The organism is Paenibacillus sp. JT31N7 (assembly GCF_059692095.1).
In genome coordinates, this window is the sequence record NZ_JCAUAT010000010.1 from 57,380 (window position 1) to 101,789 (window position 44,410).

General features: G+C 53.4%; 41 protein-coding genes, 9 tRNA genes and 1 rRNA gene (1 of these 51 only partly in view). 7 read left to right on the forward strand and 44 right to left on the reverse strand.

The window, feature by feature from the left end:
* The 10 genes from smpB to AC58P5_RS26405 all read right to left on the reverse strand — a co-directional run.
* Nucleotides 1-453: the 5' portion of an SsrA-binding protein SmpB gene (smpB, locus tag AC58P5_RS26360; protein WP_103998179.1), read on the reverse strand. Its footprint begins 27 nt before the window's first position; only the first 453 of its 480 coding nucleotides appear in the window; the start codon lies at nucleotides 451-453; the stop codon falls past the left edge of the window.
* Nucleotides 454-888: 435 nt separating this feature from the next.
* Entirely contained in the window at nucleotides 889-3,819 is a 2,931-nt protein-coding gene (gene rnr, locus AC58P5_RS26365; RefSeq protein ID WP_497391990.1) for a ribonuclease R, read from the reverse strand.
* A 515-nt stretch (nucleotides 3,820-4,334) separates the two neighbouring features.
* Entirely contained in the window at nucleotides 4,335-4,571 is a 237-nt protein-coding gene (gene secG, locus AC58P5_RS26370; RefSeq protein WP_497391921.1) for a preprotein translocase subunit SecG, read from the reverse strand.
* 184 nt (nucleotides 4,572-4,755) lie between these two features.
* The gene (locus AC58P5_RS26375) at nucleotides 4,756-5,481 is read right to left on the reverse strand and encodes a M50 family metallopeptidase (protein ID WP_497391923.1); all 726 of its coding nucleotides are present in this window, start codon (nucleotides 5,479-5,481) and stop codon (nucleotides 4,756-4,758) included.
* Nucleotides 5,482-5,539: 58 nt separating this feature from the next.
* Nucleotides 5,540-6,832: a phosphopyruvate hydratase gene (gene eno / locus AC58P5_RS26380; protein ID WP_497391925.1), complete on the reverse strand. Its 1,293-nt coding sequence runs from the start codon at nucleotides 6,830-6,832 to the stop codon at nucleotides 5,540-5,542.
* Nucleotides 6,833-6,992: 160 nt separating this feature from the next.
* The gene (gene gpmI / locus AC58P5_RS26385; RefSeq protein WP_497391927.1) at nucleotides 6,993-8,534 is read right to left on the reverse strand and encodes a 2,3-bisphosphoglycerate-independent phosphoglycerate mutase; all 1,542 of its coding nucleotides are present in this window, start codon (nucleotides 8,532-8,534) and stop codon (nucleotides 6,993-6,995) included.
* 1 nt (nucleotide 8,535) lies between these two features.
* Complete coding sequence (gene tpiA, locus AC58P5_RS26390) at nucleotides 8,536-9,288, reverse strand: triose-phosphate isomerase (protein ID WP_103998173.1); 753 nt, start codon at nucleotides 9,286-9,288, stop codon at nucleotides 8,536-8,538.
* Between the two features lie 27 nt (nucleotides 9,289-9,315).
* Entirely contained in the window at nucleotides 9,316-10,497 is a 1,182-nt protein-coding gene (locus AC58P5_RS26395) for a phosphoglycerate kinase (RefSeq protein ID WP_497391929.1), read from the reverse strand.
* 329 nt (nucleotides 10,498-10,826) lie between these two features.
* Nucleotides 10,827-11,831 (reverse strand): type I glyceraldehyde-3-phosphate dehydrogenase, encoded by a 1,005-nt coding sequence (gap, locus tag AC58P5_RS26400; RefSeq protein ID WP_497391931.1) that lies wholly within the window; start codon nucleotides 11,829-11,831, stop codon nucleotides 10,827-10,829.
* Nucleotides 11,832-11,882: 51 nt separating this feature from the next.
* Nucleotides 11,883-12,911, reverse strand: coding sequence for a sugar-binding transcriptional regulator (locus AC58P5_RS26405; protein WP_497391933.1), 1,029 nt, complete (start codon nucleotides 12,909-12,911; stop codon nucleotides 11,883-11,885).
* Between the two features lie 241 nt (nucleotides 12,912-13,152).
* Between AC58P5_RS26405 and AC58P5_RS26410 the strand changes: the two genes are divergently transcribed.
* A tRNA-Arg gene (locus AC58P5_RS26410) sits at nucleotides 13,153-13,224 on the forward strand.
* Between the two features lie 70 nt (nucleotides 13,225-13,294).
* Here AC58P5_RS26410 and AC58P5_RS26415 read toward each other — a convergent pair.
* Nucleotides 13,295-13,945, reverse strand: coding sequence for a DedA family protein (locus tag AC58P5_RS26415; protein ID WP_497391935.1), 651 nt, complete (start codon nucleotides 13,943-13,945; stop codon nucleotides 13,295-13,297).
* 354 nt (nucleotides 13,946-14,299) lie between these two features.
* Between AC58P5_RS26415 and clpP the strand changes: the two genes are divergently transcribed.
* Nucleotides 14,300-14,902 (forward strand): ATP-dependent Clp endopeptidase proteolytic subunit ClpP, encoded by a 603-nt coding sequence (clpP, locus tag AC58P5_RS26420; protein ID WP_497391937.1) that lies wholly within the window; start codon nucleotides 14,300-14,302, stop codon nucleotides 14,900-14,902.
* Between the two features lie 84 nt (nucleotides 14,903-14,986).
* Here the strand turns inward: clpP and AC58P5_RS26425 are convergent, their stop codons facing one another.
* From AC58P5_RS26425 to AC58P5_RS26540, 24 genes are all read right to left on the reverse strand, one after another.
* Nucleotides 14,987-16,744, reverse strand: coding sequence for a copper amine oxidase N-terminal domain-containing protein (locus AC58P5_RS26425; RefSeq protein ID WP_497391939.1), 1,758 nt, complete (start codon nucleotides 16,742-16,744; stop codon nucleotides 14,987-14,989).
* A gap of 150 nt (nucleotides 16,745-16,894) precedes the next feature.
* Nucleotides 16,895-17,164, reverse strand: coding sequence for an HPr family phosphocarrier protein (locus tag AC58P5_RS26430; RefSeq protein ID WP_016423762.1), 270 nt, complete (start codon nucleotides 17,162-17,164; stop codon nucleotides 16,895-16,897).
* A gap of 269 nt (nucleotides 17,165-17,433) precedes the next feature.
* Nucleotides 17,434-18,375: a DNA-binding protein WhiA gene (gene whiA / locus AC58P5_RS26435; protein ID WP_497391941.1), complete on the reverse strand. Its 942-nt coding sequence runs from the start codon at nucleotides 18,373-18,375 to the stop codon at nucleotides 17,434-17,436.
* A 6-nt stretch (nucleotides 18,376-18,381) separates the two neighbouring features.
* On the reverse strand, nucleotides 18,382-19,368 hold the full coding sequence (locus tag AC58P5_RS26440; protein ID WP_413000267.1) for a gluconeogenesis factor YvcK family protein: 987 nt from the start codon (nucleotides 19,366-19,368) through the stop codon (nucleotides 18,382-18,384).
* Between the two features lie 12 nt (nucleotides 19,369-19,380).
* Nucleotides 19,381-20,268: an RNase adapter RapZ gene (gene rapZ / locus AC58P5_RS26445; protein ID WP_497391943.1), complete on the reverse strand. Its 888-nt coding sequence runs from the start codon at nucleotides 20,266-20,268 to the stop codon at nucleotides 19,381-19,383.
* A gap of 67 nt (nucleotides 20,269-20,335) precedes the next feature.
* Nucleotides 20,336-21,283 carry an ROK family glucokinase gene (locus AC58P5_RS26450; RefSeq protein WP_497391945.1) on the reverse strand — a complete coding sequence of 316 codons (948 nt, stop codon included), beginning with the start codon at nucleotides 21,281-21,283 and terminating at the stop codon, nucleotides 20,336-20,338.
* A gap of 172 nt (nucleotides 21,284-21,455) precedes the next feature.
* Nucleotides 21,456-22,403 carry a thioredoxin-disulfide reductase gene (gene trxB, locus AC58P5_RS26455; RefSeq protein WP_497391947.1) on the reverse strand — a complete coding sequence of 316 codons (948 nt, stop codon included), beginning with the start codon at nucleotides 22,401-22,403 and terminating at the stop codon, nucleotides 21,456-21,458.
* 132 nt (nucleotides 22,404-22,535) lie between these two features.
* Nucleotides 22,536-24,287, reverse strand: coding sequence for a tetratricopeptide repeat protein (locus tag AC58P5_RS26460; protein WP_497391949.1), 1,752 nt, complete (start codon nucleotides 24,285-24,287; stop codon nucleotides 22,536-22,538).
* 71 nt (nucleotides 24,288-24,358) lie between these two features.
* On the reverse strand, nucleotides 24,359-25,309 hold the full coding sequence (locus AC58P5_RS26465; protein ID WP_497391951.1) for a ribose-phosphate diphosphokinase: 951 nt from the start codon (nucleotides 25,307-25,309) through the stop codon (nucleotides 24,359-24,361).
* Between the two features lie 319 nt (nucleotides 25,310-25,628).
* Nucleotides 25,629-26,306 (reverse strand): bifunctional phosphoribosyl-AMP cyclohydrolase/phosphoribosyl-ATP diphosphatase HisIE, encoded by a 678-nt coding sequence (gene hisIE / locus AC58P5_RS26470; RefSeq protein WP_497391953.1) that lies wholly within the window; start codon nucleotides 26,304-26,306, stop codon nucleotides 25,629-25,631.
* Entirely contained in the window at nucleotides 26,303-27,061 is a 759-nt protein-coding gene (gene hisF / locus AC58P5_RS26475) for an imidazole glycerol phosphate synthase subunit HisF (RefSeq protein ID WP_497391955.1), read from the reverse strand. Before hisF ends, hisIE begins: the two co-directional genes overlap by 4 nt.
* Nucleotides 27,062-27,128: 67 nt before the next feature.
* Nucleotides 27,129-27,854: a 1-(5-phosphoribosyl)-5-[(5-phosphoribosylamino)methylideneamino]imidazole-4-carboxamide isomerase gene (gene hisA / locus AC58P5_RS26480; RefSeq protein WP_497391957.1), complete on the reverse strand. Its 726-nt coding sequence runs from the start codon at nucleotides 27,852-27,854 to the stop codon at nucleotides 27,129-27,131.
* 42 nt (nucleotides 27,855-27,896) lie between these two features.
* Nucleotides 27,897-28,514: an imidazole glycerol phosphate synthase subunit HisH gene (gene hisH / locus AC58P5_RS26485; RefSeq protein WP_497391959.1), complete on the reverse strand. Its 618-nt coding sequence runs from the start codon at nucleotides 28,512-28,514 to the stop codon at nucleotides 27,897-27,899.
* 2 nt (nucleotides 28,515-28,516) lie between these two features.
* Entirely contained in the window at nucleotides 28,517-29,248 is a 732-nt protein-coding gene (hisB, locus tag AC58P5_RS26490; RefSeq protein ID WP_497391961.1) for an imidazoleglycerol-phosphate dehydratase HisB, read from the reverse strand.
* Nucleotides 29,241-30,530, reverse strand: a complete 1,290-nt coding sequence (gene hisD, locus AC58P5_RS26495) for a histidinol dehydrogenase (protein WP_497391963.1) — start codon at nucleotides 30,528-30,530, stop codon at nucleotides 29,241-29,243. Before hisD ends, hisB begins: the two co-directional genes overlap by 8 nt.
* 91 nt (nucleotides 30,531-30,621) lie before the next feature.
* The gene (hisG, locus tag AC58P5_RS26500) at nucleotides 30,622-31,257 is read right to left on the reverse strand and encodes an ATP phosphoribosyltransferase (RefSeq protein ID WP_497391965.1); all 636 of its coding nucleotides are present in this window, start codon (nucleotides 31,255-31,257) and stop codon (nucleotides 30,622-30,624) included.
* A gap of 216 nt (nucleotides 31,258-31,473) precedes the next feature.
* Nucleotides 31,474-32,691 carry an ATP phosphoribosyltransferase regulatory subunit gene (locus tag AC58P5_RS26505; RefSeq protein ID WP_497391967.1) on the reverse strand — a complete coding sequence of 406 codons (1,218 nt, stop codon included), beginning with the start codon at nucleotides 32,689-32,691 and terminating at the stop codon, nucleotides 31,474-31,476.
* A 190-nt stretch (nucleotides 32,692-32,881) separates the two neighbouring features.
* Nucleotides 32,882-33,466, reverse strand: a complete 585-nt coding sequence (locus tag AC58P5_RS26510) for an acyltransferase (RefSeq protein ID WP_497391969.1) — start codon at nucleotides 33,464-33,466, stop codon at nucleotides 32,882-32,884.
* Nucleotides 33,463-34,116 (reverse strand): pyrophosphatase PpaX, encoded by a 654-nt coding sequence (gene ppaX, locus AC58P5_RS26515; protein ID WP_497391971.1) that lies wholly within the window; start codon nucleotides 34,114-34,116, stop codon nucleotides 33,463-33,465. Before ppaX ends, AC58P5_RS26510 begins: the two co-directional genes overlap by 4 nt.
* 36 nt (nucleotides 34,117-34,152) lie before the next feature.
* Nucleotides 34,153-35,085: a prolipoprotein diacylglyceryl transferase gene (gene lgt, locus AC58P5_RS26520; protein ID WP_369999086.1), complete on the reverse strand. Its 933-nt coding sequence runs from the start codon at nucleotides 35,083-35,085 to the stop codon at nucleotides 34,153-34,155.
* Nucleotides 35,086-35,133: 48 nt separating this feature from the next.
* Entirely contained in the window at nucleotides 35,134-36,075 is a 942-nt protein-coding gene (gene hprK / locus AC58P5_RS26525) for an HPr(Ser) kinase/phosphatase (RefSeq protein ID WP_042232344.1), read from the reverse strand.
* 191 nt (nucleotides 36,076-36,266) lie between these two features.
* Entirely contained in the window at nucleotides 36,267-37,391 is a 1,125-nt protein-coding gene (locus AC58P5_RS26530; protein WP_497391974.1) for an ABC transporter ATP-binding protein, read from the reverse strand.
* Between the two features lie 102 nt (nucleotides 37,392-37,493).
* Nucleotides 37,494-38,609, reverse strand: coding sequence for a PucR family transcriptional regulator (locus AC58P5_RS26535; RefSeq protein WP_497391976.1), 1,116 nt, complete (start codon nucleotides 38,607-38,609; stop codon nucleotides 37,494-37,496).
* A 128-nt stretch (nucleotides 38,610-38,737) separates the two neighbouring features.
* Nucleotides 38,738-39,685 carry an MraY family glycosyltransferase gene (locus tag AC58P5_RS26540; protein ID WP_497391978.1) on the reverse strand — a complete coding sequence of 316 codons (948 nt, stop codon included), beginning with the start codon at nucleotides 39,683-39,685 and terminating at the stop codon, nucleotides 38,738-38,740.
* 259 nt (nucleotides 39,686-39,944) lie between these two features.
* On the opposite strand from AC58P5_RS26540, the gene AC58P5_RS26545 reads away from it, so the two are divergent.
* From AC58P5_RS26545 to AC58P5_RS26565, 5 genes are all read left to right on the forward strand, one after another.
* Entirely contained in the window at nucleotides 39,945-40,337 is a 393-nt protein-coding gene (locus AC58P5_RS26545) for a hypothetical protein (RefSeq protein ID WP_497391980.1), read from the forward strand.
* Nucleotides 40,338-40,342: 5 nt separating this feature from the next.
* Nucleotides 40,343-40,939, forward strand: a complete 597-nt coding sequence (locus tag AC58P5_RS26550) for a gluconate 2-dehydrogenase subunit 3 family protein (protein ID WP_497391982.1) — start codon at nucleotides 40,343-40,345, stop codon at nucleotides 40,937-40,939.
* Nucleotides 40,936-42,495 (forward strand): GMC family oxidoreductase, encoded by a 1,560-nt coding sequence (locus tag AC58P5_RS26555; protein WP_497391984.1) that lies wholly within the window; start codon nucleotides 40,936-40,938, stop codon nucleotides 42,493-42,495. Before AC58P5_RS26550 ends, AC58P5_RS26555 begins: the two co-directional genes overlap by 4 nt.
* Before the next feature lie 149 nt (nucleotides 42,496-42,644).
* The gene (locus tag AC58P5_RS26560) at nucleotides 42,645-42,770 is read left to right on the forward strand and encodes a hypothetical protein (protein WP_497391986.1); all 126 of its coding nucleotides are present in this window, start codon (nucleotides 42,645-42,647) and stop codon (nucleotides 42,768-42,770) included.
* A gap of 77 nt (nucleotides 42,771-42,847) precedes the next feature.
* Nucleotides 42,848-43,156, forward strand: a complete 309-nt coding sequence (locus AC58P5_RS26565; RefSeq protein WP_103998122.1) for an MTH1187 family thiamine-binding protein — start codon at nucleotides 42,848-42,850, stop codon at nucleotides 43,154-43,156.
* 246 nt (nucleotides 43,157-43,402) lie between these two features.
* Here the strand turns inward: AC58P5_RS26565 and AC58P5_RS26570 are convergent.
* From AC58P5_RS26570 to AC58P5_RS26610, 9 genes are all read right to left on the reverse strand, one after another.
* Nucleotides 43,403-43,475: transfer RNA gene (locus AC58P5_RS26570), tRNA-Lys, on the reverse strand.
* Between the two features lie 10 nt (nucleotides 43,476-43,485).
* A tRNA-Tyr gene (locus AC58P5_RS26575) sits at nucleotides 43,486-43,571 on the reverse strand.
* A 42-nt stretch (nucleotides 43,572-43,613) separates the two neighbouring features.
* A tRNA-Phe gene (locus AC58P5_RS26580) sits at nucleotides 43,614-43,689 on the reverse strand.
* Nucleotides 43,690-43,717: 28 nt separating this feature from the next.
* Nucleotides 43,718-43,794 (reverse strand) — tRNA-Asp (locus AC58P5_RS26585).
* Between the two features lie 8 nt (nucleotides 43,795-43,802).
* A tRNA-Met gene (locus AC58P5_RS26590) sits at nucleotides 43,803-43,879 on the reverse strand.
* Between the two features lie 15 nt (nucleotides 43,880-43,894).
* Nucleotides 43,895-43,970, reverse strand: a tRNA-Val gene (locus AC58P5_RS26595).
* Between the two features lie 14 nt (nucleotides 43,971-43,984).
* Nucleotides 43,985-44,061, reverse strand: a tRNA-Met gene (locus AC58P5_RS26600).
* A gap of 7 nt (nucleotides 44,062-44,068) precedes the next feature.
* Nucleotides 44,069-44,159, reverse strand: a tRNA-Ser gene (locus AC58P5_RS26605).
* Between the two features lie 144 nt (nucleotides 44,160-44,303).
* A 23S ribosomal RNA gene (locus tag AC58P5_RS26610) occupies nucleotides 44,304-44,410 on the reverse strand; the annotation flags it as partial.

A 44,410-nucleotide genomic window follows, 5' to 3' on the forward strand; every position in this document is an offset into this window, starting at 1 on the left:
CAGAGCCCGCTGAATATCGCGCTGAGCATCGCGTTTAGCCGCCGTATCGCGCTTGTCGTACTGTTTCTTACCTTTACCGAGTCCGATCAGCAGTTTCGCATAGCCGTTGCGGATATAAATCTTGAGCGGGACCAGCGTATAGCCTTCCTGCTTGGAAGCGCCGATCAACTTGTTGATTTCCGATTTCTTCAGGAGCAGCTTTCTCGCTCTCGTCGGATCGGTCGGGTTATTCCGGTTACCCTGTTCAAAAGGACTGATGTGCATATTATGCACGAACGCTTCGGCATTGCGGATCGTTGCGAACGAATCCGAGAGATTCGCCCGGCCGTTCCGCAGGGATTTGATTTCCGTACCCGTCAGCACAAGCCCGCACTCGTAAGTTTCTTCAATAAAATAGTCATGCGAAGCTTTCTTATTCTGTGCCAGCACCTTGCCGTCGGCTTTCTTGCTCACGGTCATCCCTCCAGTCGTCCATGCTATTAATACCCCATCCGTGCCTTTTTGAAAAGGCGGAGTGTTCTTTATTGTAGCAACTTCCCTGCCAAAAATCAAGAAACGCCCGGACCATGACATGTCCCATAAAAAGACCATGCGCATCATCCGAGCCGTTTCCTTCATTCTCATTTATTTATTTGCCGCTCCAAGTATTTAACGGACCAAATTTTTAAGCATTTCAAGCTCTGTTTATGCAAAAGGAAACACTCACCAGCCCGCGTACTGACCCACCATCGGAATGTAAGGCTAGACCGCAGCCGCCCCGGCGCGTGGGTCGCTACCTGCGCATCTTCGCGTCTCCCTAAGCCGCCGCAGCAAATCCCGGCGGCTTTAGACCGCTCAACCGCGCCTCGATGGGCAGGCTGCTTCCCCGCTCGCCCCTCACAGCGCCTGCTACCGGCGCGGACGTCCCCGCCGGCCGCCCGGCTCGGACGGATCGCGGCCGTCCGGTGTGTGCCGGTCGCCGCGGACCGTCTTCGTCAGCGCGTTCACGGACGACGCCCAGTTGCCGGAGTACGTCGACTCCTTCCGCGCGCCTCCGCCCTCGCGGCCCGCTGCAGATCCCTCGCCGGCGCCCTGTCCCCGCCGGCCGCGGCCGCCTTGGCCGCCGCCTTCGCCGGACTCGCCGCGCAGCGAGACGCCGCGGGCAGGACCGTCGCCTTTGCGGCGCTTGCCGCCGGCCTCGGCGCCTGCAGCCGGCGTTACGGCCGCTTCGCCTTCCGCTCCGCCGTCCTTGCGCTTCCGGCGCCGTCCGCCGCCATTCTCGCCGGACTCGGTCACGAGTCCGTTCTCACGGCCTGTATCGGGCGCTGCAGCCGGATTACCGCTCTTGCGGCGCTTGCGTCCTCTGCCGGCTCCGGGAGCCTCCTGGGACAAGCTGCCGCCCTCAGACGGCGTACCGCCCGGTGCCGCTGCCGGTGTGATTCCGAGCGGCGCTTCACCCGATGCGCCTTTCTTCTTCCGTCTGCGGCGCTTCGTTCCGCCGCCCTCGGACGCTCCTGCCGCATCGATAGCACCGGCTGTTCCATCCGGCAAACCGGGCTTCACGATGACATCCCGTACACGGCCGCGGTCTTTGCCGCGTCCGCCTTTGACAGGACGTCCGCCTGCAACGCGCTTATTCTGGCCGCCGCGGCCGCCGGACTTGCTGCGGTCGAGCATGCTGAACTTGTTGGAACGAGGCTTCATATCCACCATTTCAAAGTCGATGGTTTTCTCGTCCATGTTGACCCGGCCTACACGGACTTTAACTTCGTCGCCAATCCGGTAAATTTTCGACGTACGCTCTCCGATAAGAGCATGCTGCATCTCATGATAGTGATAGTAATCGTCCGTCATGTCGCTCAGGCGGATTAGGCCCTCGACCGTGTTCTCCAGCTCCACAAAAATACCGAAGCTCGTCACGCTCGAAATAATGCCCTCGAATTCCTCACCGACTTTATCCAGCATGAACTCCGCTTTCTTCAGCGCATCGGTTTCACGCTCGGCATCTACGGCAACACGCTCTCGCTGGGAGGACTGCTCGGCGATATCGTCCATCCGGCCGCGCAAATATTCATTGCGCTTATCGGACAGAGCGCCTCCGTTCTCCAGAACTTCCCGGATTACACGGTGAATAATCAAATCCGGATAACGCCGGATCGGAGAGGTAAAGTGGGAATAAAACTCCGCCGCCAGGCCGAAATGCCCGATGCTGTTGGAATCGTAGCGGGCCTGCTTCATGGAACGGAGCATCACCGTACTGATCACGGTCTCCTCCTTCGAGCCCTTGATCTCTTCAAGAAGAGACTGAAGCGCGCGCGGATGCACGGTATTGCCGCGTCCGCGTACAACGTAGCCGAAGTTCGTAATGAATTCCATAAAATGCGCCAGTTTCTCCGCATCCGGGTCCTCATGAATCCGGTACAGGAACGGCACCTTCAGCCAGTGGAAATGCTCGGCGACCGTTTCGTTGGCGGCCAGCATAAACTCTTCGATAATCATTTCCGCGATGGAACGCTCACGCTTGACGATATCGACCGGGGTTCCGTCCTTGTCCACAATGATTTTCGATTCCTGGAAATCGAAATCAATCGCGCCGCGCTGAATACGCCGGTTGCGCAGTTTCATGGCGAGTTCTTCCATCAGCTTGAAATCGTCCACCAGGTAGCCGTAGCGCTCCAGAAGCTCCGTATCCGGTTCTTCTTCGGTCAGCAGCTTGCGTACATGGTTGTAGGTCATTCTTTCGGTTGTTTTGATCACGCTCGTAAAAATGTCGTGCCTCACCACATTAAGCTCGGCATCGAACTCCATCTCGCAGGACATGGTCAGACGGTCAACCTGCGGGTTAAGGGAGCAGATACCGTTGGACAGCCGGTGCGGCAGCATCGGAATGACCCGGTCAACCAAATAAACCGAACATCCGCGGTTGTAGGCTTCACGGTCCAGCGCGGAATTCTCCGTCACATAGTAACTTACGTCCGCAATGTGGACGCCCAGCAAGTAATTGCCGTTCGGGAGCCGTTCCACATTTACGGCATCATCGAGATCCTTCGCGTCCTCGCCGTCGATGGTCACGATGCGTTTACCACGCAGATCCCGGCGCTTCTGACTGACAATCTCCTCTTCCGTGATGGAGTCCGGCACACTTTCCGCCTCCGCGGTTACTTCTTCGCTGAACGCTTCCGGAAGCTGGAACTTGCGGATGATAGACAGAATGTCCACTCCCGGGTCGTCCTTATGGCCGAGAATTTCGATCACTTCGCCTTGGGCGGCCGCGCGGCCTTCGGGATACTGGATAATGTTGACGACAACCTTTTGTCCGTCGGCCGCACCGAGGAAAGCGTTTTTCGGAATAAAAATATCCCGTTGGACGCGCTTGTCATCCGGAACGACAAATCCGTAGCTTTCGTGATTCTGGAACGTACCCACGATTCTTGTGTTGGCACGCGTGACGACGCGGTCCACTTCTCCTTCGAGCTTACCTCCGGCGGCACCTTTGCTTGTAACGCGGACGAGAATAATGTCGTTATTCATCGCCGTATTCATGTCATTGGCATGAATGTACACATCGGGGTGCTCCCGGTCGTCCGGAATTAGGAAGCCGAATCCTTTGGGATGGGCCTGCAGCCGGCCGCGGATGAGGTTCATCCGTTCCGGCACTCCGTAACGGTCGTTGCGCGTGCGCAGGACGTGTCCGGATTGCTCCAAGTCGTTAAGCAGCTTGACGAAATCTTTGAATTCCGAAGCGCTGTCAATGCCGAAATGCTTTTCAAGCTCCTGGTACGTCATCGGCTTGTACGCATTTTCGTGCATAAAATTTAATATATCCTGCTCTGTCACCATAGTTGTCACCTTCTTATTAGGTTGAGCTCCTCCGTATTCATACCCGATAACCATTTCTTTGAACAGGCTTAGCCGCTGCTGCAAATCGCATCCTCCGCCCGTTGCGGGACATCTTAGGGGATTTCCAGGTACCTGTTCTTCCGCTTTTCCCCCTGCCTCCGGGGCATCTCGGTCTGGCGGATGTATGATTGTGTGCGAGTGTCCCTATCGGCCTGTACGGCCGCGGGTAACGGGTGTGCCTTCGTTGGGTCTTCTTGCAGCTTTCCGGTCGTTGATTCGTTTAAGCTTCTGCCTTATCATTCCTCACGGTTCCCGGCAAGACCCACAATTAACCGGTTGACAAGCAGGTGCAAGTTACTAACCAGTATATCCTGAAAAGACGAAAACATAAACCAATCAATTCTTTTCGCCGCTGCGTCCCTCGATGCATCCACAATTGGCAAAACTCCATGAAAAAACAGCAGGAGTAGCTTCCCCCTGCTGTTTGCGATTTATGTGTACCGTCTCTTCAGTTGTTATTGCTTCACTACATAGGCCACGATGACTGTCAATACGATAAAAATAGCCGCCAAAACCACGGTAATCCGGGCCAGAACCAGGTCCATGCCTCTAGCTTTCGTTTTACCGAATAAATGCTCGGCTCCGCCGCTGATCGCACCGGAAAGTCCCGCACTTTTACCCTTTTGTAGTAACACCGTTACAATTAAGCCCAGCGAGGCGATAACCAACAAAACTTTTAACAGGATAACCAATTCGACACCTCATTAGCATGTTCTTATTTTTAGAATGTGCATAGAAAGTCTATCATAAAAGGCCTTTTTCTGCAAGATTCTGGTTGTACAACCGAGCTCATTTTTCCCTATTTATAAAAGAAAACCCGCCGACGGAACAGTTCCTCCATACAGCGGGTCGTTGATTGCCGATTTAACGATAGGGTTACGGTTCCCCCGGTCCCATCGGATAGGCTCTTTCAGACCTTCGGGCTTTCCTTCGCCTGTTTGCATCTCCGCCCAGAAAATACTGAATGGCCGCTTTGGCGCACCAGAGGGAGAAAACCAGGAAAACAATGCCCCAGATCAGAGCCGGTATAGGCGTAATGGATGCCAGATTCGTTGCGTCTCCCGCTTTGTTCGGATTACCTGCCGCCAGCAGGGCTAGCGTCAGCGGCCCGTAGACCGACTCCTCCAGACAAAGGAAAGCGACGAGCAGATAGTAGGCGTTGCGGATAAACCCGCTTGTAAAAGCGAGCACAATGATGTTCAGCGCGATAAAGCCGATCAGCCAGCCCACGCCGAATTCATTGCGTACGAACAGCACCAGAGAGAGCACGGCGATAACCGTCATGATCTGGAGCCCCAGTTTTTGCTTCCCCCGGACATACGCCCAGAAAAGAAAAACCGCAAACAAGGACGCCGTCACATAGCCTGCGACCGAAATCGGCAGGAGTTTCCACGAGCCGCTGACCGACGAGTAAGTAACCCCGCTGTGATCGGCATTGAGCACGATAGCCATGACTTTTCCCGAGAGAATCATCGTCACGGCAGCGTGCCCGAACTCATGGACCATGGTGTCCAGGTTGCGGAAATAGGCCGAGAAAGGGATGAACTGAGTTAATAAGGCCGACCCGATTAACAACAAAATCGTTTTTACCCAAGCACTCATATTCATGACCCTCCCCGACGTTTAAAAGGCTAAACCATTAACCTTGTGAAAGGTTTTCTTACTTGAAGTTTTTCAAGTTGTAGAAAGCTTCTTTACCGGCGTATTGAGCAACGCCTTCCAGTTGGTCTTCGATGCGAAGCAGCTGATTGTATTTCGCTACGCGGTCCGTACGGGACGGTGCACCTGTTTTGATTTGGCCTGCGTTGGTTGCCACGGAGATGTCGGCAATCGTGCTGTCTTCGCTCTCGCCGGAACGGTGGGAGATAACAGCCGTGTAGCCTGCGCGTTTCGCCATTTCGATCGCGTCGAATGTTTCGGTCAGCGTACCGATTTGGTTTACTTTGATCAGGATGGAGTTACCGATGTTCTCGTTGATGCCTTTGGACAGACGCTCGGTGTTCGTTACGAACAGGTCGTCGCCAACCAGTTGAACTTTACCGCCCAGTTTGTCGGTCAGCAGCTTCCAACCTTCCCAATCGTCTTCGGAACAGCCGTCTTCGATGGTAAGGATCGGGTATTTGTCTGCCCAGGAAGCGAGCAGGTCAACGAATTCAGCCGGTGTGAAGGATTTGCCTTCGCCTGCGAGCTCGTATTTGCCGTTCTTGAAGAACTCGGTGGAAGCAACGTCCATACCCAGGAATACGTCCACGCCCGGCTTGTAGCCTGCGCGCTCGATAGCGGTGATGATCGTTTGAATCGCTTCTTCGTTGGAGCTCAGGTTCGGTGCAAAACCGCCTTCGTCGCCGACAGCCGTGTTCAGACCTTTATCTTTAAGTACCGATTTAAGGTTATGGAAAATCTCTGCGCCCATGCGGAGAGCTTCTTTGAATGTAGGAGCGCCTACCGGAAGTACCATGAATTCTTGAACGTCAACGTTGTTGTCGGCATGCTCGCCGCCGTTGATGATGTTCATCATTGGAACCGGAAGAGTTTTAGCGTTGAATCCGCCCAGGTATACGTACAGAGGCAGTTCCATCGCTTCAGCGGCAGCGCGTGCAACGGCCATGGATACCGCGAGGATCGCGTTGGCGCCCAGCTTGCCTTTGTTATGCGTGCCGTCCAGCTCGATCATTTTCTTGTCGATGGATACTTGATCCAAGGAGTTCAGACCGATAATTTCAGGCGCGATGATCGAATTGACGTTGTCAACGGCTTTCAGTACACCTTTACCCAGGTAACGGCTTTTGTCTCCATCGCGGAGCTCGACAGCTTCGTGAGCGCCTGTGGAGGCACCGGAAGGTACGATTGCGCGGCCTACAACGCCGGATTCAAGATATACTTCAACTTCTACAGTCGGATTGCCGCGGGAGTCAAGTACTTCGCGAGCATAAACGTCAGAAATGATAGTCATTGTGTTTGAACACTCCTTAACAAGGTTATGTGTATGAAAAACTTCGGGAACTCATTCCCTTAAAGGGCAGCGGCGCACCTTACCGATCAAAATAAGATGCTGTATTCCAAGGAATGGTTCCCGAAAACTTGCTGTCTTAATCAATAAACGGGCGGGTTACTTATTTCTTCTCTTCAATGATCGAAAGTCCCGTCATTTCCGGCGGCTGCGCCAGTTTCAGCAGATGCAGCAGCGTCGGGGCGATATCGGCCAGAGCGGCGCCTTCGCGCAGCGTGACGTCGTTCGAAGTGACGATAAACGGCACGGGATTCGTCGTGTGAGCCGTGAACGGACGTTCGGCATCGTCCAGGACGAGGTCCGCGTTGCCGTGGTCGGCTGTAATGCAGACAACTCCGCCCTTCGCGAGAATGGCTTCGACGACTTGGCCCAGGCACTCGTCCGTGGCTTCAACGGCCTTGATGGTCGGCTCCAGCATGCCGGAGTGGCCTACCATATCCGGGTTGGCGAAGTTCAGAATGATGACGTCCTGCTTGTCCTCATTGACTTCCTTCACCGCAGCGGCCGCAACCTCGTACGCGCTCATTTCCGGCTTCAGGTCGTAAGTGGCGACTTTCGGCGATGGAATGAGGATACGCGTTTCGCCCGGCAGTTCCACGTCACGGCCACCACTGAAGAAGAAGGTAACGTGCGGGTACTTTTCGGTCTCGGCGATACGAAGCTGTCTCATGTTATTCTGAGCCAGAACCTCGCCAAGCGTGTTATCCAGATCTTTCGGTTTATACGCGACGTACCCTTCGACCGTTTCACTGAACAACGTCAGGCAGACGTAGTACAGGTCTTTCGGGCAAAGCTCGCCGCGGTCAAAACCGCGGAAATCTTTATTCGTAAATACCTGCGACAATTGAATCGCACGGTCCGGGCGGAAGTTGAAGAAAATAACCGCATCGCCGGATTCGACCAGCCCGACCGGCTTGTCGTTCTCATCCGTGATTACCGTCGGCATCACAAATTCGTCGAATACGGACTTCTCGTACGATTCGGTGATTGCTTTGACCGGGTCCGTATAGTGCGGGCCATCCCCGTAAACCATGGCGCGGTAAGACTTTTCAGTCCGTTCCCAGCGCTTGTCCCTGTCCATTGCGTAGTAGCGGCCTTGAACCGTCGCTACTTTGCCGACGCCGACTTCGGCGATTTTGGCCTGGAGTTGTTCCATGTAGTTCTTCGCCGAATCGGGCGCTACATCGCGTCCGTCCAGGAAAGCATGGATGTAAACATCCTGCAGATCTTCTTTCTTCGCCAGCTCAAGCAGCGCGAACAAGTGCGCGATGTGGCTGTGCACGCCCCCGTCGGAAAGCAGTCCGTAGAGATGCAGCTTCTTATTGTTCTGCTTCGCATGGCGTACGGCGCCGATCAACGTGTTGTTGTCGAAAAATTCGCCATCCCGGATCGACTTGGAAATACGAGTCAGATCCTGGTAAACAACCCGGCCGGCACCGATGTTCAGGTGCCCCACTTCAGAATTACCCATTTGGCCTTCCGGCAAACCTACGGCTTCGCCGCAGGCAGTCAGCGTCGTATGAGGGAACTGGTTCCAATAGCGGTCGTAGTTCGGTTTCTTGGCCTGAGCCACGGCGTTGCCGTGAACCTCGCCCCGAAGTCCGAAGCCGTCCAGAATAATCAGCGCTACCGGTTTAGTCGCCATCTTACTTCGCCCCCTCAACGAGTTGGATATAAGAAGCGGGCTCCAGGCTGGCGCCGCCGACAAGAGCTCCGTCGATATCCGGCTGAGCCATGTATTCGGCGATGTTGCCCGGTTTTACGCTGCCGCCGTATTGAATGCGGACCGCATCGGCTACGGAGGAATCGTACAGGGAAGCGATCAGCTCGCGGATGTAGGCAATGACTTCGTTGGCGTCTTCAGCCGTAGAAGATTTGCCCGTTCCGATAGCCCAGATCGGCTCGTAAGCCACGATGACTTGTTTCGCCTGATCGGCGCTGAGGCCTTTGAAAGCCGCTTCCGTCTGAACGCGGCAAACTTCCTTCGTTTGTCCCGCTTCGCGCTCTTCGAGCTTCTCGCCTACGCAAACGATCGGCGTCAAACCGTAGTTGAAAGAAGCGAGAACCTTTTTGTTAACCGTTTCGTCGGTTTCGTTAAAATAAGCTCTACGCTCGGAGTGACCGATGATCACATACGTTACGCCGAGATCTTTGAGCATAGCCCCGGAGATTTCGCCGGTGTATGCGCCGTTTTCTTCCCAGTGAAAGTTCTGCGCGCCGATTCCGATCGACGTACCTTTCACAGCTTCGACAAGCGCCGGCAGATTGGTGTAAGGAGCGCAGATTACGCTCTCTACCCCTGCTACTTCCGCCTTGCCTTTTATATCATTCACGAAGCTTGCCGCTTCGGAAACGGTTTTGAACATTTTCCAGTTACCTGCAATAACGGGTTTTCTCATGATCTTCAAAACTCCTCTCTGTATCTCTTACTTGTCGTTAAGAGCGACTACGCCAGGCAGAACTTTGCCTTCCATGAACTCCAGGGAAGCTCCGCCGCCTGTGGAGATATGGTCCATCTTGTCGGCGAGGTGGAACTTCTCGGCTGCCGCAGCGGAATCGCCGCCGCCGATTACGGTGTAAGCGGATGTTTCGGCGCAAGCTTGGGCTACCGCACGCGTACCGTGGGAGAACGGCTCGATTTCGAACACGCCCATAGGTCCGTTCCAAACGACCAGCTTGGAGTTCTTGATGACGTCGGCATAGAGTTCACGCGTTTTGGGACCGATGTCGATACCTTCCCAATCAGCCGGGATGGAATCGATTCCGACGATGTTGGTGTTGGCATCGGCACTGAAGTCATCCGAGATGACGATATCTACCGGCAGAAGGAAGTTCTTGCCTAGTTTCTTCGCCTTTTCGATAAAGCCGAGCGCCAGATCGAGTTTCTCGTTGTCTACGAGAGATTGTCCGATTTCGTGGCCTTGCGCTTTAAAGAAGGTGTAGGAAAGGCCGCCGCCGATCAGGATGTTGTCGGCGATTTCGAGCATTTTATTGATGACGTCGATTTTGTCTTTAACTTTCGAACCGCCGACAATCGCGGTGAAAGGGCGCTCCGGATTGTTGAGCGCTTTGCCCAGTACGTCCAGCTCTTTCTCCATCAGGAGGCCGGAAACCGCCGGAAGCTGATGAGCGATGCCTTCCGTGGAAGCATGCGCACGGTGAGCGGCGCCGAAAGCATCGTTCACGTACAGGTCGGCCAGCGCCGCGAATTGTTTCGCCAGTTCCGGATCGTTCTTCTCTTCGCCCGGGTAGAAACGGACGTTCTCAAGCAGCAATACGTCGCCGTCTTTCAGCTCGCTTACTTTCGCTTGAACCGCTTCGCCGACAGCCTCGTCCGCTTTCGCTACCGGTTTGCCGAGAAGCTCGGACAGGCGGGCTGCTACCGAAGTCAGACGAAGGTCTTCGTTGACTTGGCCTTTCGGGCGGCCCAAATGGCTCGCAAGGATAACTTTAGCGCCTTTGTCGATGAGGAACTTGATCGTAGGCAGCGTTTCACGAATACGTGTATCGTCCGTAATTTGGCCGTTTTCGAGCGGCACGTTGAAATCGACGCGTACAAATACGCGTTTACCGTTAACTTCTACATCGCGAACACTTTTCTTGTTCATGAAATATCCTCCTCAGAGCTTTCCGAAGGAAAGCTGTCGTCGTAATCACAGGCCGAGCCTTTTCTTTTTCATAGAAAGGACCGCTCCGAAAAACTAACTGGGGCTCTCCGCAAGGACAGCCGGAAACCACATACGGGAAGCACGCCGGCATAAACCGGCGATCGAAACGGAAAAGCTTTCGTTCAGGAAAACCTTCTTCGCAAGACCTTTGGGGCCAGGCTTTCCTGAGGAAAGCTTCGGACATCCCAGGGCTTATGTAAATTCATGCCCCGATAAGCAATGGGAAGAGGAGAATTTCTTCTCCTCTTCTTGCATGGCTTATTTAAGGATTACAGACCTTTTTTAGCGATGAAAGCGGCCAGATCAACGACACGGTTGGAGTAGCCCCACTCGTTGTCGTACCAGGAAACGACTTTCACCATGTTGTCGCCCACTACCATAGTCGACAGAGAGTCGATTGTGGAGGAAGCAGGGTCACCGTTGTAGTCGCTCGATACAAGCGGCTCGTCGGAGTAGTTCAAGATGCCTTTAAGCGGGCCGTCAGCAGCTGCTTTAAGAGCATTGTTCACATCGTCAACAGTTACGTTAGCGTTCAGCTCGACAACCAGATCCGTTACGGAAACGTTTGGAGTAGGAACGCGCATAGCCATACCGTTCAGTTTGCCTTTAAGCTGCGGCAGAACCAGGGAAACGGCTTTAGCTGCACCCGTAGTGGAAGGAATGATGTTCTCGGCTGCCGCACGAGCGCGGCGAAGATCCTTATGAGGCAGGTCAAGCACTTGCTGGTCGTTCGTATAGGAGTGAACAGTCGTCATCATGCCTTTTACGATACCGAACTTCTCGTCCAGTACTTTTGCGAAAGGAGCAAGACAGTTAGTCGTACAAGAAGCGTTGGAGATGACCGTATGAGCGGAAGGATCGTATTTCTCTTCGTTAACGCCCATAACAACTGTGATATCTTCGTTCGTAGCCGGTGCGGAAATGATAACTTTCTTCGCTCCGCCTTTCAAGTGAGACTCGGCTTTCGCTTTGTCTGTGAAGATACCTGTGGATTCAACGACGATTTCAACGCCGTACTCGGCCCAAGGAAGGTTTCCAGGGTCACGCTCTGCAAATACCTTGATGGATTTGCCGTTTACTTTCAGTTCGCCTTCGCCGGCTTCAACAGTAGCGTTAAGTCTGCCGTGAGTCGTGTCATACTTGAGCAGGTGCGCAAGCGTGCTTACGTCCGTCAGATCATTGATTGCTACGATTTCTACTTCAGTGTTGTTCAGAGCGGCGCGGAATACGTTACGTCCGATACGACCGAAACCGTTAATACCCACTTTAACCATTGTAATTCCTCCCAGTAGAAAGTTTATATTTCAAGACGTGCCTATGGCCCGTCAAGATAACGTGTACTTTAACATCTCCACGGCTGCAGCCTCGTCCGTCACCAGGATATCCTCCTGGCCGTATTTTAAAACGGAAGCTACAGCCGCCCCCTTGCTTTTGCCGCCGGCTACGCCGATCACGACTTCGCAGTGCTGGATATCTTCCAGCCGGAGTCCTACGGTCGGCATCTTGTGGACTACCTTGCCCTCGGGGTTAAAATAGTAGCCGAACGCTTCGGCGTGCGCCCCTTCGCTTCTCAAGGCGTCTATCGTCTCGGAGTCTACCTTGCGCCTCTGCGCCATGACGATAGCATCTCCAATGCCGTGAATGACGATGCGGCTGCTGCGGACCACGTCCATCATCTCCTGGATGTTCGGTTCCTGGATCAAAGACTGATAGGCCTCCTCGCGGAGATGATCCGGAACATGCAGGAGGCGGTACTGCCCGCCGGTCTTCTTCGCCATCTTGGAGGCGATCATGTTCGCCTGCAGCTCCACGCTTTCGCCGAGCCCTCCGCGGGCCGGTACGAACAAGCTGCCCTTGAGGGCGCTTGTCGTGGACAAGTGCTCCGCCACCTCGGCCATCGTGGAGCCGCCGGTCACCGCGATCACGTCATGCTTCGTGACGTGCTTGCGCAGCATCAGTGCGGCCGCCCGGCCCAGTTCCTTCTTCGCGAACAGCGAAGAATCCGAATCGCCGGGCACGACTACGACCTGCTCCAGGCGGAAGTGGTCGCGGATCCGCTTCTCCAGCTCGTTAAGCCCGAGCATCTCCTTGATAAGCGGCTGAAGCTTCTCCAGCAGTTCCCTGCCCGATTCGCTGATGCGCATGCCCGATGTTTCCGTTTCAATCAGGCCTTGGCCTTTCAGAAACTCCACTTCGCTGCGCAAAACCCGCTCCGTCATATCGAGAGCGCCCGCCAGGGTTCTACGCCCCACGCTTCCCAGCAGAAAAATATGCTGCAGAACGGTGTAACGCTTGTTCAGAACCTCCAGCAAGTCCGGCAGGAGTTGTTTCTGGACGTCGAGAATATCTCTCATGCCATACACTCCTATTGATCGTGTTGGGACTCAATATGTCCCGCGAGTGCATTTTAAGTCCCACCTGGATCAAAAAAAACTTGCCTTGCACAACCCCATTATACCCCAGTTCCTATAAAAGAATCAATGTGTGCAAAGTTTGATTTTTGTAAATGGGCGTTCAAAAAAAATCTAACCCATAGGACTTGCTTTTTTAATACCTCTATCATATAATAACCTTTGCTGTTACTTAATGAAACATGCGCCCGTGGTCCAATGGATATGACGTAGGCCTCCGGAGCCTGAGATCGAGGTTCGATTCCTCGCGGGCGCGTAGATTTTGCACAAGAGAAAGCTCCTGTCTTCGGACAGGAGCTTTTTTTGTACCCGGCGGCTTCTGCCGCTTATTCCGCCGAGCCCATGAACATCTTTTGAATCCCCGCATAACGGGCGCGGAGCCAGCCCAAAACCGCTTCTTTATTTCTTTTCACAACCAGCAGACCCGTCACCGCGATAGCGCCAACTATAATCGCAATCGTCGAGTACTGGGAAACCACGTGAAGCAGCTGCTGGATTTTCGTACCGAACAAGAAACCTACCATCACGTATGTGAATACCCAAAGAACGCCGCTCAGCCCGTTAAAAATCACAAAAGTTTTCAAGCGGATTTTCAAAATTCCCGACACATAACCCGTAAAATGTCTCAGACCCGGTATAAAATAGCTGACCAGAATAATTTTGTCTCCGTATTTATCGAACCACTTCTTAATTTTCAGTAGCCTATCCGGATTGAGAAGCATATACCTGCCGTACTTATCGAAAAAAGGCGTCCCCAACTTCCGTCCAAGCACATACGTAAAGATGGTTCCCGCAAAAGCCCCTGCAAATGAAATGCCCATAACGCCAGCCATATTAAACGTGTTTACATGCACCATATGTCCCGAAATCATCATAGCCAGTTCCCCGGGAAAAGGCAGAGCCACCGATTCTGCGAAGAGGCCCAGGAAGAGCACCAGATACCCGTACTGTGCGAAAAGATCACTAATCCACTCCATAGTCCGCTCCTTATTCCACTTAATTTCCTGTCTTTGTTAGCCAGTATACCTTTTAAGAAGGAGTTTCATAATGGCCCCCGGTTTAGTTTGGAAACTGGACTTTAGTCGTGGCAGGAACCAGACCCCTTGTAAATTTATGGGTATATGAAATGAATTTATTGTTCAACCTGTTTTACCGGGAACCACGCGGGGCATAAAATGTTTCACCATTTCCGCTGGAGGGGAAAGAACGAGAGAGGTTTTTCCAAATAAGTTTGACCTTTCTTGACCTTTTGACGTTTTTTCGTTATCATATTTGTAGATACTGAAAATTAACGCAGTTATAGCGGCGTATTATCGAAGGAGGTAACATTAATGAGTTTTATTCCAATGGTTGTCGAGCCTGATGCAAGAGGAGAACGCGCTTACGATATTTACTCCCGTCTTCTTAAAGACCGTATTATTTTTCTGGGTACCCCGGTGAATGATCAGGTCGCCAACGCGATTATCGCCCAACTGCTGTTCCTAGATGCGCAGGACCCCGACAAGGATATTCATTTGTACATTAACAGCCCCGGCGGTTCCATCACAGCTGGAATGGCGATTTACGACACGATGCAGTTTATCAAATCCGACGTTTCCACGATCTGCGTAGGGATGGCGGCTTCCATGGGCGCTTTCCTGCTTGCGGCAGGCGCCAAAGGCAAGCGTTACGCCCTGCCTAACTCCGAAGTCATGATTCACCAGCCGCTCGGCGGCGCGGAAGGTCAGGCGACGGATATCGAGATTCGTGCGAGACGTATTCTGAAAATGCGTGAGAACCTGAACAAAATTCTCGCGGAGCGTACAGGCCAGCCGATCGAGCGTATCGATAAAGATACCGACCGCGACTACTTTATGAGCGCAGCCGAAGCCAGTGCCTACGGTCTTATCGATAAAGTTATCGAGAAGACGACCGAAGGCGGCAAAGAAGCTTAAGTACCCGAAAGAAAAACCCCGGACTATCGACTTTCGTCGGTAACCGGGGTTTCTTTTTTTTGTTGAGGGCGAAATTAGAACAGATTAGTCCAGATCCGCAAGCGGATAGAAAATCAAATCGACCGGGAAAGCCGAACCGGCCGGAGGCGTAAACTCGATATCAAGCGACTTCTCCGTCCCTGTGGTACGATGGAGAATTTGCATGCCGTCAAAAGCGGTAATCACGCCGGAATACGGAATCGACTGGATTTCTCCGTTGATCTTGATCGGCCCTTTAAAGACACCGCCGCGGGCCAGCAGCATAATCGCCATTTTGCGCGGTTTGTCCGCATGAATTTTGTAGACGACTCCGTAGTTGCCATCATTCTTCACGGTTTCCTTACGCATCACATCGTAACCGTCCACGAAAGGATCGGTTTTCCCATCCCCTATGACAAGCTTGGACGGTTTTGTGAAGGAAGAGGCATCGATATTCCACTTCACCTCGGAGACATCGAACGAGCCCCTTACGTGGCCTGTAAAGCCGAGCAGCTTGCTTTCGGACAGCGTCGTGCTCGTCAGCTCCTCAGCCGCCAGGAAGGAGAACTGAACTTCTCCGGATGTTTCCAGATCATAGAACAAGTTTACGCCTTGGCCCGGATAGAAATCCGGAAGCTGACGGTAAACCAGCGTATCATGCGGCGCAATGGTCAGTTTCTCGTTATATGTATTGCCCAGCAGGAAGTCCACGGAGGCCTCGCTGCCGATCAGGTTCGCATATACGGAAGGCCATACCTCGCCTTTGTTGGTCGTTTTGACCGTGACGGGCTTATCCGTCGTGTTCGTTGCCATAATGGCGAACGTCACTTTGTTCTTCGTTCCGTTAATGTGGTCCGCATACAGACGGCCCTTGCCGTTAATCATGTCCTGATACAGGATGCCCGGCTCCGTAAATTCTTCGGGGCTGTCGCTGACCAGCAGCTTGCGGCCCGGTACGTTGGTCGCTTCTTTGGGAAGCATCGGCAAGTTATAGAAATGGGAAGTCAGCGTATCCCAGCTCAGTTTGTAGAAGCTGCCGATCTCGTTGTGATATACCGGATATTCGGCTTCCGATACAAGCGGAACATTTTCGACAATGACATTTTTGGTGAACACCTTGCTCACGTGTCCGTGCCTGTCGTAGACCTTAAGGCTAACCGGATAAGAACCCGGCTTGAAGAACGCCTCTTGTTTGCCTGTCCATTCGTACTTGGCCATCCCTTCCGCATCCGGATCGTAGCAGAGGTCAATGTACTTGACCGTCTCGCCGAGACGGTATTTCTCTTTGTGAGTCGTAAACTTGGCAACGGGATTCGAATTGTTCGCTCCATTGTCGTAAATGCCTTCCGGCTTCGGAACGTAGACGATTTCCACTTTGCGCGATTCGTGGTAGTACGTGTACTTGGCGCCCATATAATCGGCTACCCAGGTCAGCTTGACCATCAGCTTGCCTTTTACGATGGCCGCAACCGAATCGAACGGTACTTCCTCGCCATTGATATAGGCTTTTTTCAGATCGCTGCTTAAAACGATGTTATAGCCCGGAGGCTGCATCGTGATCGTTCTGGCCGCATTGTCCCACGTAACGGGAAATCCCAGACTGTCACCGATAAATTTAGCTGGAACGAACGTCTTGTCCTTGATGATGGTGGCCGGCGATTCCAGCTCCACTTGGTCTTCATTGACGAACGCCTGCTTGTTGTCCAAGTACAAAACAATTAACTGCGATGAGGACGAGATTGCGCGTGCCTGAATCGGCATCAGAAAAGCTGCGAACAGCACCAGCGTCATCAGAAGCGAAACCTCTTTCTTCCATTGAATCATGCTCCTACTCCTTTTTCTTCCTTTTTCTAAAAAACGACATGACAAAAAAGCCTTCTCCCGAAAAATCGCCCAATCTTTAGACGTTTTTTTCTGGAAAAGGTTTCTGTTTGACAAAAAATAAAAAGCTCCCTTGGCAGGAAGCCTTTGCTCTTACTGGTTTTCAAGTTCTTCTTTGCTGACCAGCGTGACTAAAGCGTTTACAGCCTGTTCAGCGTCCGAACCTTCTGCACTTATGTAAATTTCAGTTCCCGTGCTGATCGCAAGGCTCATAATTCCCATAATGCTCTTGGCGTTTACTTTCTTCTCGTCCTTCTCTACGAAAATTTCGGACGAAAATTTATTCGCTTCCTGGACAAATAAAGCAGCGGGTCTAGCGTGAAGGCCGGTTTTCAATTTCACCACTACTGGGCGTCTCGACATGGATTGGATTCCCCCTACGTTCTTAATTTGCAGTTTATAATGCATCCCCGGCAAAATCGCTCGGAGGTTCCCCTTACGTGTAACTTATGTCGGTTAAGCATCAGGCATGATGATTTCTATCCAATTCATGTTGGATGTTCATCGAACGGGGACCTGGCACCGGGCTGCGCTTGTCCGTTCAAGAACCGCGAGTGCCGTAAAATGCGTAATCTGCTTCATATTATACCATTTTACGGCGAAATACTCTAGGAAAAAGTTCCCGTATAGGTCTAACGGATGGCTGCACCGTTGCGAATTTTGTCGGCCAGTTCATCTATTTTGCGCAGACGGTGATTGACACCCGACTTACTGACGCTCCCCTTCAGCATGTCCCCGACCTCTTTAAGATTCAAGTCGGGATGCTTCACACGGATTTCCGCGACTTCACGGAGTTTTTCCGGCAGGCTCTCCAGGCCGACCTCCCGTTCGATAAGACGGATGTTATCGATCTGCCGAACAGCCGCACCGATGGTTTTATTAAGATTCGCCGTTTCGCAGTTTACGATTCGGTTCACCGAATTTCGCATATCCTTCATGATCCGGACATCTTCGAAACGCAACAGGGCCTGGTGTGCGCCAATAATACTGAGAAATTCAATAATCCGCTCGCCTTCCTTGATGTAGAAAACGAACCCTTTCTTGCGCTCGATGCATCTGGCGTTCAAATCGAAGCGGTTAGCCAGCTGGCACAGCGACTGGCAGTGTTCTTCGTACATGGAAGCAATTTCGAGATGATACGAAGAGCCCTCCGGATTGTTGACGGAGCCTCCCGCAAGAAAAGCCCCCCGAAGGTAGGCCCGCCGGCAGCAGTTTGTTTTTACAATGCTTTTGTCTATACCCGGAGTAAATTGAAAGCCTTCCGACACGATATGAAGATCGGAAAGCAGTTCCTGCACCTGGTTCGGCACGCGGACGATATAGACATTATTCTTCTTAAGGCGCATTTTCTTACGGACAAGCAGCTCAGTGTGAAGCTCATACCGCTTTTTGAGCAAAGAGTAGATCCTCCTGGCAATAGCGGCGTTTTCCGTTGAAATATCAAGAATGACGCGCTGATTCGTCAGCTGGACGGAACCGTTCATCCGGATAAGAGCCGACAATTCGGCTTTCTCGCAGCAATCCTCCGCTTCGATTAGGGTCAATTCCTTCTTCGTTTGCGCCGCAAAAGACATGGGGACTCACCTCTTCCTGAGCATCCAGCTCTCCACGATCTGATAGATATGCTCGCTTAATTTATCCGCATCGTGGCGCAGATAGGTCCGGAAAAGCACCAGCTTGTCGGCGATGACGCGGTATCCCCGCTTCGTCACCTCGTCCAGGTCCAGATGGACGGCTTTAGCGCCTTTCTCGGCATATTTATTCTGTACCTGAGGAGGAATCTCCCCGTTATTTACGATGACATAATCAAACAAATGATGGCCTATATGGTTATGAATGGCCGTCAGATGGTCTCCGACGGAGTAATCGTCCGTCTCGCCCGGTTGGGTCATCACGTTGCAGATGAACATTTTGACCGCATCGGATTTAAGAATTTCCTCCGCTATTCCGGGCACGAGCAGGTTAGGAAGAATACTCGTGTACAAGCTGCCGGGACCGCACAGGATGGCATCCGCATCGCGGATAGCCTCGACCGCTTCCTCCAGCGGCTCGATATCCGCCGGCTCCAGCATAACCCGCTTGATGCGCCCTCCGGCCTGGGGAATCTTCGACTCCCCTTCCACGATGGTGCCGTCCTCCATCAACGCCCGCAAATAAAGCTCCTGCCTCGAGGCAGGCAGCACCCGGCCGCGAACCGCGAACACGCGGCTCATCTCGCGGATTCCGGTGACGAAATCACCGGTGATGTCCTTCATCGCCGCGAGAATCAGGTTTCCGAGACTGTGCCCGGCGAGTCCGGTTCCGGCCGGAAACCGGTACTGCAGCATCTCGGAAAGCAGCGGCTCCACATCCGCAAGCGCCGTAAGCACGTTGCGGATGTCACCCGGCGGAGGAATTTGCAGCTCCGAGCGCAGAATGCCGGAGCTGCCTCCGTCGTCGGCTACCGTAACGATAGCCGTGATATCCAGCGGTTTCTGTTTCAACCCCCGGAGCATGACGGACAAACCCGTTCCGCCCCCTATGACGACTATCCGGGGGATATCGGCAGGGCGGTAAACTTTAGACATAGTTTCACCCTCTTATGGTCGGTCGCGTTCCGCATCTCGATGATTGACTCTGACGATCTCCGTCTCGCTGTTTCCCATAACCTTGCCCAGATACTCGGCAATAGCTACAGACCGATGCTTGCCGCCCGTACAACCGATGCCTACGACAACCTGGCTTTTGCCTTCTTTTTTGTACTGAGGAACAAGAAAATGAAGCATGTCGAGCAGTTTCGTTAGAAACTCCTGCGTTTCGTTCCACTTCATCACGTAGTCGTATACATCCGCATCCTGCCCGGTATTCGGGCGAAGCGTCTCCACATAATGCGGATTCGGCAGGAAGCGTACGTCAAAAATCAGATCGGCATCAATCGGGATCCCGTATTTAAAGCCGAAAGAGATGACATTTATAGATATGCCGCCGCTACCCATATTGGTGAAGCGGGAGGCGATTTTTTGTTTGAGCTGAGCCGGTTTAAGCGTACTTGTATCGATTACCTGCGAAGCATGGCCCTTTAATTCTTCCAGCAGCTTGCGCTCCAGCAGAATGCCCTCTAGCGGCGCATCATTAGGAGCAAGCGGGTGGCGGCGCCTGCTTTCTTTGTAACGCTGAACCAGCGTAGAATCCGTTGCGTCGAGAAACAAAATCTCGTACGTCAATGTGTAATCTTCCTTAATGGAACGCAGCGATTCCTGCAGCGCCGTGAAAAATTCCCGGCCGCGGAGGTCGATCACCAGCGCCACCTTGCCGATTTTACCGTGGGACTGCTCGATTAGTTCCGCAAATTTCGGAATCAAAACTGGCGGCAAGTTGTCCACACAGAAAAATCCGAGATCCTCGAGACTCTGTACGGCAATTGTTTTCCCTGCACCGGACATGCCGGTAATAATGACAAGCTTAGCCACCGCTTTGCTTTCTTCCATGAGTTCACCTTCCTCATCCGTTATGGGGTACCCTTCCGGGTGGAAGCCGCATTGTAAGCTTTGGTTGCTAATGCAGGTTTAAGCCCGCCGCCCCTACGATCCCCGCATCGTTGCCAAGCGTAGCCGGCACGATTTCAACGCCCGTATAGGCGCGTTCCGGAGTCAACTTGCGGAAAGTCTCGCGGATCGGGCTGAACAGGATTTCTCCCGCCTTCGATACGCCGCCGCCGATAATGAACCGCTGCGGATTAACCGTTACCGCTACGGCCGCCATGGACTTGCCGATATAATAGGCGGCACGATTCACGATGCGCACAGCGACTTCGTCACCCGACTTCGCTGCATCGAATACGTCCTTCGCCGTAATCTTCTCGATCAGCGCCAGGCTCGTGCGGTCGCCGCGCTCTTTGGCATCGTTGGCCATTCTGACGATACCCGTGGCGGAAGAGACCGTTTCCAGGCATCCGGACTGTCCGCAGTTGCAGGCAATCGCTTCAATATCGGGAACAACGGACATATGGCCCAGCTCGCCTGCCATTCCGTTGAAACCCTGATAAATTTTTCCGTTTATAATAATACCGCCGCCCACGCCGGTTCCAAGCGTATAACAGACCAAGTTCGGGATTCCCCGTCCGGCTCCGCCCCACGCCTCACCAAGCGCCGCGACATTGGCGTCATTGTCGATTTTTACGGTTTTGCCAAGCTTCTCCTCAAGCGTCTTCTTGACTGCGACATTGCGCCAGCCCAGATTAGGCGACAATTCCACAAAGCCTGTCGGAATGTCCATAAAGCCAGCGATTCCGGCTCCGATCCCCGCTACTTGTTCCCATTCGTATGGCGATTCGTCTACGATCCTGTGGACGTACTCAACAATACGGTCAAGCACAAAATCGGGACCGTGCTCGGTTCCGGTAGGACCTTCATAAGTCTGAATCAATTTTCCTTCTTCGTCACAGAGGCCTACCTTGATACTGGTGCCCCCTAAGTCCACTCCGACATAAATCCGTTGTGTCATGCTAAATGTCACCTCAGTGAAGAGTTAAGTTATTTCCAAATCTTTCGCGATGGGTGTTGCTCCTGTACCCACTATAAGCGAACCCCATAGGAAGGTCAAGGACGGCAAATTGAAAAAACGTGGAAGGGTATACGCCGTTCCACGCCTTTGCATATGAGTCTAATAATCCGTTTTACAAGGACTTGCTCCAATCGTGAACCATGTGGCCCTCGAGGAATTTTTCGCAATCCAGAGCAGCCATACAGCCGCTTCCCGCCGCCGTAATGGCTTGACGGTATTTCAAATCCTGAACGTCTCCGCAGGCGAACACACCAGGGATGTTGGTTTCCGTCGTTCCCGGTTTAACGAGAATATATCCCGTTTCATCGGTAGTGATTTGTCCGCCGAGGAATTTCGTGTTCGGAGTATGTCCGATCGCCACGAAAATACCGTCGGTTTCAAGAATCTCTTCCGCTCCGGTTTCGTTATTGAGAACTTTAAGGCCGGCTACGCCTTTGTCTCCCGCAACGACTTCAAGCGGATTGGAGTTCAGGCTCCAGGTGATTTTCTCGTTCTCGCGCGCACGATCCTGCATGATCTTGGAAGCGCGGAGTTCGCTTCTGCGGTGCACGAGACGAACTTCGGAAGCGAAACGTGTCAGGAAGTTCGCTTCTTCCATTGCGGAGTCGCCGCCGCCGACCACGATGATTTTCTTGCCCCGGAAGAAAAATCCGTCGCAAGTGGCGCAGGTGCTCACACCGCGTCCGATATTCTCGCGTTCGTTCGTGATGCCGAGCAGCTTGGCGGAAGCGCCTGTGGAGATGATCAGAGATTCCGTCTCGATCTCGCCAAGACCTTCCACATTGAGCTTGAACGGACGTTCTGTTAGTTCTACGCTGTTAACCCAGCCGGTTTTGAATTCGGCTCCGAAACGCTCGGCCTGCTTGCGCATGTTGGCCATAAGTTCCGGTCCCATGATCCCTTCCGGGAAGCCAGGAAAGTTTTCTACCTCGGTCGTTGTCGTCAGCTGTCCGCCAGGCTCCGGACCTTCAATAACCAAAGGGTTGAGATTGGCGCGTGCCAGATAGATAGCTGCTGTTAATCCGGATGGTCCGGTTCCTACCACAATTGTTTTATACATGGATCGATCTCTCCTCCTTGGGAACAAATCAGAGTTCGTATGATCGCGGGGTGAGTGTTGAGTCGTCACTGCCTGCAATCATTCTCTATTTAAAATAATTCTAATTAAAATTATTCTAATTTGCAAGTGTGATTAATCTCGGCCCTTCTTTTCCGCGTTCCAGAGCTTCGGAAGAATCGCATCCATCTTCTCCTTAAGCCCGCAAGCTTCGTCAATCAGCTTCACATTCTTGCTTACGGTCGAAACGGTCGTATGGTAACGGCTAGCTACCTCGTGGTAGGAAATGGACCTGCGGTGCATTTTGGCGACCAGGTATTCGAGAGCGGCTGACCAGCCCTCCACTTTCGTAATCCTCGGTACGCTCGGATACACCCTGCTCAAATATTCTACCCACAGAGTCTGCAGGTCATGCTGCTGGATCATGTCGTAGCGCTGGTGCATGTGCCGGTGAGCGGTTTCCATGACGATCTGCCATTTGGGCTCCCATTTCGGCAAGTCGGTCGTATGCACGGAGTTTTCCACTGTTTTCAGCGTTCCGTCAAGATGAGCTTTCAGAGGCTCTTCGACTCCGATGGTCCTCAAAACGAAGATAGCTACCTTTTTGAGATAATCGTCTTCTTTGGGATCACCGATAAACTCGATGAGAGCTTCTTTCACTTCATTGTCGCCGATATAAACGAACGTCTGAAGTACCTGCAGCTTCGTTTCCACATCTCCGTGGCGGAGCGCCCAGAAGAAGGAACTGCGGACAAGCGGGTCCTTGGCGATCTGATCCGGGATCGATTCGGGAGACTGCTCCAATTGGCGGAACTGCTCCTCGAACGGAAGGTTGTAGTGGTAGCTGAGCGAAAGCGGGCGGGCGTCGGAGCGGCGGTTCAGCTGCTCCAAGTAAAAGCGGGCGATTTCCGACCCGTTCTCCAGCTTATCCACCTGGTTCCAGAGAACCCGCGCTTCCTGAAATCTGCCGATATTGCAAGCGGCCACAGCCGCATAATGGTAAACGCACGGATCAAGGCCGCTATCGTTGGAGCGGGAAATCCTCCTGAATAGCTGATAGGCTTTCTCGTGATCGCCCAGAATCCCCATGGTGGTCGCAAGCTTGAAGACATGCTCCTGCTGGAAAGGATACGTTTTGCGCAAAGTTTCCATCAGTTCGGCAAGTTCTTCCTTGCGTCCGAGATGCTGGTAGAAGATCGCCATATTGCACAGCGCATGAAGGTTGCCGGGATCTATATTCAGCACCTCGACGATAGCATCCAGCGATTTCTGAAAATGACCGGTGTAATAATAAGCAAGCGCCAGGTTATTACGGGCGGCCAAAAAATCGCCGTGCTCTTCGACGATATCTTCCAGAACGCGTACCGCTTCCGCGAATTTGCCTTCTTCCAGAAGCAGACGTGCCTGGTCGTGCTCATACAAGCCCTCGCGGGATTTGATGGTCTTGAGCTTGGTCGGACGTTCCAGCTCGTAGCTGAGAAAATCAAGCATCTCCTCGGCTTCTTCCAGGTAATGTCCGTTTGTATCGTTCTCCAGGTAACGGACAAGAGCGCTCTCCGCCTGTTCGTACTGGTCCATGTTGGCGTAGTTGTTCGCCATATAAAAATAACACTCGGTCATCGAGGAATCGATCCGATCGAGAACATCTTTTAAGATGTCGTTGGATTCCTCGTACTTGCCTAATTCGGAGAGAACCCCTGCAAGGTTGCAGTGGTTCACCGGATTATCGTATTCGTATTCTACCGCTCGCCGGAAATATTTCAATGCCTTATCGTAATGGAAACGATCGAGCGATTGAACCGCTCTTTCAAAAAAGAACGTGGCATCCATGCTGATGGGGATAATTTTCGGTTCCGGCTTAACGGAGACACGCTTTTTCTTTTCCATGACTAGGCACCTCCGGTACATTGAGATCTATGATCAAGTATAGCACAGTCCCCGAGGTTTCAAAACACGATTTAAACGCCGCCGTATTTGAACAGCGAAGAGAGAGAGCCGCCGTCGCTGACGATACGTACCGCATGCGAGAGCAGCGGAGCAACGGAGAGCACCTTGAAGCGTTCCGCGTGATCGTCCGGAATCGCCAGGGAATCGGTGATGACGACTTCACGGATGTTCGGGTGATCCAGACGCTGGAGAGCCGGGCCCGAGAATACCGCGTGAGTGGCGCAGACGTAGATATCGTTGGCTCCGCGTTCTTTCAGTCCTTCCACTACGTTTACGATCGTCGTGCCGGTGTCGATCAGATCCTCGATGATGATCGGCGTACGGCCTTTGACGTCCCCGATCACGTGAGTAACGACCGATTCGTTGTGAGCCGGGCGTTTCTTGAACATCATCGCAAACGGAGCATCGAGAATGTTGGCAAGACGCTCGGCCGTCGTAGCGCGGCCTGCATCCGGAGATACGATGACGGGATCGACGATATTTTTCTTCGTGATGTAATCGCTGATAAGATCAAGAGCAGTCAGGTGATCTACCGGAATGTCGAAGAATCCTTGGATCGCCGGTGCGTGAAGGTCGATGGTAATAACGCGGTTCGCTCCTGCGGCACTGACCAGATCGGCGACAAGCTTCGCGGAAATCGGTTCGCGCGGCGCGGCTTTTCTCTCTTGACGGGAGTAACCATAGTAAGGCAGGATCAAGTTGATCGTGCGGGCGGATGCACGCTTGGCCGCATCCATCATAACCAATAGTTCCATAAGGTGTTCATTGATCGGATGGGAGAACGTTTGTACTAAAAATACATCGCAGTTACGGACACCTTCTTCATACAAACAATAAATTTCCCCGCTTTTGAAGCGAGACAGCTTGATTTTACCGAGCGGAACGCCCAGGTCGTCGCAAATGCTCTGTGTCAGCTTCGGGTTGGAAGAGCCGGAGAAAATTTTAATGTTGTTGAGATCCATGGTTATGGTTACCTCCGAAATGTTTTTGATTATTGGGACTGCAGACGGGTCAAACTTCTGTATAGAACGCTTCGCATGCGTTTTCATACGAAAGCGTTTTTTAGCGTGTAAGCGAGAAAAAAGATGCCCCCTCTGTCTAGTATCTAGTACCAGGGACATTCTCCTACCCCACCATTATACATGAAACTTGTCGAAATGAAAAAGCACAGAGGGACGCCAAATCGAGGTAATTGTGGCTAGTTTATGAACTTCGGAAACAAAAAGCGGCACCCGTTCCTCTAGCTGGCATATTTGCCTATAGAGTCGGATGCCGATCCCTTTATTTGGATTTGCTCATGTGGCGCCGCTCCAGCTCCGCCATGACATCGTCAAGCGGAAGCTTGGACTCGCGAAGAAGAACCATCAAGTGAAAAATCAGATCGCTCGTTTCGTACCGGAGCTCGTCGTGGTCCCGGTTTTTGGCCGCGATGATTACCTCTGCCGTTTCCTCGCCTACTTTTTTGAGAATTTTGTCGATTCCTTTCTCGAACAAGTAGGTCGTGTAGGCGCCTTCCGGTCTCTCGGCTTCACGGGAAGCGATAACCGATTCCAGCCTCGACAAAATGCCGAAACGGTCGGCGGAAGCAGGCACGGCTGCCGGTTCTGCGGTTACACCGGAATCTGCGCCGGCCACCTGAATTTCACCGCCGAAGCAGGTGTAAGATCCGGTGTGGCAGGCAGGTCCGGTCTGCTCCGCCAGCACCAGGAGCGTGTCCGCATCGCAGTCATACCGGAGAGATACCACGCGCTGAGTATGCCCCGAAGTAGCCCCCTTGTTCCAAAGCTCCTGCCGCGAGCGGCTCCAGAACCAGGTCGTGCCGGTGGCTACCGTTTTTTCAAGCGATTCTTTATTCATATAAGCCAGCATCAGAACGTCTTTGCTGATGGCATCCTGTACAATAACGGGAACGAGACCCTGCGAATCGTAGCGGATGCTGTCCAGTTGTGTGCCTGTCATCGAATCTCCACTCCTTTTTTCTTCAAGCTCTCTTTAACGCCCTGCACCGTCAGTTCTTTATAATGAAAGATCGTGGCGGCCAGACCCGCATCGGCGCGGCCTTCGGTGAAAACTTCGTAGAAATGTTCTTCATTTCCGGCACCACCGGACGCGATAACGGGGATCCCGACAAATCCGGAAACCGCCTTGGTCAAAGCCAGATCGAACCCGTCCTTCGTCCCGTCCGCATCCATGCTGGTAAGAAGCAGTTCGCCGGCGCCCGCCGTCTCCATCCGCTTCGCCCACTCGACAGCCCGGATGCCGGATGCCGTCCGGCCCCCGTGCGTATAGACTTCCCACTCGCCCCATTCAGGGTTGAACTTGGCATCGATAGCGACGACAATGCACTGGGACCCGAATTTGCGGGCTCCGTCCGATACAAGCTGCGGATTCTTGACCGCGGCCGTGTTGATACCGATTTTGTCCGCGCCGGCCCGGAGCAGACGCTTCATATCGTCGGTAGTCGAAATTCCTCCGCCGACCGTGAACGGGATCGTGATTTCGCCGGCCGTTTTTTTCACGACCTCCACCATCGTCGCCCGTCCCTCAACCGAAGCCGAAATATCCAGGAAAACGAGCTCGTCGGCGCCTTCGCGGTCATAAATGGAAGCAAGCTCGACCGGATCGCCCGCATCTCTCAAATTCACGAAATTTACACCCTTGACGACCCGGCCGTCCTTCACGTCCAGACAGGGAATAATCCGTTTAGCCAGCATTCTGACTTCCCCCTTTACCTCTATACCACCCTATATGAGAGCACCTTGATGCGTTCGCGCCCCAAGCCTAAACCAGCTTCAGCGCTTCCTCAAGCCGGATGCTGCCTGTGTACAGCGCCTTGCCGACAATCGCGCCGCCCACGCCATTCGCAGCCTCGGCGGCAAGCCGCTCCAGGTCTTCCGGCCGGCTCACGCCGCCCGAAGCAATAACCGTCTGGCCCGAAACCTTAGCCAGGCGTACGATAGCCTCCACATTCGGCCCGCCCATCATGCCGTCCCGTGAAATATCGGTGAAAATAAACGTCTTGGCTCCATGCTCGGCAAGCTGAACAGCTAAATCCTCCGCTTTTACCGAGGAAGTTTCAAGCCAGCCCCGGGTCGCGAGGAAACCATCCCGCGCGTCCAGGCCGATGGCGACGTTCTCACCGTGTTTAGCCAGCAGAGACTGGACGAAAGCCCGGTCTTCGATGGCCGCTGTCCCGAGAATGACACGGGATACGCCCAGCGACAGCAGACGGTCCACATCCTCTTCCGTACGGAGTCCGCCCCCCACCTGGACCGGAACTTTCACCGTACGTGCGATTTCGCCGATCAGCTTGTCGTTAACCGGCTTGCCTGCCTTCGCACCGTCCAGGTCGACCAGATGAATCCACTGTCCGCCTTGAGCTTCCCAAGCTTGTGCGACCTCAAGAGGATTCTCGTTATAGATTGTTTCCTGATTATAATCGCCTTGAACGAGACGGACGCATTTGCCGTCCCGGATATCGATTGCCGGATAAATAATAAAGGACATTATTCGTTACCTCCACCTGATAGGCCGCAGGGCCGGTTAATCTTAGGACCTCGCCTTGCTTTGACAAAGCCCTACGAAATTTTGAAGCAGCCGCATGCCCAGCTCACCGCTTTTTTCCGGATGAAACTGCATGCCGAAGACAGAATCTCTTCCTACTACAGCCGTGACCGGCTGATGATAATCCGTGACAGCCAGAAGATCCTCCTGACGCTCCGGCTTCACATGATAAGAATGAACAAAATAAACGTGGCCCTCTTCAAGCCCTTCCAAAAGCGGACCGGACTGCTTGAACTCCAGCCGGTTCCAGCCCATATGCGGCACCTTGTAGTCCCCCCGGAACCTCACTACTTGACCGGGCAGCAGATTGAGGCCTTCATGCTCTCCGTACTCTTCGCTGGAGGTAAAAAGCAGCTGCATGCCGAGGCAAATCCCGAGCAGCGGCTTACCCTCAGCGGTCTGTTCGCGCAGAAGCCGGTCGAGACCGAGCGAGCGGAGCTGCTCCATCGCGTCGCCGAACGCTCCTACTCCGGGCAGAATGAGGCCGTCGGCCTCCGCCAGAATCCCCGGATCGGACGTAACTGTTGACTCGCATCCGAGACGTTCCACGGCCTTGCTCACACTATGCAGGTTGCCCATGCCGTAATCGATGATGGCAATCATGCTTAGAGAACTCCCTTCGTCGAAGGTACTCCCTTAACACGGGGATCGATGGAAGTGGCTTCATCCAGAGCGCGTCCTAACGCTTTGAATACCGCTTCGATCATGTGATGCGTGTTCCGGCCGTAATGAACAATGACATGAAGCGTAATCCGGGCCTCCAAAGCAAACTTCCACAAGAACTCGTGAACCAGCTCCGTCGTGAAACTTCCGACCTGCTGGGAAGGATACTCCGCCCGGTATTCGAAATGAGGCCGGTTGCTGACATCGATGATAACCTGCGCAAGCGCCTCATCCATCGGGATAAATACGCTGGCGTAACGCTTGATGCCCTTCTTGTCCCCCAGAGCTTCCCTGAGCGTCTGACCGAGACAGATGCCGATGTCCTCTACCGTGTGGTGATCGTCAATGTCAACGTCTCCGCGAGCTTGAACTTTAAGATCGAACTGGCCGTGCTTGGCAAACAGATCGAGCATATGGTTCAGAAAAGGAACATCCGTCTCCAGCTCCGAGACACCGGTTCCGTCCACGCCGAACGCCAGTTCGATGTCGGTTTCGTTCGTTTTGCGCGCTACGCTGGATACGCGTGCCCGGGAAACGGGTTCCGTGACGGACAAGCCTTCACCTGCGCCAGTGTCTACCGCATCCGCATTTAATGCATCCGCTTTAACCGATCCACCGGGGTTACCGCCTTCCAGCCCCGCTTGTTTTGCGTTCTTGTCCACTTGTTCAGCCATGAAAGTTCCCTTCTTTCTGCAATCGAACTTGTATCGCTCTGGCATGCCCTTCGAGCCCTTCGTTGCGGGCGAGCGTCATAATCTGCTCTCCGTTTGCAAGGAGAGCTTCCTTGCTATACGAAATCACACTGGATTTTTTAATAAAATCGTCGACATTCAGCGGCGAGGAGAAGCGGGCCGTCCCGTTCGTCGGCAGCACGTGATTCGGTCCGGCGAAATAATCGCCGACCGGCTCCGGGCTGTACGCGCCGAGGAAGATCGCTCCGGCGTTCTCGATTCGCGGCAGCACCGCGAACGGGTCGCCCACGAGCAGCTCCGTGTGCTCCGGAGCAATCGCGTTGACGACGCGGATGCCCTCGTCGAGATCCCCGACGAGGACGATCGCGCCCTTGTTCGCCGTGGAAACCTCGGCGATCGCTTTGCGCGGCAGCACCTGCAGCTGCCGCTCCACTTCTCCGCGCACCTGCTCGGCGAGCTCGCGTGACGGCGTCACCAGAATAGCCGGTGACAGCTCGTCATGCTCCGCCTGGGCCAGCAGGTCCGCGGCGATATATTCGGGGTCCGCCGACTCGTCGGCCAGGACCACGATGTCGGTCGGCCCGGCAATCATGTCGATATCGACGACGCCGAATACGGCGCGCTTCGCGAGTGCGACGTAGATATTGCCGGGTCCGACGATCTTGTCAACGGCACGGATCGTATCCGTGCCGTACGCGAGCGCCGCGACGGCCTGCGCGCCGCCGACGCGGTAGATCTCCCGCACGCCGGCCTCGGCTGCCGCCACCAGGATGTGCGGGTTGATGCCCTGCTCCCCGGCGGTAGCAGGCGGTGTCACCATCACGATCTCGGGAACGCCGGCGACGACTGCCGGGATCGCGTTCATGAGCACCGATGACGGGTAAGCCGCCTTCCCTCCGGGGACGTACAAGCCGACGCGCTGCAGCGGCCGGATGATCTGGCCCAGCAGGGACCCGTTGTCCTGCAGGTCCATCCAGGATACGCGTTTCTGCTTTTCGTGAAACGCGCGGATGTTGGCGGCGGCTTGACGCAGCGCCTTCAGAAACTCGGCGTCCACCCGTTCGTACGCCGCCTGGATCTCGGCTTCGTCGACACGCAGTTCCCGGAGGTCGACACCGTCGAACTTCTTGGACAGCCGCCGGAGAGCCTCATCGCCTTCGCTGCGTACAGCGGCGATGATCGATTGTACGGCGTCGTTCTGTTCCGCCGTCCCGTAATCCACTTCCCGGGCGAGTTCAAACTCTTCCGCAGGCACGATTTTCATGCGCAATCATCCTTTCGTAACGCCGGCTTTCGCCTGCTGATCATTTCGTTTTTATAACGCTATATGTCACTCGTTATCGGATAATAGTCTCTCACTCCGGCAATGCGATCGTTGCCTGCAAGGCATCGCAAAGCTTCTGAATCTGGTCGTTTTTCATCCGGTAGCTGACGCGGTTCGCGATAAGCCGGCTCGTGATCGGGAATATTTCCTCGTATTCGACCAATCCGTTCTCCTGCAGGGTCTGGCCGGTTTCGACCATGTCGACGATCCGGTCGGCCAAGCCGATCAGCGGAGCCAGTTCAATCGAGCCGTTCAGCTTGATGACCTCGACCTGCTGCCCTCTTTCCCTGAAATACTGGGAAGCTACCTGGGGATATTTCGTCGCAACGCGGGGATTCAGAACGGGCTGCCAGTCCGGCAGTGCGATAACGGACATCCGGCAGCGGGCGATACCGAGATCAAGCAGCTCGTAGACATCCCGGTTTTCTTCCATCAGCACGTCCTTGCCCACCACTCCGATATCCGCCACGCCGTACTCGACATAAGTCGGAACATCGACGGGTTTGGCGAGAATGAATTCCATGTTGGCTTCCGGAAAGGTAACGATCAGTCTTCTGGAATCGTCACCGCTATCTTCAGGCATCGGCAATCCCGCTCGGCGGAAAAGTTTGAATGCCTGTTTATATATACGCCCCTTGGGCATGGCTACCTTAAGCATTTCCTGCATGCCTTCAGCCTCCTGTCAGCAGCCTCTGTCGAAGCTAAATGATTGCGGGACCTGGTACGGCGCGTAAGCCGCAAGCAAGCCCGCTCTATAACCGGGAAGGCCGGTTTGAACGGCCTGAATCGTTTGTTTTATCGCATCGTCAACCCGTTTAGGCTGCCGCATTCGTATGATTTAACAGCTCTATACCGGCGAATTTATCAACTCGGGCGCTGAAATTTAATCCGTCAGATAGAGCAGGACGTCCGAATAGACGTTTCCTTCGTACCGGTAATGGCCCTGCTCCAGTTTGTGCAGTGCTGCCGGATCCCAGGGCGTAACCGATCCGGTTCCCGTATGGCGGGTTACAACGACCTTTCCGGGAAGGGCTCTCAGCTCCCTGGCTTTGCCCAGCGCTTCACCGCGACGGGATTCTCCGTATACGATCAGGACCCGTTCCTGCTGCTTGCGGACCGCATCTCCCGCCGCTTCCAGAATGCGGTTCGTCTTCAAGGCAAAGCCCGTTGCCGGTGCAGGACGTCCGAATTGAGCGAGCAGATTGTCATATCTGCCCCCGCTGCACAGCGGGAATCCGAGATCCGCGGCGTACCCTTCGAACGTAAGACCCGTATAGTAAGAAAAATTCCCGATCATCGACAGATCGATCAGCACATGCTCGCTTACCCCGTAAGCCTCCAGAACGTTCCATACCTCGCACAGATGGGCGATAGCCGCCTGCGCCGTCGGATCGGAAGTTACGCTGAGTGCCTGTTCGCAGATGTCTTTGCCTCCGCGCAGCCGGAGGATGCTCTCCAGTTCGCCGCGCCGGGCTTCGTCCACACCCAAACGCCGGATGGCCGTCCGGTAACCGACGTAATCCCGGCCGAGCAGGCAGCTTTTAAGCTCTTCCTGGGCTTCGGGATGGTCTTTGAGCGTTTCTCCGAACAAGCCGTGTAAAAACCCGACATGCCCCAAAGCAAACTTAAACGTTTTTACGCCTGCGGCCTGTAAGGAGGCAATCGCCAAAGCCACTACTTCGGCATCCGCTTCCGCGGACGGGTCGCCCACGAGCTCCACCCCGGTCTGCACGAATTCCGAATCGCGTCCGGCTTCTTCCTCCATCGCCCGGAAAACATTCCCGTGATAGCTGAGACGGAGCGGAAGAGGCTCATCCCGCAGAAGAGAGGAAACCACCCGCGCGATCGGGGCCGTCATGTCGGAACGAAGTACAAGCGTTTTCCCGTTGCGGTCCAGCAGCTTGAACTGTTTCCGGTCTTCGATGGAGCTGGCCATCCCTACCGTATCGTAAAATTCCAGCGTCGGAGTCACGATTTGACTGTAGCCCCACCGTTCCATGCAGTCCAGCACGCTGAACTCGATCTCGCGGCTTCTCGCTACCGATTCCGGAAGGAAATCTTTAAAACCCGTAGGCTTTTCAAACACTTTCGGTTTAGACATTCATGTTCCTCCTTGCCCTGCCGGTACACCTCTATTTTCAAAACGCTTTAGCACGCTACCATACTACCAAATTGAAGGATATCCGTTAGTTTATCACGGAATGTCAGAGGCGTCAATTTGCAGATTCATTCCCATTCGTTTCTCGGAGGCCAATGTCCTCTTCGCTTCAAACAAAAAAACAGTTCTCTTCTTAAGAAGATGAACTGTTTTTATTTGAGCTATTGACGTAAGCCGTGTCCGACCCCGTATTTTCCGCTGACGTTCCTAAAACTCGGGCTTCTTCATGATCGGAAGCTCCCGTCCGGATAATCTGAAGCGGATTACCCGCTACGAAGCTGTATGGCTCCACATCCTTATGAACGACGGAGCCCGCGCCGATTACCGCGCCATCCCCTATCGTTACACCGGGTAGAATGGTCGTGTTCGCCCCGACCATCACATTCGAGCCGATCCGTACTTCACCCAGCCGGTATTCCTTGATCAAATACTCATGAGCCAGAATCGTTGTGTTGTACCCGATGATCGAGTTGCGGCCGATCTTTATTTTTTCCGGAAAAAATACATCCACCATCACCATCAAAGCGAAAGCGGTGTGTTCTCCCACCTCCATGCCCAGCATGCGGCGGTAGATCCAATTTTTAACCGAAAGCGAGGGACAGTAACGGCTGATTTGTATCCAGACGAAATTTTTAACCGCTTTCCATTTGCTGACCGTCCGGTAAATCTGCCATAAGGCGTTAGGTCCGTCAACCGGGTATCTGTCGGTTTTCCTCAAACACTTTCCTCCGTAATCCCGAAAATCATATACAGCTCGCGCATATCCGCGATCAAATGTTCCGGATGGTACTGTTCCAGGTAGGCCTGGCCCTTCAAAGACCAGTTGACGGCTACGGCATCAACACCTGCGGCTTTGGCCGCTTCGATGTCGTAATGGCTGTCCCCCACCATGACGGCTTCCTCCGCCGTTGAGCCCAGTTCATGGAGAGCCTTCCTGATTCCTTCCGGGTCCGGCTTCGCGTTCGTAACATCATCGACGGTCACAATACTTTGGATGTACGGCAGCAGTTCGCAAAGCTCCAGGCCCAGCATGGTTGTCAGCCTGATTTTACTGGTTACGACGCCGATTTTGACTCCGTAGGCATGCAGCTTGGCCATTACCTCTTTTACATAAGGAAAAGGTCTCACCAGCTCGTCATGGTGCTTAAGATTATAAGACCGGTAAAGAGTCAGAAGATCCGTCACTTCATCCAGTCCGCTGAAAAACTGGAGCTGCTCAATGAGAGGGCGCCCCATGTGGGGAATGATGTTGTCTCTTGTAAACAGCTCGGGCGTCTTTCCTTCCAGCGCATGCAGGAACGACTGGATAATGAGCTCGTTGGTGTCCAGAATAGTTCCGTCCAAATCAAACAATACCGTATGCTTCATGCTGTGCTCCTTATTATCAAGAGTTCTGTCCTGTTTTCAATGACTTGTATTGGCCGAAGCCGGTGTCCCGCCGATTTTCTCGATCGGATCGCTGTACTTGGTTTTCGCATAACCCATACGGCGGCGCAGGACGATGATGATAATGGCCGCGATAATGATCAGCACGGCAAGAAGCTGGGAAATACGGATGTTGCCTCCGTATGTCATCGTTCCCGCTTCACCGAACAGTAGGGACATCGGCGACCACAGTCCGTTCAGCAGGGAAGCCAGCCATGCCGGTCCCGTGAAATCAAGGCTGTCCGTACGCAGGCCTTCGATGAAGAAGCGGCCCAGCGAATACCAGATGAAGTAGCTCATGAACAACTCGCCCGCACGAAGAAACGGACGGCGGCGCAGCCAGAAGAGCAGCAGCAGCCCGACAAAATTCCATACCGATTCATACAGAAAAGTGGGATGATAGAAAATGCCTTCGATATTCATCTGGTTCACGATCCAGTCGGGCAGGTGAAGCGTGCTGCGCAGGAAAGATTCGCTGACCGGGCCGCCGTGGGCCTCCTGGTTAACGAAATTGCCCCAGCGGCCGATCATTTGGCCGACAATGAGTCCCGGAGCGCAAATGTCCGCGATCCGCCAGAACGAATATCCTTTGCGGCGGACATAAATTAGCGCTGCGATAATGGCACCGATCAGGGCGCCGTAAATGGCGATTCCCCCGTGCCAGATGGCGATGATTTCGCCCAGATTGTTTTTGTAGTTTTCCCATTGGAAGGCCACGTAATAAATACGAGCGGCCACAATGGCAGACGGTACTCCGATCAGCAGCAGATCCATGAAAAATTCGGGCTGCAGCTTAAAGCGCTTGCCCTCCCGAATGACAAGCAGCAGCCCGATCAGGGCCGCCGTGCCTAATATAATGCCGTACCAATGCACGGAAATCGGGCCTAGCTTAAAAGCGACTGGATTTAGCATAAACGGTCGATATCCTCCTATTCCTTACCTGTGGGTATGAACCGGCTCTCAGTCCATGTCGTCCAAATCTTCGGCCAGCGTTTCCGTCAGCTTGTTAGTGAACTGCAGGGCCGCGTTGAAGCCCATCCGCTTGAGCCTGTAGTTCATCGCCGCAACTTCGACGATGACCGCCAAGTTCCGTCCGGGACGAACCGGGATAGTGATCAGCGGAACATCCGCCTCAATAATCCGGGTCGTTTCTTCATCCAGTCCGAGGCGGTCGTACTGTTTATCCTGCTGCCAGGTTTCCAGACGAGCCACGACGGATATTTTCTTGACATTCCGCACCGCTCCCGCACCGAACAGCGTCATCACGTTAATGATGCCGACGCCGCGGATTTCAAGCAAATGGCGGATCAGGTCAGGCGCGTTCCCGTACAGCATGTAATCGGCCGTCTGGCGTATTTCGACGGCATCGTCCGCTACCAGGCGGTGGCCCCGTTTGACCAGTTCAAGCGCCGTTTCGCTTTTCCCGATTCCGCTGCCTCCCGTAATCAGCATTCCGACGCCGTACACATCCACCAATACACCGTGAATGGTAGTGGAGGGAGCAAGCTTGTTTTCCAGGAAGTTGGTCAGCCGGCTGGCGAGAATGGTGGTCGCTACCTGACTGCGAAGAACCGGAAGCTGGTGCTTCTTCGCTTCCTCTACCAGTTCCGCGGGAATATCCAAACCGCGGGTGACGATAATGCAGGGCGTCTCTTCGCTTGCGCAGAGCTGTTCGGCACGGTGCAGACGGACCGTTTCGTCCAGCGTTTCGAAGAAGGACATCTCGGTACGTCCCAGCAGTTGCACGCGTTCCTGCGGATGATAATTGAAATAGCCCGCCATTTCCAGACCGGGCCGGTAAAGATCGGCAACCGTTACGGTCCGCTTTAACCCGTCTTCGCCGCAAATGACTTCCAGGTTGTAATGTTCAACCAGCTCAGACACTCTCACTTTTTTGCCCATCGTTCATTCCCCTTTGTTTTCCCAATAGTTCCATCGTAATTCAACTGCCGGGTGAAAATCAACCTGCCGGCCGGACAGCCGGAATACTGCTGCACAGGTGTTACTTCGGCATCGTATTCTAAGCCCGCCTGCTCAACCCCTAATACGTCAAAAAAGCCAGTCACGATGGACTGGCTTTTAATTGATGATTCTTACGAGTTCAGAAGAATGGAGTTCGTCGTTTCTTTATCGAAGAAATGAACTTTGTTCATGTCCAGAGCAAGCTTCACGTTAGCGCCGTCTTTCAGACCGGAGCGGCCGTCAACACGCGCTACGATTGTACCTTCGCCGATACCGGCAAGGTGAACCTGCATTTCGTGACCCAGGTTCTCGGACACTTCGATCAGGGCGTTAACCACTGTCTTAGCGGAAGCTTCGAGGAACACAGGCTCATCGTGGATATCTTCAGGACGAATACCCAGAATAACTTCTTTGCTGGCATAGCCTTTGTCGCGAAGAACTTGAGCTTTGCCTTGCGGAATAATAACGTCTACGCCTTTGGCTTTGAAGTGAAGCTCTCCGCCTTGATCGCTAAGCGAACCGTTTACGAAGTTCATGGAAGGAGATCCGATGAAGCCCGCTACGAACATGTTAACCGGGAAGTTGTAGATCTCTTCCGGAGAAGCCGCCTGCTGGATGATGCCTTTGTCCATAACGACAATCCGGCTTCCCATCGTCATAGCTTCCGTTTGGTCATGCGTTACGTAGATGATCGTTACGCCGAGACGTTTGTGAAGTTTAGAAATTTCGGCACGCATTTGTACGCGAAGTTTAGCGTCCAAGTTGGAAAGCGGTTCGTCCATCAAGAAAACTTGAGGTTCACGGACGATTGCGCGGCCCAGGGCGACACGCTGACGCTGACCACCGGAAAGTGCTTTCGGCTTGCGGTCCAGAAGGTGTTCAATATCGAGAATTTTAGCCGCTTCACGCACGCGTGCGTCGATGTCGGCTTTTTTGAATTTACGGAGTTTAAGGCCGAACGCCATGTTCTGGTACACGTTCATGTGCGGGTACAGGGCGTAGGACTGGAATACCATCGCGATGTCGCGGTCTTTAGGAGCCACGTCGTTCACGAGACGGTCGCCGATGTACAGTTCGCCTTCGGAGATTTCTTCAAGACCGGCAATCATCCGCAGAGTTGTGGATTTACCGCAACCGGATGCTCCTACCAATACGAGAAACTCTTTATCTTGAATATCGAGATGGAAATCCTTAACGGTTGCTTCTTGGTTGCCTGGGTACCTCTTTACGATATGGTTAAGACGAACGCCTGCCATTGTTCATTCCCCCTGGTTCTTGAATGTTCTTGATTTGGAATCTGTACATTTATCTTAGCTTAAATGCCCGAAGACTGACTATGCACAATCTTCACAAAAAACTCACTTTCTTTTTGTTACTTTGTACAATACGAGCGCCAGCTTCACCAGGACGGCGTCATGGAAAGTTCTTACGTCCAGCCCCGTCTCGTTTTTGAACTTGTCCAGCCGGTATAAAAGCGTGTTGCGATGAATATACAGCTTTTTGGCCGTCTCGCTCACGTTGCAGTCCAGCGCAAAAAAACTCTCCAGCGTAGACTGCGTCTCCGCATCCATAGAATAATCCTTCAGCACATGTTCCAGAAACTGATGTTTCTCGGATTCGGGTATCGGGTGCAGTAGCTTTTCCATTTGTAAATGCCAAGGCGTGTGAATATTGTTCGTCACCTTGTACAACCGGCCGAGCATAATCGTCGAGCGCAGAGCCAGCATGGCCGCCAGAAGCGTCTGGGCAGGCTGGATGGGGTAGTGAACCCCAAGATGGCTTTCCCCTACCCATTCGGTAGCCAGCATGTCATGAAGTCCTGACGCCAGGGCATCGAGCATCTGCTCGGTGCTCTCTTCCTGAGTGTCCGTTTTGTCTTCCTGCCCCACTGTGAGCAGATAATCCGGCGCGAGAATCAGCCATTCTTTATCCAGCAATGGGATCAATATAATTTCCGCGTCAAAAAACGTCTCCAGCAGCCTTTTCAGCTCCCGGTAAGACGCCCGTACGTTCGAAGAATAGTCTCCATACAGGAGAAAAGGTATTTTGGTCGAATAAAGCCCGGCCTGGGAAGAAATCGTGTCGGGAACCTCCGCTTGGGTGTCGGTTTCGGCATGCTGCAGCAGCCATTCCCTGAGCGCGGAAAGCTTTTTCTCTTCTTCGAGCAGAAGAGTGCCGCTCTGCCTTTTCTCCGGCTGTGCGGATTCAATGAGCCACTCGACCAGATGTCGTTCGTCTCCGGCCAAGTTCCCCGCAGGAATAGACAAGGCATGGACTTGATTTCCTTCCCTGCTCAACAGGAAATATACTTCTTTTCCGATCAGCATACTGCTCTTATTCAGTGGCTGCCTGTCCCCGTTATTTTTCCCCGCGTTTCTTGTAAGGGCTTCCCACTCTTCCGGCGTCTTTGCAATCAGTTGGACCGGCCCTTTGCCGATCGACTCCAATTGTTCTTTCAGCCTTTCCCATTCCATCCGCATAGCTCCCTATCTGTGTAATATCGAGGCTGCCATGGTGCTTCCTATTATTGTAACACAGCTAAGTAAGCGTTTCACTTAAAGATGCCTTACTAAGCCCCGGATGCGGGATGCGGGATGCGGGTTCATACGCCCATGAGCACCACAATAATAGAAAGCAGGGAAAACAGAGCGCCGACCAGGTACAGGAAGGAAACCGTTTGAGTTTGGGACAGCCCCCACTGCATCAGGCTGTGATGAGTATGAAGCTTATCGGCCCGGTGCAGCCCTCCGCCCTTGAGAAGTCGTCTCGTAAACACGATCACCGTATCCAGAATAGGAACGCCAAGCGCCAGTACGGGAACTAGGATGGAGACAAACGTGGCACTTTTGAACGCTCCGTCCACAGCGACGACCGCAATCGTATACCCCAGGAAAATCGCGCCCGCGTCGCCCATAAAAATTTTGGCGGGATAAAAGTTGAACGCCAGAAAAGCCAGGCAGGCTCCGACCAGAATTCCCGCAATCAAAGCGGAATCCTCCTGCCTTTTGACAATGGCCGCCACAAGCAGCCCCAGAGAAGCGATCGTTACGATCCCCGAGGCGAGCCCATCCACCCCGTCAATGAAATTAATCATATTCGTTATCCCGAAAATCCAAGCCATCGTACCGAGCCACACAAGCCAGACCGGGAAGAAAATCATGCCGCTGAAATGAAGGTTCGATACCCCGATAATTTGAATGCCGAATAAAAGCGGCACCGCGGACACCGCGATATAAATGATCAGCCTCGGCCAGACAGGGAAATCCTTGCTCCGGGTTTTAAACCAGTCGTCCGTCAGGCCGGTCAGCATAAGGATCGTTCCGCCGATCAGCACCGCATAGGAAAGATTGCCGTTACGGCCGAACAATATAATAGCCGCCGCGCACGCGATGTAAATCGCCACTCCTCCCAGCAGGGGGATAGGGGCGGCATGAATTTTACGGGTAGACGGCCGGTCGACAAACCCTGCTTTTACAGCGATCCGCTTCATGACGGGTACCAGCAGCGCTACCAGAATAAAGCTGGTCAGCATGGGGATTAGATAGTGCATACGCTCGATTCCTCCTGCCTATCGTTACCCTCACGGATGACGATGGATAAATGGCTTTTACCGCATCTGTTAGCGTCTCCCAATCGAATTCCGCCCATACTTGCCGCCCTTTGGTAAAGGTTTGGACCGCCAACCTGCTTAAAACCATGAGAACATTTTATAAAAAACGAGTTAACTCCCCCCTTTATGGAAAAAATGAGGAAAGAACTCACATTTACAAGCGGATGTTCAAAACGAAACAAAGGAGATCCCCTATACTATGATCTGGAACAGCTGGACGTTAGACCGGTCCGTTATTTTGTTTACGGCTTTCGCTTATTTGTTTATCGCGGCTCAAGTAACCTTGTCCCATTACCGGCAAAATTTTCACCGCAAAGTCATGCTGATTCCCGTTACTACCGCTCCTCTGTACTTTCTGGTTGGACTGCTCGCGGTTCTCCTAAACCGGACTTGGCTGCTCCAACTTTTTCATATCGGCATGTGGCTGGGGATTATTACGGGATTATACGGGCTGTATCTTCATATCCGGGGAGTGGGCAAGCGCGTCGGGGCTTATGCGTTCCGCAATTTCCTTATCGGCCCTCCCGTCCTGATGCCTCTGCTGTATTCGACTCTCGGCGTCCTCGGGTTAATCGCCGTCTATGGAAGGTGACTTTTATGAGAAAAATGCCGAAATACCCTTCTTTCGATGTCATGAAGGAGCAAAACCACTGGGATCCCCACACACGGTCTATCGTCACCACCCGCTTGCGGCGGCGCCGTGAATATCGGCTGTTAACGCTGCTCGAGGCGGAACAGCTCAGAAGCGTATGCTCGCTTCTTGTCGACGACGACCGATCCGAAATCCTGACTTACGTGCTGGAGCATATAGATGACACTTTGTACCGGCAAAAGGAAGAAGGCCAGAGAGGACCCGATACTCCTCCTCAGTCCGAATTAATCCGCAAAGGGCTGGAGGCACTTGAAACCATGTCGCACGGATTTCATGCGAGACCCTTTCAACAGCTGTCGCCAGCGGAACAGAAGGAGCTGCTCACGAATGTTGCCGAGGTTCGTTTGTCCCTGCGCGGCGATTGGCCGGCTCCCGTGCAGAAAGCCTTCTTCAACAGGCTGCTCGCGCTGACCGTGGAAGCTTACTATTCTCACCCCCTAATTTGGTCTGAAATTGGATACGCAGGTCCTGCCTATCCAAGAGGTTACATCCGGGCAGACCGGGGGCATCTTGATCCGTGGGAGGCGAAACCGGAACGATGAAATGGAGCACTCAGTCGGAAACCGTCGATGTGGTCATTATCGGCGCAGGAGCGGCAGGCGGAGTTCTTGCACAGGAACTTAGCGAAGCCGGGCTGCAGGTCGTGGTGTTAGAAGCCGGACCGCTGCGGGATCCCCAAAGGGATTTTGCGAGCGACGAGCTGTCCATGCAGTTCCTCGGCTGGCAGGATACCCGGCTTGTCGACGGCAAGCACCCTCTAACGATGGGGCACAACAATTCAGGCTGGGGAGTGGGCGGCGGAACCCAGCATTTTACCGGGGTGTTTTTGCGATTCCATGAATCGGATTTCAAAACGAGATCCATAGACGGAGTCGGCGAGGATTGGCCTATCCACTATAAAGATTTGGAGCCGTACTACTCCCGGATCGAAAAAGAAATCGCGGTTTCGGGCCCCCGCCATTTTCCATGGGGGAATTTTCGCGGGCCTTATCCTTATCCGGAACGGGACCCCCTAAGTCCTAACGCCTATTTGTTTCAAAAAGGCTGCGAAAATTTGGGGATCCGCTCGGTTACAGCCCCTCTGGCCATTCTGTCTGCGCCATTTGAAGACAGGCCTCCGTGCATTAACCGGGGTTTCTGCCAGCAGGGCTGCATGCCTAATGCTAAATTCAGCACCCTCATTCAGCATATTCCGAAAGCCGTACAAGCAGGCGCTACTGTGATTACCGGTAGTAGGGTCACTCAGATCGAGACAGGGCCGGATGGAAAGGCTACCGGTGTTCTTTTTGTGAAAAAAGGAGTCGAATACCGTCAAAAAGCCAAACTCGTGATCGTATCGGCCTATGCGGTCGAAACGCCCCGCTTGCTGCTGAACTCTGCGAACAGCCGGTATCCGGACGGACTTGCCAACAGCAGCGGCTGGGTAGGCAAGGCTCTTATGACGCACAGCAGCCATGACGTGTATGCCAAGTTCGAGGAAGAAGTGCGGCTGTACAAGGGGACCCCTGTGCTGGCTACTACTCAGGAGTTTTACGAATCGGACCGGGGCCGCGGCTTTGCACGCGGGTACTCCCTCCATGCGCATGGCACGCGACCTCTCGCTTTCGCCCAAGGGATCGTCAAAACAGGCGACATCCCTGTCTGGGGAGCCCCGTTACGAGAGGCTATGCTGGACTACAATTTTTACGGCCGCGTGACACTCGTTGGAGAAGTCCTTCCGCAGGAGCACAACCGCGTTACGTTATCCGGCGAAAAAGATGCCTTCGGGCTGCCGAGAGCCAGGGTATCCTTTAGCTTCGGTGAAAACGACACCAGGCTCATCGAGCATGCGGTCTCGAACATGCAATCTATTCTGCGGGCTGCGGGAGGCACACCCGAATTTGTGGTACCAGACACCGCCCACCTGATGGGGGGCTGCCGGATGGGAAGCGACCCTTCGCGATCCGTCGTCAACTCGTTTGGTCAAACGCACGATATTCCGAATCTATTTATATGCGACGCCAGCATATTTGTCACGTCCAGCGGAGTGAATCCCACTAACACCGTAATGGCTTTAGCCGCGCGAACAGCCGATTACATCGTAAGTGAACTCATTTAAATCACTCTGAACAGTAGATTGCCTAACGATGCATGGCGGGCTATGAAAAGGTTCGAAATCGCGTCCAACGAAATTGCGCGCTGTTTCAGGCTTATTAACCGGTCCGCAACTCCTCCAAGGGAAGAAAGTGGCGATGTAGGCAATGCTCCTTGGCCGGTAAGTTTGCCTGTTATGAACGTGATGCGGCAATCGTCATCCAGTCGTTTATCCTGCTGCTTCCCCTTGTTCATGCTGCGCTGCCCGCCATCCAGGCACTTCCGCTGCTTTCCTCCTAACTGTAAGTAGCCACCGGGCGGCGATTCCATTACAATTAAAGGACGAAGCTATCCCTAACGAAGGAGGGTCATTACTAATGGCTATTGCAGAAATTACGGTTGTTCCTATAGGTACAGGCTCTACAAGCTTAAGTGAATATGTAGCTCATCTTCAAAAGGTACTGGACAACCAGCCTCTCCATTATGAGCTTACTCCAATGAGCACTATAATCGAAGGTCCCTTGGATCAACTCATGGAAGTCATCCTTAAGCTTCACGAAAGCCCCTTTGAAAACGGCGCCCAACGCGTCTCTACCTCCATCAAAATAGACGACCGCCGCGATAAAACAGCATCCATGCAGCAAAAACTCCAGTCCGTTGCCGACAAACTGGAGCAGCTTCAATAGCTGGGAAGCTATATTTAATGGCCGGCTGAAAACCTTATTCGATCGCCTTGAACCCGAGAGTCCCCGAATTGGATTCCCTTCACGACGAATATCCGAGGGATTCCAGCACGGATAGGCCTAGGCTTGGGGCTAGGCAGCGAAGTAAGATTCAAGTGGCATTTTTCCTCTCGCCGGCTAAAAAAGACAACAAAAAAAAGAGACCGTTAAGGTCTCTTTTTATATGAAGAGAATTGTTCACATGGCATGTGAGCCATGAAGGACTCGAACCTTCGACACCCTGATTAAAAGTCAGGTGCTCTACCAACTGAGCTAATGGCTCTTGGAAAAACTGGTGGAGGCTGATGGATTCGAACCACCGAACTCGTCAGAGAACAGATTTACAGTCTGCTGCGTTTGGCCACTTCGCTAAGCCTCCACAATACTGCCAAGCGCCGTTATTGACTAACTTGACTAAAAGTGGTGGCTCGGGACGGAATCGAACCGCCGACACGAGGATTTTCAGTCCTCTGCTCTACCGACTGAGCTACCGAGCCATACTATGAAATTGTCATACAAACTAAATGGCGGAGCTGACGGGATTCGAACCCGCGGTCTCCTGCGTGACAGGCAGGCATGTTAGGCCTCTACACCACAGCTCCATGTAAATTGGTTGCGGGGGCAGGATTTGAACCTGCGGCCTTCGGGTTATGAGCCCGACGAGCTACCGGGCTGCTCCACCCCGCGTCAAAAAAGCATATATGGTGGACGCTGACGGGATCGAACCGCCGACCCTCTGCTTGTAAGGCAGATGCTCTCCCAGCTGAGCTAAGCGTCCTTATCTAGTTGTTATGGTAGCGGCGGAGGGGCTCGAACCCCCGACCTCACGGGTATGAACCGTACGCTCTAGCCAGCTGAGCTACGCCGCCTTAATACTGGCGGAGAGAGAGGGATTCGAACCCTCGCACCACTTACGCAGTCTAACCCCTTAGCAGAGGGTCCCCTTGAGCCACTTGGGTATCTCTCCATTGTGTAAATAAACTTTTCAGGTTGCTCCCTGAAAACTAGCAGCGAAACGTGCAGTCGATCCATCCAAAGATCTTGCGGTGCATTCGTACGGCGGTTAGCCGAAGAGATGCTTCCGATGCGGCCTTCCTGTCGGAAAAACCTGTAGGTCAAGCCCTCGACCGATTAGTATTGGTCAGCTCCACACATTGCTGTGCTTCCACCTCCAACCTATCTACCTCGTCGTCTTCAAGGGGTCTTACATACTGGGAA

Coding starts and splice junctions, on each gene's coding strand:
- rnr (WP_497391990.1), bottom strand. CDS start 3,819: ATGGTGACAGAGCAGGATATATTAAATTTTATGCACGAAAATGCGTAC.
- AC58P5_RS26375 (WP_497391923.1), bottom strand. CDS start 5,481: ATGAGTGCTTGGGTAAAAACGATTTTGTTGTTAATCGGGTCGGCCTTA.
- eno (WP_497391925.1), bottom strand. CDS start 6,832: ATGACTATCATTTCTGACGTTTATGCTCGCGAAGTACTTGACTCCCGC.
- gpmI (WP_497391927.1), bottom strand. CDS start 8,534: ATGGCGACTAAACCGGTAGCGCTGATTATTCTGGACGGCTTCGGACTT.
- tpiA (WP_103998173.1), bottom strand. CDS start 9,288: ATGAGAAAACCCGTTATTGCAGGTAACTGGAAAATGTTCAAAACCGTT.
- AC58P5_RS26395 (WP_497391929.1), bottom strand. CDS start 10,497: ATGAACAAGAAAAGTGTTCGCGATGTAGAAGTTAACGGTAAACGCGTA.
- gap (WP_497391931.1), bottom strand. CDS start 11,831: ATGGTTAAAGTGGGTATTAACGGTTTCGGTCGTATCGGACGTAACGTA.
- AC58P5_RS26405 (WP_497391933.1), bottom strand. CDS start 12,911: ATGAGAGATATTCTCGACGTCCAGAAACAACTCCTGCCGGACTTGCTG.
- AC58P5_RS26415 (WP_497391935.1), bottom strand. CDS start 13,945: ATGGAGTGGATTAGTGATCTTTTCGCACAGTACGGGTATCTGGTGCTC.
- clpP (WP_497391937.1), top strand. CDS start 14,300: ATGAGTTTTATTCCAATGGTTGTCGAGCCTGATGCAAGAGGAGAACGC.
- AC58P5_RS26425 (WP_497391939.1), bottom strand. CDS start 16,744: ATGATTCAATGGAAGAAAGAGGTTTCGCTTCTGATGACGCTGGTGCTG.
- AC58P5_RS26430 (WP_016423762.1), bottom strand. CDS start 17,164: ATGTCGAGACGCCCAGTAGTGGTGAAATTGAAAACCGGCCTTCACGCT.
- whiA (WP_497391941.1), bottom strand. CDS start 18,375: ATGTCTTTTGCGGCGCAAACGAAGAAGGAATTGACCCTAATCGAAGCG.
- AC58P5_RS26440 (WP_413000267.1), bottom strand. CDS start 19,368: ATGTCTAAAGTTTACCGCCCTGCCGATATCCCCCGGATAGTCGTCATA.
- rapZ (WP_497391943.1), bottom strand. CDS start 20,268: ATGGAAGAAAGCAAAGCGGTGGCTAAGCTTGTCATTATTACCGGCATG.
- AC58P5_RS26450 (WP_497391945.1), bottom strand. CDS start 21,283: ATGACACAACGGATTTATGTCGGAGTGGACTTAGGGGGCACCAGTATC.
- trxB (WP_497391947.1), bottom strand. CDS start 22,403: ATGTATAAAACAATTGTGGTAGGAACCGGACCATCCGGATTAACAGCA.
- AC58P5_RS26460 (WP_497391949.1), bottom strand. CDS start 24,287: ATGGAAAAGAAAAAGCGTGTCTCCGTTAAGCCGGAACCGAAAATTATC.
- AC58P5_RS26465 (WP_497391951.1), bottom strand. CDS start 25,309: ATGGATCTCAACAACATTAAAATTTTCTCCGGCTCTTCCAACCCGAAG.
- hisIE (WP_497391953.1), bottom strand. CDS start 26,306: ATGACAGGCACACAACTGGACAGCATCCGCTACGATTCGCAGGGTCTC.
- hisF (WP_497391955.1), bottom strand. CDS start 27,061: ATGCTGGCTAAACGGATTATTCCCTGTCTGGACGTGAAGGACGGCCGG.
- hisA (WP_497391957.1), bottom strand. CDS start 27,854: ATGTCCTTTATTATTTATCCGGCAATCGATATCCGGGACGGCAAATGC.
- hisH (WP_497391959.1), bottom strand. CDS start 28,514: ATGATTGCCATCATCGATTACGGCATGGGCAACCTGCATAGTGTGAGC.
- hisB (WP_497391961.1), bottom strand. CDS start 29,248: ATGGCTGAACAAGTGGACAAGAACGCAAAACAAGCGGGGCTGGAAGGC.
- hisD (WP_497391963.1), bottom strand. CDS start 30,530: ATGAAAATCGTGCCTGCGGAAGAGTTTGAACTCGCCCGGGAAGTGGAT.
- hisG (WP_497391965.1), bottom strand. CDS start 31,257: ATGCAGGAAATGCTTAAGGTAGCCATGCCCAAGGGGCGTATATATAAA.
- AC58P5_RS26505 (WP_497391967.1), bottom strand. CDS start 32,691: ATGTCTAAACCGAAAGTGTTTGAAAAGCCTACGGGTTTTAAAGATTTC.
- ppaX (WP_497391971.1), bottom strand. CDS start 34,116: ATGAAGCATACGGTATTGTTTGATTTGGACGGAACTATTCTGGACACC.
- lgt (WP_369999086.1), bottom strand. CDS start 35,085: ATGCTAAATCCAGTCGCTTTTAAGCTAGGCCCGATTTCCGTGCATTGG.
- hprK (WP_042232344.1), bottom strand. CDS start 36,075: ATGGGCAAAAAAGTGAGAGTGTCTGAGCTGGTTGAACATTACAACCTG.
- AC58P5_RS26530 (WP_497391974.1), bottom strand. CDS start 37,391: ATGGCAGGCGTTCGTCTTAACCATATCGTAAAGAGGTACCCAGGCAAC.
- AC58P5_RS26535 (WP_497391976.1), bottom strand. CDS start 38,609: ATGGAATGGGAAAGGCTGAAAGAACAATTGGAGTCGATCGGCAAAGGG.
- AC58P5_RS26540 (WP_497391978.1), bottom strand. CDS start 39,685: ATGCACTATCTAATCCCCATGCTGACCAGCTTTATTCTGGTAGCGCTG.
- AC58P5_RS26545 (WP_497391980.1), top strand. CDS start 39,945: ATGATCTGGAACAGCTGGACGTTAGACCGGTCCGTTATTTTGTTTACG.
- AC58P5_RS26550 (WP_497391982.1), top strand. CDS start 40,343: ATGAGAAAAATGCCGAAATACCCTTCTTTCGATGTCATGAAGGAGCAA.
- AC58P5_RS26555 (WP_497391984.1), top strand. CDS start 40,936: ATGAAATGGAGCACTCAGTCGGAAACCGTCGATGTGGTCATTATCGGC.
- AC58P5_RS26565 (WP_103998122.1), top strand. CDS start 42,848: ATGGCTATTGCAGAAATTACGGTTGTTCCTATAGGTACAGGCTCTACA.